Here is a 56,228-nt window from a genome sequence, read left to right on the forward strand (position 1 = left end):
GGCCACCGGGGCGACGCCCCGGGTGCTGCCCGGCGCCGAGCCCGACGGCGAGCGCATACTCAACTGGCGTCAGCTCTACGACCTGGAGGAGCTGCCCGAGCACCTCATCGTCATCGGGTCAGGGGTGACCGGCGCCGAGTTCGCCGGTGCCTACCGGTCGCTGGGGTCGGAGGTCACGCTGGTCTCCAGCCGCGACCGCATGATGCCCAACGAGGACGCCGACGGCGCCGAAGTGCTCGAAGAGGTCTACCGGCGGCGCGGCATGAACGTCATGGGCCGTTCCCGGGCCGCCTCCGTCAAGCGCACCGCCGACGGCGTGGTGGTGACGCTGGAGGACGGCCGCACCGCCGAGGGCTCCCACGCGCTGATGACGGTCGGCATGGTGCCCAACACCTCCGGCATCGGCCTGGAGGAGGCCGGGGTGCAGCTCGACAGGGGCGGCTTCATCAAGGTCGACAAGGTCTCGCGCACGTCCGCGCCGGGCGTCTACGCGGCCGGTGACTGCACCGGCGTGCTGATGCTCGCCTCCGTCGCCGCCATGCAGGGGCGCATCGCGGTGTGGCACGCGCTGGGCGAGGCCGTGCAGCCGCTGCGGCTGGCCACGGTGGCCTCCAACATCTTCACCGACCCCGAGATCGCCGCGGTCGGCGTGGCGCAGCGGGCCATCGAGGCGGGCGAGATCGAGGCGAACGTGGTCAAGCTGCCGCTCGCCACCAACGCCCGCGCCAAGATGCAGGGCTTCAACGACGGGTTCGTAAAGGTGTTCTGCCGGCCGCACACCGGCATCGTGCTGGGCGGCGTCGTGGTGGCGCCGCGGGCCTCCGAGCTGATCCTGGCCGTGTCGGTGGCGGTGCAGCAGCGGCTGACCGTCGACCACCTCGCCCACACCTTCGCCGTCTACCCGTCGCTGTCGGGCTCGATCACCGAGGCCGCCCGCCGCCTGATGCAGCCGGGCGTGTCCATCTAGCCGTCCCGCGCTCCACCGGGGCGCTCGCACAGGCCGAGGCAACCGCCTCGGCCTTTTTCTTTGCGCCTTCCCGCAAGCTCGCACCGTTGACGTTTGTTGGTATGGACAGCAAACTAATTCACGAGTTTGGCGCCCGCGTTGAAGGAGCTTCCATGCCCTATCGCCCTCCCCTGGTCGCGCACGAGTACTTCGTCGCGGACCCGCCCGAGTTGCCGGTCCGCGAGCGGGGTGAGGGCGGCCTGTCGGCGCTCGCCTCGGCGGAGCTGCTCGCGGCCGACGGCGCGGAGGTGCTGCTCAAGGCGGTGACCACGGCCCAGGAGACGCTGGTCGTGCAGGTGGGCGTGGCGGGCGAGGGCGTGATCAGGGTCAGGTTGTCGGATGACGCGACCGCGCGCCCCCGCTCGGAGAGGGCGATCGCGCTGGTGACGCCCGGCACGTACGCCGAAGCGCGGGCGGTGACCGAGCCGGGCGAGCCGATCCTGATCGACGCGGGCCCGCTGCGCGCCGAGATCGGCCTGTCGCCCTGGCACCTGCGCTTCACCGATGCCTCCGGCGCCACGCTGGTCGAGCAGGACCGCGGGCACACCGACATCAGCGGCCGGATGCGTACGCTGCCGTTCGGCCGCTCCCGCGCCGCGGGCACCCCGGTGGCCTACCACGAGAGCTTCGCCGCCGTGCCGGACGAGGCGTTCAGCGGGTTCGGCGAGTCGTTCACCCGGCTCGACAAGCGCGGCCAGCGGCCGGTGATGTGGAACTTCGACGCCTTCGGCGCCGAGTCGCAGCGGGCGTACAAGAACGTGCCGCTCTACCTGTCGAGCCGCGGCTACGGCGTGCTGGTGGACAGCGGCGCGCCGGTGGAGTTCGACGTGTGCCAGTCCACGCACAGCGTCGTGCAGATCGTGGTGCCCGACGACGTGCTCGACTACTACGTGATCGCCGGGCCGACGCCGCCCGAGGTGCTGGAGCGTTACGACCGGCTGACCTGCCGGCCGTCGCTGCCGCCGAAGTGGGCGTTCGGCACGTGGATCTCGTCGGGGTTCTGCGTGGACAGCCAGGAGCGGGTGCTGGCCAGGGCGCGCACGATCAGGGAGCGGGGCATCCCGTGCGACGTGCTGCACCTGGACACGTACTGGCAGACCGACGGGCACTGGTCGGACCTGCGGTGGGACGCGAAGAACTTCCCCGACCCCGAGCGCATGCTGGCCGAGCTGGACACGATGGGGTTCAAGGTCTGCCTGTGGATGAACCCGTACGTCTCGCATCTCAGCCCGATCTTCCGCGAGGCCGCCGAAGCCGGATATTTCCTGAAAAATCAGGCGGGGCTCGTCTACGTCGCCGACTGCTGGCACGGCTCCTTCCCCGCCTGCGGCATCGTCGACTTCACCAACCCGGCCGCCGTCGCCTGGTTCAAGGACCTGCTGCGCCCGCTGCTGCGCCAGGGCGTGGCCGCGTTCAAGACCGACTTCGCCGAGGGCGTGCCCGCCGACGCGGTCGCCTTCAACGGCATGTCAGGCACCGACCTGCACAACGTCTACACGCTGCTGTTCAACGACGTCGTGGCCGAGGTCACCCGCGAGGTCAACGGGCACGACCTGGTGTGGGCGCGCTCGTCGTACCTGGGCGGGCAGCGCCACAGCGCCCAGTGGGGCGGCGACACCTACACCAGCTACGCCGCCATGGGCAGCACGATCAGGGGCGGCCTCGCGCACGGCCTGTCGGGCGTGCCGTTCTGGAGCCACGACGCCGGCGGCTTCACCGGCCGCCCCACCGACGACCTGTACGTCCGCTGGACCCAGTTCGGCGCACTGTCGCCGCTGCTGCGCCTGCACGGCACGACCACCCGCGAGCCGTGGGAGTTCCCCGCCGTCGAGGCGGAGGCGGTGGCCGCGCTCAGGCTGCGCTACCGGCTGATGCCCTACCTCTACTCGGCGGCCGTCGAGGCCGCGCGTACGGGGGCGCCGATGATGCGGGCGCTGTGCGTCGACCACCCTGACGACCCGGTGGCCTGGCAGGCCGATCTGGAGTACCTGCTCGGCCGCGACCTGCTCGTGGCCCCCATGACCGCGCCGGACGGCGTCAGGCAGGTCTACCTGCCGCATGGCCGGTGGGTGGACTACTGGACGGGCGAGGTGCTGGAGGGCGCCCGCTACGTCCGGATCGGCAGGCCGCTCGACCAGATCCCGCTCTTCGTCCGCTACGGCGCGCTCATCCCGGTCCAGGAGGAAGGGGACACGGTGGACGTGCCGCCCGAGATCACGCTGGTCGCCTTCGGGGGCGGCGACGGCACGGTCCACATCCACGACGCCGACGGCCTGACGGTCGCGGTCGCCACCAGGGACGGCGACGAGCTGCGCGTCGCCGTCACCGGCCCTAAGCGCGTCACCGGGGTGGACATCGTCCCGGTGGCCGGAGCTCCCGCGCGGGCCGTCATCTCGTAACACCCCCTGGAGGGATCATGGTCAGATCACGAGGCACGGCGGTGCTGGCCGCCGCCGTGCTCGCCCTGTCGGCGCTGTCGGCCTGCGGCTCGGGCGGCTCGGAGAGCCCCGCCCCGAGCGGCACGGAGCCGCGCGTGCTCAAGCTCTGGCACTACGAGAGCGCCGAGAGCGCGATGGGCAAGGCGTGGGCCGAGGCGATCAAGAAGTTCGAGGCGTCGCACCCGAACGTGAAGGTCGAGTTCGAGGAGAAGGGCTTCGAGCAGATCCAGAAGACGGCGAGCATGGTGCTCAACTCGGACGAGGCGCCCGACCTCATGGAGTACAACAAGGGCAACGCCACGTCGGGGCTGCTGTCGAAGCAGGGCCTGCTGACCGACCTCAGCGAGGAGGCCACCAAGCGCGGCTGGGACAAGCTGCTGCCCGGCGGCCTGCAGACCACCGCCAAGTACGACGACCGCGGCGTGATGGGCTCCGGCAAGTGGTACGGCGTGCCCAACTACGGCGAGTTCGTGATGGTCTATTACAACAAGGACCTCTTCGCCAAGCACAAGGTCGAGGTGCCGGCCACGTACGAGGAGTTCACCGCCGCGCTGGACACCTTCGTCAAGGCAGGGGTGACCCCGCTCGCCAACGCCGGCGCCGAGTACCCGGCGCAGCAGATCCTCTACCAGCTCGCGCTGACCAAGGCGCAGAAGCCGTGGATGGAGTCGTACCAGCTCTACAAGGGCAAGGTCGACTTCCACGGGCCCGAGTTCACCTACGGGGCCGAGACGTTCGCCGACTGGGTGAAGAAGGGCTACATCGCGAAGAACTCGGCCGGACTCAAGGCCGAGGACATGGGCGTGGCGTTCATGAAGGGCGAGTTCCCCATGGTGATCAGCGGCAGCTGGTGGTACGGCCGCTTCGCCTCGGAGATCAAGGACTTCGAGTGGGGCCACTTCCTGTTCCCCGGCGCCGCCATGTCGCCGGGGTCGAGCGGCAACCTCTGGGTCGTGCCGGAGAACTCCGAGAACAAGGACCTCGCGTACGACTTCATCGACATCACGATGAGCCAGGACATCCAGAACCTGCTCGGCAACTCCGGCGGCGTCCCCGTGGCGGCCGACCCCGGCGCGATCACCGACGAGAAGAGCAAGGAGCTCATCGAGACCTTCAACAAGCTGACCGCCGCCGATGGCCTGGCCTTCTACCCCGACTGGCCCGCGCCCGGCTACTACGACGTGCTGGTGGCCGGCGTCCAGAACCTCATCAACGGCAGCAAGACCCCTGCCCAGGTGCTGGACGAGATCGCCGGGCCGTACGAGGACAACCTCGCCGACCTGGGCAACTAGATGAGCGTTCGTACCGGCAGCAGGCGGGGTTACTGGCTCTATCTGGTGCCCAGCCTGCTGCTGTTCCTCGCCGTCATCGTCGTGCCGTTCGTGATGAACGTCGGGGCGAGCTTCACCCGCTGGTCGGGGGTGGGCACGCCGCGCTGGATCGGGCTCGACAACTACACGCGGCTGCTGGCCGACGAGCGGTTCTGGGAGTCGTTCCAGCACAACGTGGGGCTGATCGTGGCCATGGCGATCGTGCCGACCGCGATCGGGCTGGTGCTGGCGGCGGCCCTGTTCGACTACATCGGCAGGAGGTTCGGCGCCCGCACGGCCTCGGCGCTGCGCGCGATGTACTACCTGCCGCAGGTGCTGCCGGTGGCGGTGGCGGGCGTGGTGTGGGGCTGGATGCTGCACCCCTCGTACGGCGCCGTCAACCAGATCCTCGGCCTCGACCTCGACTGGCTCGGCGACCCCGACCTGGCGCTGGCCACGGTCATGGGGGTCATGGTGTGGTTCCAACTCGGCTATCCCGTCGTCATCTTCATGGCCGGGCTGCAGCGGGTGGACCCGTCCTACTACGAGGCGGCCGAGATCGACGGGGCCTCGTGGTGGCGGAAGTTCTGGCACATCACGATCCCGCAGATCCGGCCGGAGATCTTCGTGGTGCTGCTGACGTGCACGATCGCGGCGCTGAAGGTGTTCGGGCCGATCTTCGTGCTGACGCGCGGCGGTCCCGGCAACGCGACGATGGTGCCGTCGTACTTCTCGTACCTGAACTTCTTCCAGAAGAGCAACGTCGGCTACGGCTCGGCGATCGCCACCGTGCTGGCGCTGATCATCATCGTGGTGACGTTCCTGTTCCTGCGGGTGCAGGAGCGTGAGTCATGAGGAGCCCCGGACGGTGGGCGGTGCTGTTCGCGCTCGTCGTGCTGGCCGTGGTGATGATCTTCCCGTTCCTCATCGTGGCGATGAACGCGATCAAGTCGCCGGCCGAGTACAGCTCGCAGGGGCCGCTGAGCCTGCCCGACGGGCTCTACCTCCAGGGCATCGTGGACTTCTGGAACCGGGCGGAGTTCGGCACCAAGCTCTGGAACAGCTTCCTGATCAGCGCGTCCGTGGCAGTGCTCGCGGTCGTGCTGTCGGTGCTCAACGCGTACGCGCTGGGCATCGGCCGGGTGAAGGGCCGGCTGTGGATCCTCGTGCTGTTCCTGGTGGCCAACACGCTGCCGCAGGAGTCGCTGGCCTACCCGCTGTACTACCTGGCCAAGGCCGCCGGTCTGTACGACACCCAGCTCGCGGTGATCATCGTGATGACCGCGATCCAGGCGGCGTTCGGCACGTATCTGCTGAGCGCGGTGCTGGGCCAGTTCCCGAAGGAGATCCTGGAGGCGGCGGCGATCGACGGCGCGGGGCGGCTGCGCGCGCTGCTGAGGATCGTGGTGCCGATCAGCCGGCCGACGATCAACGTCCTGCTGATCTTCTTCTTCATCTGGACCTGGAACGAGTTCTTCCTGCCGCTCATCTTCCTGATCTCCAACGACACCCAGACGGTGCCGGTGGCGCTCGGGATCCTGCAAGGGGAGCGGTACATGGACGCCACCATGTCCAGCGCGTCGGCGCTGCTCGGCGTGCTGCCGGCGGTCGCCTTCTTCCTGATCTTCCAGCGCACGCTGACCCGAGGTGTGACGGTCGGCGCCATCAAGTGATGGAGACCCCAAGATGCGAAAAGTCCCGTTATTAGCCACCCTGGCCCTGGCCGCGTCCCTGCTCGCCGCGCCCGCCCAGGCCGCCCCGAGCCACCCCTTCCAGAACCCGGCGCTCCCGCTCGACCAGCGGGTCTCCGACCTGCTCGGCCGGCTCACGCTGGACGAGAAGCTCAGCCTGCTGCACCAGTCGCAGCCCGCGATCCCCCGGCTCGGCATCGGCTACCACAAGAACGGCACCGAGGCCCTGCACGGCGTCGCCTGGTCCAACCACCTCGACGACAACTGGAACCAGGAGTTCGCGAGCGGCACGGTGTTCCCGCAGGCCGTGGGCCTGGCCAGCACGTGGGACCCGGAGCTGGTCAAGCGGGTCGGCTCGGCCGTGGGCGACGAGGCGCGCGGCTACAACGCCACCGACCCCGTCCTGTGGGGGCTGCAGGTGTGGGCGCCCGTGGTCGACCTGTTGCGCGACCCCAGGGCCGGCCGCAACGAGGAGGGCTACTCCGAGGACCCGCTGCTCACCGGGGCCATGTCCACCGCCTACGGCAAGGGCCTCCAGGGCGACGACCCCTTCTACCTCAAGACCGCGCCCGTCCTGAAGCACTACCTGGCCTACAACAACGAGACCGACCGCAGCCTCACCTCCTCCAACCTGACGCCCAAGCTCAGGCACGAGTACTACGAGCCGGCGTTCAAGGCGGCCATCTCGGCCGACGCGGCGACCGGGGTGATGGCGTCGTACAACCTGGTCAACGGGCGGCCCAACCACGTCAACCCCGACCTGGACACCGTCGTCAGGTCGTGGACCGGCAAGACGCTCTACAACGTGAGCGACGCCTGGGGGCCGCACGCGCTCACCGACCTGGAGCACTACTACGAGGGCAAGCCCGAGGCGTTCGCGGCCGTGCTGAAGGCCGGGCTCGACAGCTTCACCATCGACGGCAGCGACATCGGGCCGCTGGTCACCAACCTCAAGGCGGCGCTCGACCAGGGCCGCATCACCGAGGCCGACGTGGACGAGGCCGTCGGGCGGGTGCTGTCGATCAGGACCAGGCTCGGGCACTTCGACCCGGACGGCGGGCCGTACAAGGAGATCAGCGCCGAGGTGATCAACAGCGCCGCCCACCAGAAGCTGAACCGCGAGACCGCGGCGAAGGCGGCCGTGCTGCTGAAGAACTCCGGCGTGCTGCCGCTGGGCAGGCCGACGTCGGCGGCCGTGGTCGGGCCGCTGGCCGGCAAGCTCTACCGGGACTGGTACTCGGGGCAGCTGCCGTACCAGGTGACGCCGCTCGACGGGATCAAGGAGCGGGTGCCCGGCGTGACGACCGGCGAAGGGCTGGAGCGCATCGCGCTCAAGCACGTGGAGAGCGGCACGTACCTCACCGCCACCGGCACCGGGCCCGACGACAACGCCGTGCTCACCGGCACCGCGCCCACCGCGGCCGCCCAGTGGGACCTGACCGACTGGACCGGCGGCGTCTCCACGCTGCGCAACGCCGGCAACGGCCGGCTGCTCGGCGGCGACTGGCGCTCGCTCGACACCGACGACGCCGAGCCCGACGGCTGGTACGTCTCCCAGCAGTTCGCCCTGGAGAAGCAGCCCGGCGGCGCCTACCTCATCAGGTACGCCGGCTACGAGACGGTCGAGAGCTGGTTCGCACTGCCCGACGCGTACGTGGGCGTCACCCCTGAGGGCACGCTCGGCCTGGTGCCCAAGGCGCAGGCCGCCGCGTTCGCCAAGGAGGTCGTCTCCGACGGCATCGCCGAGGCCGCGGCGCAGGCGAAGAAGGCGCAGGTCGCGGTCGTGGTGGTGGGCAGCCACCCGTTCGTGGCGGGCCGCGAGTTCCACGACCGTGACACGCTGAAGCTGGGCGACGGCCAGCGGCGGCTGATCGACGCCGTGCGCAAGGCCAACCCGCGCACGGTGGTCGTCCTGGAGACCAGCTACCCGGTCATCGTGGACGCGCCGACGCTGCTGTGGACCACGCACGCGGGCGCCGAGACCGGGCACGCCATCGCCGACGTGCTGTTCGGCGACGTCAACCCGGGCGGGCGGCTGCCCCAGACCTGGCCGGCCGGCGACGACCTGCCGGACCTGCTGGACTACGACCTGGTCAAGACCGGCATGACGTACCTGTACAACAGGGACAAGCCGCTCTACGCCTTCGGCCACGGCCTCAGCTACACCACGTTCGGCTACCAGGGCCTGCGCGTGCGGGGCGACAAGGTGAGCGTGAAGGTGACCAACACCGGCAGGGTGACCGGCGACGAGGTCGTGCAGCTCTACACCCACCAGCGCGGCTCGCGCTTCGCGCAGCCGGTCAAGCAGCTGCGCGGCTTCCAGCGGGTGACGCTGAAGCCGGGGGAGAGCCGTACGGTGAGCTTCCCGTTGAAGAAGGCGGACCTGGCCGTCTGGGACCACACCCGGGGCAGGTGGACGGTCGAGAAGGCCGCCCACGACGTGCTCGTCGGCTCGGCCTCCGACCGCATCCGCCAGTCCACGACGCTGCGCGTCTCCGGCGAGACGGTGCCCGTGCGCGACCTCACCAAGCCGACCAGGGCCATGGACTTCGACGACTACGCGGACGTCACCTTCGCCGACGAGAGCAAGGTGAGCGGCGAGGTCGTCGAGGGCTCGGCCGGCGACTGGCTGGCCTTCACCCGCGCGGCGTGGGGCTCCCGGCTCACGGCGTCGGTGGCCTCGACCGGCGGCGGCTCGTTCGAGGTGCGGCGCGGCTCGCCGACCGGCGCGCTGCTCGCGACCGTGCAGGTGCCCGCCACCGGCGGGATCTACCGGTACGCGGACGTGACCGCGACGGCGAAGGCGGGCTCAGGCGACCTGTACGTGGTGTTCAAGGGCGACCTGCGGATCAAGGACTTCGCGTTCACCAGGTCGTGATCAAGGTTCGGCAGACTCTGCGATCTCCCGAAGGAAGGAAACTCCATGCGGAAGATCGCCGTAGCCGCCGTGGCGGCCATGAGCGTGTCCATGGCCGCCACCCCTGCCTTGACGACCCCTGCCCTGGCCGCCCTGGCAGACCCGGTCAAGGCGCTCCAGAAGACGCTCAAGCCGGGCAGGGGCGTCACGTTCCGCGACGCCACGTCCCTGGTGAACGACTCCGGGACCACGACGTTCTTACGGCGCACCGGTAAGTGGCGGTTCGGCAAGAAGGGCATCGCGGCCTCCGACATCACCGCCCAGGTCAAGAAGTACTCGGGCGGCGTCTTCGACCGCCTGTACGCCGTGGACGGCGGCCGTACGATCTGGATCGGCGGGAAGAGCTGGACCACGCACAAGGTCGACGTGTTCAGCCCCGGGGACGGCACGTTCGCCAAGGAGCCCCTGGGCTCGACCGGCTCCTACACCGGCACCTACGGGCAGCTCGTGAACCCGGCCGAGCCGGCCACGCTGAAGGTCCTGCTCAAGGGCAAGAAGAAGGGCCGCACGTACTCCGGCAAGATCGGTTACGCCACGCTGCGGAAGGTGTCGCCGTGGTTCCGGGCGAGCCTGCCCTTCGGCGGCGGGGCGGGGGACGCCGTGCTGACGTACGCGCTCACGCTCGGCCCCGACAACCTGCCGCGCAAGCTCGTCACCGCGCGCCAGGCCGTCGACAACGTGCCCACGGACGGCCGGTTCCAGATGGTGACGACCTACACCGGGTGGGGGTCGAAGGTGAGGGTCGCGCCGCCGCCGAAGAACCGGATCCGTTAAGGAGTTGCACTCTGCTGGATAGTGGTGTTATCTAATTAACAGGTAGTACTGCTATCCAATGGGGGCTCTCGTGACATTGATCGTTCTGCTGGTCGCCACGCTGGCGTTCAGGGGGCTCGGCGCGCTCGGCGTGGGCCGGTTCGGCACGTGGCGGGTGAGCGCGGCGCACGGGCTGGCCGTGATGCTGGTCATGACGGCGAGCGCGCACTTCGTCCCGGCCGGGGTGACCTTCATGCCCAACTACGGGGACATGGTGGCCATGGTGCCGCCGTTCGTACCGTTCCCCGGGTTCGTGGTGTATCTGACCGGAGTGCTGGAGCTGGCCGGGGCGGCCGGGCTGGTGCTCGTCCGCTTCAGGCGGCCCGCGGGCATCTGCCTGGCGCTGCTGTTCGTCGGGCTGCTGCCGGCCAACATCTACGCCGCCATCGCCGGCACCTCGATCGCCTCGCCGCTGGTCGAGCGGATCCCCGAACAGCTCGTCTACATCGCGATCGCGTTGTGGGCGGCGCTCGGCGCGCGTTCTGAACGGGCTGTGAGCAGCGTTCCTGTCGCTGGTTAATTCGTCGTGCATCCAAACTATTGACCGTCGGTGCGCGGGTGTGTGAGCCTTCTTGAAAAGCTCATGCGCGAAGGCGCGGCGACGGTCAGGGTCTCGCATTCTGCTCGTGCATGGCGGTCATCGACGCCTTTGGTGCGCCCTCCAGCGGGCGCCAGGAAAGGGAGAGCCGCGCATGCCAAAAAGGCTCTTGGTCCTGCTCACCGCCGCCGCCGTCCTGCTCGTGGCGGCCGTGGTGCGGATGTCACCGGTCTCGGCCGTCGCCTCCGACCCGTACGCGTTCAAGAACGTGCGCATCGACGGCGGCGGCTTCGTCCCCGGCATCGTCTTCAACCCGACGGAACGCAACCTCATCTACGCCCGCACCGACATCGGCGGCGCGTACCGGTGGAGCCAGTCCACCAAGTCCTGGACCCCGCTGCTCGACTGGGTCGGCTGGGACAAGTGGGGCTACAACGGCGTGATCAGCCTGGCCACCGACCCCGTCCAGACCAACCGCGTGTACGCCGCCGTCGGCATGTACACCAACAGCTGGGATCCCGGCAACGGCGCCATCCTGCGCTCCACCGACAAGGGCGACACCTGGCAGGTCACGCCGCTGCCGTTCAAACTGGGCGGCAACATGCCGGGCCGCGGCATGGGCGAGGCGCTGTCGGTCGACCCCAACGACAACCGCGTCCTGTACTTCGGCGCGCCCAACGGCAACGGCCTCTGGCGCAGCACCGACCACGGCGCCACCTGGTCGAAGGTGACCAGCTTCCCCAACGCCGGCGACTACGCCCAGGACCCGAACGACCCCAACGGCTACCTCAGCCACCGGCCCGGCGTCGTCTGGGTGACCTTCGACAAGCGATCGTCCACCTCGGGCAGCGCCACCAGGACCATCTACGTCGGCGTCGCCGACAAGGAGAACACCGTCTACCGCACCACCGACGGCGGCGCCACCTGGTCGCGCCTCGCCGGGCAGCCGACCGGCTACATCGCCCACAAGGGCGTGCTCGACACGGTCAACGGCTACCTCTACATCGCCACCAGCGACACCGGCGGACCGTACGACGGAGGCAAGGGCGACGTGTGGCGCTACGCCACCGCCACCGGCGCCTGGACCCAGATCAGCCCCGTGCCGTCGTCCAGCTCCGACGACTACTTCGGCTACAGCGGCCTGACCATCGACCGGCAGAACCCAGAGACGATCATGGTCGCCACGCAGATCTCCTGGTGGCCCGACGTCATCTTCTTCCGCTCCACCGACTCCGGCGCCACCTGGACCCGGGTCTGGGACTGGACCTCCTACCCCGATCGCTCGTTCCGCTACACCATGAACATCTCCGAGAACCCCTGGCTGACCTTCGGCACCAACCCGCAGCCGCCCGAGGTCACGCCCAAGCTCGGCTGGATGACCGAGTCGCTGGAGATCGACCCGTTCGACTCCGACCGGATGATGTACGGCACCGGCGCCACCATCTACGGCACCGAGAATCTCACCCAGTGGGACTCCGGCGGCAAGTTCACGATCAGGCCCATGGCCAGGGGCCTGGAGGAGACCGCCGTCCTCGATCTCATCAGCCCGCCCAGCGGCGCGCCCCTGATCAGCGGCCTCGGCGACATCGCCGGCTTCCGGCACACCGACCTGGACGCCGTCCCGTCCATGATGTTCACCCAGCCGACCTTCACCTCCACGACCAGCCTCGACTACGCCGAGAAGGCGCCGTCGATCATGGTCAGGGCCGGGAACTTCACCGACGCCGACCGCCCGAACGACAGCCACGTCGCCTTCTCCACCGACGGCGGCGCCAACTGGTTCCAGGGCACCGAGCCGGGCGGCGTCAACGAGGGCGGCACGGTCGCCGCGGCGGCCGACGGCTCCCGCTTCGTCTGGGCGCCCAAGGGCGTCACGCCCGTCTACTCCGTCGGGTACGGCAACTCCTGGCAGACCGCGTCCGGCCTGCCCACCGACGCGGTCGTGGAGTCCGACCGGGTCAACCCGATGACGTTCTACGGCCTCAGCGGCGGCCGCCTGTACCGCAGCACCAACGGCGGCGCCACCTTCACCGCCACCGCCGCCACCGGGCTGCCCACGACCGGCAAGTTCAAGGCCGTGCCCGGCGTCGAGGGCGACCTGTGGGTGGCCGGCGAGGGCGGCATCTGGCACTCCACCAACGGCGGGGCCTCCTTCACCAAGCTGGCCGGCATCACGAACGCGGTCAACGTCGGCTTCGGCAAGGCCGCGCCCGGAGCCACCTATCAGGCGGTCTTCGCCGTCGCCACCATCGACGGCGTCACCGGCCTGTACCGCTCGGACGACGGCGGGTCGAGCTGGCTGCGCATCAACGACGACGAGCACCAGTGGGGCAACATGGGCGAGGCGCTGACCGGCGACCCGCGCGTGTACGGCCGGGTCTACCTGGGCACGAACGGCCGCGGCATCATCTACGGCGACCGCACCGGCCCGCCGATCACCGTCACTCCTACGGTCTCGGTCACCCCGACGGTCTCGGTCACCCCCACCGTCAGCCCCGAAACCGGCTGCACCGCCACCTACGAGCCCGGCAACTCCTGGCCCGGCGGTTTCCAGGCGAACGTCACAGTCAAGAACACCGGCACCAGTGCCATCTCGGGCTGGAAGGTCACCTGGACCTGGCCGGGCAGCCAGCAGGTCACCAACCTGTGGGGCGGCACCCCCACCCAGTCAGGCACGTCCGTCACGGTGACCAACGCCGGCTACAACGGCAACGTCGGCCCGGGCGCGACAACGTCCTTCGGCTTCAACGCCACAGGAGAAAGCACCCAACCCACGTTGACCTGCACCTCGTCATAGGAAGCGCCCCTCCTGCCAGGCTGAGGTCCTTTGGAGAGAGGGGGGTGGGGCCCGCTCGCCGGACCCTGCCCTCCTGCCTGGCTGAGGTCCTTTTGGGAGGGAGTGGGGTCCGCTCGGTGGAGCCTGCTCTCCTGCCTGGTTGGGGTCCTTTTGGGAAGGGGGTGGGGGTCCGCTCGGTGGAGCTTGCTCTCTTGCCTGGCTGGGGGTGGGGTCCGGTCGTCGGAGCCTGATCTCCTCCTCAGCTGAGGGGTCTGGGCTGGTCGAAGTGGGGTTGCTCCCTTGAGCGCCCCTCCTGGAGGGGCTGGTCCTCCTGTCTGGCTGGGGTGTTTCGGGCAGGAGGGCCTTCTTCGTGGCAGGTGGGTAGTCGAAGGTGCATGCAGACACTTGGCAAGAGGCTCATCGCCGGGGCGGCTGGGACCTGTGCGCTCAATCTCGTCACCTACCTCGACATGGCGGTCAGGGCGCGGGCGGCCAGTAGCACGCCGGCCGAGACCGTGGGGAAGCTGGCCGAGATGGGCGGGGTGGGGCTCGGGGAGAAGGAGCAGGCCGAGAACAGGAAGGAGGCGCTCGGGGCGTTGGTGGGGTACGCCACCGGGGCCGGGGCAGCGGTCTGCTACGGGATGCTCGCGTCCAAGCGGCGGGTTCCGTGGCCGGTCGGGGTGCTGGCGTTGACGGCGCTGGCCATGGTGGGGTCGAACGGGCCCATGACGGCGCTCGGGATCACGGATCCGCGTGAGTGGTCGGCGTCCTCCTGGGCGTCCGACGTCGTGCCGCACCTGGCGTACGGCGTGACGGCGTACAGCGCGTACGAGCTGATGAAGTGAATCAGGGGCGGGCGGCTTCTATCACGCGGCTCAGCACCGCGTGCAGGTCCTGGAGCTCGGACAGGCTCATCCCCAGACGGTCGACGATCGCGGGCGGGATCTTCTCGGCCTCGGCCCGCAGCCGCCGCCCCTCGGGAGTCAGGGTGACGACGAGGGAGCGCTCGTCCATGGCGTTGCGCTCACGGTTGACGTAACCGAGCGACTGGAGCCGCTTGAGCAGCGGCGACAGCGTCCCGGCGTCGAGCTGGAGCAGCTCGCCCAGCTCCTTGACCGACAGCGGCTCGTGCTGCCACAGCGCCAGCATGGCGAGATATTGCGGGTGGGTCAGGCCCATGGGCTGCAGCAGCGGCCGGTAGAGGGCGATGACGCTCCGGGAGGCGATGCTGAGGGCGAAGCACACCTGACGGTCCAGCGCGAGGAGATCTGTCGGCTCTGTCACAGGCTCCATGTGGTGGGACCTCCGGGGGCGTCTGATAAATTACTTTGTGTACCAACTAATAGCCCACTAAGGATACCCCTCCGCCCCTGAAGGGACGTCGCCCGTGTTCCACCGCAAGCCGATCGAGGAGCGCATCGCCGAGCGCCAGGCCAAGCTGCGCCCCTTGGAGGAGGGCAAACACTTCGAGCACGGCCCGGCGAAGTTCGTGTTCGTGTCATTGATCACGATCGTGGTGCTCGTGCACTTCGGCGGCCTGGCCCTGGTCATGCACTTCTACTCCTGACCCGCGGGCTCAGCCCTTGACCGCGCCCACGATCACCCCCTTGGTGAAGTGGCGCTGCACCAGAGGATAGAGGACGAGCGCGGGGATGACCGCGATGACCACGATGGCCATCTTGATGGCCAGGGTGGGCGGCGCGTCCCCCGTCACCCCCGCGGTGGCGGCCGGCAGCGGGTTCGAGTCGACCACGTACTGCCGCAGGATCAGCGCGAGCGGCCACTTGCGGGTGTCGTCGATGTAGAGCATCGCGTTGAACCACGCGTTCCAGTAGCCGACCGCGTAGAACATCGCCACCACCGCCGTGACCGCCTTCGACATGGGCAGCACGATCCTGAACAGGATGCGGAACTCACCGGCTCCGTCGATACGGGCGCTGTCCAGGATCTCCTTCGGGATATTCATGAAGAACGAGCGCAGCACCACCACGTTGAACGCCGACACGGCCGTCGGCAGGATCAGCGACCAGTAGCTGTCCTTCAACCCCAGCCCGCTGACCATCAGATAGACCGGGATGATGCCCGGGAAGAAGACGAACATCAGCAGCACGCTGAACAGCAGCGGCCGGTGCAGGAACGAGCCGGGCCGCGACAGCGAGTACGCCCCCAGCACGCTCACCCCGGCGCTGATCAGCGTCCCGGCGACGGTGACGCCGGTGCTGACCAGGATCGCCCGGCTGACCACCGTGTCGGAGAAGATCTGCCGGTACGCCTCGAACGTGATGCCGTCCGGCACCAGCACCAGCCCTCCGGCCGCGGTCACCGTGGCCGACGAGCTGAGGCTGGTGAGCACGATCGTGTAGAGCGGGCCGAGCACGGCCACCAGGATCAGCGTCACCAGCGTGCCCTTGCCGAGCTGCCCGACCGGGGACGGGCGTTCCTCCCAGGGAGCCAGCCGGGCCGGCCGGCCCCTGCCGCGCGTGAACGTCGAAGCCGTCATGATCGCGAATACACCCCTCGTTCCCCCATGGCGTGCGCGACCCGGTTGGCCGCCAGGATCAGCAGCAGCCCCACCAGGCCCTTGAACAGCCCGGCCGCCGCCCCGTACCCGAGGTCCCCGGTACGCAGGCCCGACCAGTACACGAACGTGTCGAACACCTCGGACGCCTCGCTGCCGACCGCGCTGCGCTGCAGCATGAACTGCTCGAAGCCGACGTTCAGCGCGTCGCCCAGGCGCAGGATCAGCAGCAGCACGATCACCGGGCGCAGGCCGGGCAGCGTGATGTGCCACATGCGGCGCCAGCGGCGGGCGCCGTCCACGGCGGCGGCCTCGTACAGGTTGGGGTCGATGGTGCTGAGCGCGGCCAGGAAGATGATCGCGCCCCAGCCGGCGTCCTTCCAGATCGTCTGCGAGGTGATGAGCAGGATGAACGTGTCGGAGTTCGTCATCCAGTCCACCGCCTCGCGGCCGTTCTCCCGCAGGATCTGCGCGAGCAGGCCCGCGCCGCCGAACATCTGCTGGAAGATGGCGACGACCAGCACCCAGGAGAAGAAGAACGGCATGTAGACCACGCCCTGCACGAACGCCCGCAGCCGGGCGGAGACGATGCTGTTGAGCAACAGCGCCAGCATGATCGGCACGGGGAAGTAGAAGACGAGCTGGAACGCCGTGATCGACAGGGTGTTGGTGATCGCGCGCAGGAACTGCGGGTCCTCGAAGAGCAGCGCGAAGTTGGTGAAGCCGATGACGGGGCTGCCGAGGATGCCGTCGGTGTACGGGTTGTAGTCCTGGAAGGCGATGACGTTGCCGAGCGCCGGGATCCACCAGAAGGCGACCACGACGAGCAGCATCGGCAGGTTCATCACCAGCAACGGCCAGTCCCTGCGCAGCTTGGCCCGCCACGACAGCCCGCTCGCGGCGTGGGCGGCGGGCGCGTGGCGGCCGGGCGGCCGCTCGACCGTCGCCGTGCCCGTCCGTGGCGTCGTCACAGCCGCCCGTTCTCGCGCGCGACCTTCATGTAGAACTCGCGTGCCTCGTTGCCGCCCTGCTCCTGCCAGTCCTTGAGGATCTTCGGCCACTCGGAGATCGGCCGCTTGCCGCGGAAGATCTCCTGCATCTTGTCCTCGGTGGGCGTGACCAGCCCGGCCATCTTCGACGGCCGCTCCACCCGGATGCCCACGAACGGGTCGTTCTCCAGGATCGCGGCCGCCTTGGTCTGCCAGTCCCACAGGGACTGCACGAGCCCGTCGTACTGGCTCATCGCGTTGGCGTTGGGCCGGCCGGACAGGAACAGGTAGGTCGGCGCGACCTCCTTGCGGCCGAGCGCGGTCTGCTTGACCTTGCCGTCCTCGACCGTGTAGTGCTTGCCCTCGACGCCGTTGTAGCACAGCTCGTACTCCTGGGTGCCGAACGGCCCCGAGGCCCAGTTCGACAGCGCGAGCAGCTCGCGGGTGCGGGCGTCGCCGAGCCCCTTCTTGATGAAGATGAACATGCTGGCGGGCTCGTTGCGCCACATGGTGAGCCGCCCGCCGGGCTTGGCCGGGTAGGGGTCGACGATCTGCATGTCGAAGTCGGGGTTGTCGGCCTGGAAGCGGCCGAGCGCCTCGTGCCAGGCGCCGAGCCCGTCGCGGTAGACGACGATCTCACCGCTGCCGAAGATGGCCTTGTTGTCGGCGTCCTTGTTGGCCACGACGTCGGGGTGCACGTGGCCGGCCTCGAAGAGCTTGGCGACGAACTCGATGTGGGCGGCCCACTCCTCGGTCTCGTACTTGTACTCCAGCGTGCCGTCGCTCTTCTTGCGCCACTCGCGCGGCACCCCGAAGGCCCGCTGGATCTCCTGCTCCATGCCGCCGCCGAACGCCCAGCGCTTGCCCTTGGCGTCGGTGATCGCCGCGCCGAGCGTGAGCAGGTCGTCGGCGCTCTTGGGGTGTTCGAGGCCGAGCTTCTTCATGATGTCCTGGCGGACGAAGGTGGCGAACGGGTACGGGTCGTTCTGCCACGGGATGCCCTGGAGCACGCCGCCGAAGACGCCGTACTGCCAGGCCGCGGTGTCGTAGTTGGCCAGCAGCGGGAACTCCTTGGCCTTGTCGCCGGCCAGGTAGGGGCCCAGGTCGGCGAAGAGCTTGTTGGCCGCCTCGGTGAAGCGGCCGATCTTGACCAGCTCCCACTCCGGGACCATCACCATCTCCGGCACGTCGCCGCTGGCCAGGACGGTGCTGAGCTTCTGCCCGTAGGTGTTGCCGTCGGAGATGTTGAAGCGGACGACGCCGCCGAGCCGCTTGTTGACCTCCTCGTAGTAGGAGTTGCTGCCGAGCCCCGGCGGCACCGTGCCCCACAGCGGTGTCATCGCGGTCACCTCCTTGCCGCTGGTCAGCGGCGGGGTGGTGACGGCCTGCACCATCTGGGCCGGCCGGGTCAGGAAGCCCGCCTGCACGAACTCGGAGGCGGGCAGGTCGGGCTTCAGCCCGGGGATCTCGAACGGCACCCGCGTCGGCACCAGGCTCTTGAGCTTGTCGGCGGCCACGGCCGTGCCCTGGGGCGCCTGTCTCTTCTCGGCGCAGCCCGCCACCAGGACGCTTGCGCCGACCAGGCCGAGGAACGCGCGGCGGGTCGGGTCGGGTGTCGGCATGAGGGGGTCACTCCTCGGGATGGGATGGGATGGGATGGGTTGGAATGGGATGGGCGCTGGGGCGCGGAACGCCGCCGCCCGCGGTGGACCGCGGACCGCGCCCCACCTACAATTAGTTGGTATTTCGACCAAACAAATTAGTAGAGTGTGACTGCAGCCACAAGGGATCGCGACGGTCACAGGTTGGTGCCGATGAGCAACCCGCATAACGGACCGCCGCAGCGGCGGGTCTCCGGTTGGTGGAGAAAGCCGGCGATGCGGCATGCTGGGATCACTTCTTGGCGGGAACGGGGCTGATATTGATCACTTCTACGACCGGCCCTCAGCCGGCCGACTTCGCCGACGTACGGGCCACCAACCTCGCGGTCGTGCTGCGCTTCGTCCGCGAGCACGCGCCGTGCTCGCGCGCCGACATCGCGGCCTCCACGGGGCTGAACAAGGCGACCGTCTCCAGCCTGGTCGCCGACCTCATCGACCGCCGGCTCGTGCGCGAGACCGGGCTGACCGAGAACCGCGTCGGCCGGCCGGCCACGATGCTCGTCCTCGACGGCTCGCCGTACGCGGCCATCGGGGTCGAGATCGGCGTCGACACCGTCTCGGCCGTGGCCACCGACCTCGCGGGCGGACGGCTGCTGACCTGGCGGCGGGCGTTCTCGGGTGGCGACTCGGTCAGTCAGAGCGTGGCGGGTGTCGGCGCGATCGTCCGGCGGGTGGTCAACCGCATGGCCAAGGAGGAGCGCCAGGTGCTCGGCCTCGCCGTGGCCGTGCCCGGCCTGGTCGACGTGCAGGGCACCGTGCGCCTCGCGCCCAACCTCGGCTGGCATGACGCCGACCTCGGCGGCGACCTGGCCAAGGCGCTGCGCGACCCCGGCTTCCCCATCCAGGTCGACAACGACGCCAACCTCGCGGCCCTCGCCGAGCAGCGCTTCGGCCCTCACGCGGGCGCCGCCGACCTGGTCTACCTCAGCGGCGGCGTCGGCGTGGGCGCCGGCATCATCCTCGACGGCCGGCTGCGCAGGGGCGGGCTCGGCTACAGCGGCGAGATCGGCCACGTGCAGCTCGACCCGGAAGGGCCCGTCTGCCACTGCGGCCGGCGCGGCTGCCTGGAGGCGGTGGCCGGCATCGGCGCGGTGCTGCGCAAAGACCTGTCGCCGGCCGAGACGCAGGCCGAGATCGAGGAGGTCGTCCGCCAGGCGCGCTCCGGCGATCCCGGCACGCTGGCCCGGCTCACCTCGGTCGGCACGGGCCTCGGCCAGGGCGTGGCGATCCTGACCAACCTGCTCGACCCGGCGGTGGTGATCCTCGGCGGCTACTACGTCCCGCTGGCGCCGTGGGTGCTGCCCGCCGTCCACGACGAGCTGGGCAGGCGGGTGGTCGCTCCGGGAGCGCCCGAGGTCGTGGCCTCGACGCTGGGGCACGACGCGGCGGCGCTCGGGGGTGCGGCGCGGGTGCTCGACTCGATCGATTCGGGAAGATTGCCGGGAGGATTGGCGCGAATCCCTTGACCTTGGTCACATGGGCGTGCACCCTTCAGTCAATCCACTGAAATTTCCGCGTAACTTCCCCAGGCCGGTCGTCGAAGCGCTTCGACACTCTCAGAGGGATGATCATGCAAGAACCCCCCTTCCGCGACCCAGCGGCCCCCCTTCACGACCGGATCGGCGACGTGCTGCGCAGGCTCACCATCGAGGAGAAGCTGGGCCTGCTGCACCAGTACCAGGCGCCGGTGGAGCGGCTGGGGATCGGCCCCTTCCGTACGGGCACGGAGGCGCTGCACGGCCTTGCCTGGCTCGGCCCCGCCACCGTCTTCCCGCAGGCCATCGGGCTCGCCTCGACCTGGGACCCTGACCTGCTGCACCGGGTGGGCGCGGCGGCCGGCGACGAGGTGGTGGCCTGCCACCACAAGGACCCGGCGGGGGCGGGGCTCAACGTGTGGGCGCCGGTGGTCAACCCGCTGCGCGACCCGCGGTGGGGGCGTAACGAGGAGGGCTACTCCGAGGATCCGTGGCTGACCTCGGTCCTCGCCACGGCGTACGCGCGCGGACTCGGTGGGAGCGCTCCCGACGACGGGCCGCCCGCCGTGCTCAAGACCGCGCCCACGCTCAAGCACTTCCTCGCCTACAACAACGAGACCGACCGCTGCACCACCTCCAGCAACCTGCCGCCCAGGGTGCTGCACGAGTACGAGCTACCCGCCTTCAAGCAGCCCATCGAGTCGGGCGCCGCGGTGGCCGTCATGCCGTCCTACAACCTGGTCAACGGGCGGCCCGCGCACCTCAGCCCGCTCATCGGGCAGGTGCTGCGCGCCTGGGCCCCCGGCGACCTGCTGGTGGTCAGCGACGCCTACGCGCCGGGCAACCTCACCGGGCTGCAGGGCTACCACGACACGCTGCCCGAGGCGTACGCGCACGCGGTCAAGGCCGGTCTCGACAGCTTCACCCAGGACGACGACCGAGCTGAGGCCACGCTCGGCCACCTGCGTGCCGCGCTCGACCAGGGGCTGCTCACCGAGCAGGACATCGACCAGGCCGCCGGGCACGCCCTCGCCATCAGGTTCCGGCTGGGGGAGTTCGACCCGGCGACGCCGTACGACGACGTCACCGACTCCGTCGTCAACTGCCCCGAGCACCGGGCGCTGGCCAGGGAGGCGGCGCGGCGCTCGTTCGTGCTGCTGGAGAACGACGGGCTGCTGCCGCTGCGCGACGTCCGCAGGGTCGCGGTGCTCGGGCAACTCGGCGACACGCTGATGGAGGACTGGTACAGCGGCACGCTGCCGTACGCCGTCACCGCCCGCGCCGGGCTGGCCGAGCGCTGCGAGACCGTGTTCTGCGAGGCGGTGGACCGGGTGACGCTGACCGCCGAGTCCGGCCCGGTCGCCGCCGACCCGGCCGGCGGGCCGCTCGGCGTGGGAGCGCAGGAGGCGGGGCTGTTCGACGTCTTCGACTGGGGCGGCGGAGCGTACGCGCTGCGCTCCGTGACCACCGGCCGGTTCGTCTCGGTGGACGGCACCACCCTGGTCAACGACCAGCCGGGGCCGAACGGGTGGGAGGTGCGCCAGACGTTCCGCATGGAGGAGCGGCCGCGCGGCACGCTGGCCCTGCGCCACATCTCGACCGGCTGCTACGTCGGCGCCGCGGACGACGGCGTGCTGTGCCTGGTGGACGACGCCGACCAGGCCGTCTGGCTGGCCATGGACGTCGTCAGGAGCGGCACCGCCGAGGCCGCCAGGCTGGCCGCGGAGGCCGACGTGGCGATCGTGGTGGCCGGTGACCATCCGCTGGTCAACGGCAGGGAGACCGAGGACAGGCTGACGCTGGCGCTGGCCCCCGCGCAGGACGCCGTCATACGCGCCGCGCGCGAGGCCAACCCGCGCACCGTACTTGTCCTCACCAGCGGCTACCCGCTGACCTGGACCACCGGTGACCTGCCCGCCGTGCTCTGGTCGGCCCACGGCGGCCAGGAGTACGGCCACGCGCTGGCCGAGGTGCTGTTCGGCGACGCCGACCCCGAGGGCCGCCTGACCCAGACGTGGTACCGCTCCGAGCACGAGCTGCCCGACCTGCTCGACTACGACATCATCGCCTCCGACGCCACCTACCAGTACTTCCGCGGCGTCCCCCTGCACCCCTTCGGCCACGGGCTGAGCTACACCACGTTCGGCTACACGGGGCTGCGCGTCCGCCTCGACGGCGACGTGGTGCACGCCGAGGTGACGGTCACCAACACCGGGCCGCGGCCCGGCGTCGAGGTCGTGCAGTTCTACACCCACCAGCAGCGCTCCCGGGTCAAGCAGCCGCTGCGCCGGCTGCGCGGGTTCGAGAAGGTGCGGCTGGGGCCGGGCGAGAGCCGTACGGTCGCGCTGCGGCTGCCGGTCTCCGAGCTGGCGTTCTGGGACGTCACCAGGGGCAGGTTCGTCGTCGAGCGCGCGCCGCACCGGCTCATGGTCGGCCGCAGCGCCACCGACCTGCGGCTGAGCGCGGGCTTCGAGGTCGAGGGCGAGGTCGTGCCGCCGCAGCGCGGGCCGCTGCGCGCCGCCTGCCACGACGCGTACGACGCGATCACGTTCGTGGACGCGAGCCGGCTGGACGGCGACGCCGTGCGCTCCGACGCCGAGGGCGCCTGGATCCTGTTCCGCGAGGTCGACCTGACCGGCGTCACCACTTGCGTGGCCAGGGCGGGCAGCACCGAGGGCGGCATGATCACCGTCCGGCTCGGCGACCCGCTGCACGGCCCCGCGCCGGCCGGCTTCCCCGTGCCCAGGACCGGCCGGTACGACCATCAGGCCATTCCGGTCTCTCTCGAAGGCGTGGACGGAGTGCACGATCTGTACGTGGTGTTCGAGAACGAGGGCGTGACGCTGACGGTGATCGAGTTCGGAGCCGGGGCTTGAGCGGGCGCACGGTCACCATCGCGGAGGTGGCCAAGCACGCCGGCGTGGCCGTGAGCACGGTGTCGTACGTGCTGAGCGGCAAGCGTACGATCTCGGCCGACACCCGGCGGCGGGTGCTCGACAGCGTCCGCGTCCTGGGCTACCACCCCAACGCCGGCGCCCGCGCGCTGGCCAGCAAGCGCTCCAACGTGATCGCGCTCGTGCTGCCGCTGCGCGCCGGTATGCACGTGCCCGTCCTGATGCGCTTCGCCAGCGCGGTCGTGACGGCGGCCCGCCGCTTCGACCACGACGTGCTGCTGCTGACCGCCGACGAGGGCACCGCGGGCATCCGCAGGGTGGCCGCCAGCGCGCTCGTGGACGCGCTCGTCCTGATGGATGTCGAGCTGGACGACCTGCGGGTGCCGCTGTTGCGCGAGCTGCCGGAGCCGAGCGTGCTCATCGGCTTCCCGGCCGAGCCCGCCGGGCTGACCTGCGTCGACCTCGACTTCCGCGCCGCCGGCGCGCGCTGCGTGGAGCACCTGGCCGAGCGCGGGCACGAGGAGATCGCGCTGCTCGGCGCCCCCTCGGTCGTCTACGACCGCGGCACCGGCTTCGCCACCCGCACCCGCGAGGGCTTCGTCGAGGCATTGGGCACGCACGGCATCGAGGGCGTCGCGCTGCCCTGCGAGGAGACGTTCGACGAGGTGTACGAGACCGTCCGCGACCTGCTGCTCGACCACCCCGGCCTGTCCGGGCTGGTCGTGCACAACGAGTCGGCGGTGGGCCACGTGCTGGCCGCGCTGCGCCAGCTCGGCCGCCGGGTGCCCGACGACGTGGCGGTGGTGGCGATCTGCCCCGACGACGTCGCCGAGCGGGCCAGCCCGCCGCTGACCTCCGTGCTGATCCCGGCCGAGGAGGTGGGCAGGGAGGCGGTCAGGCTGGTGATGGACAAGCTGGAGGGCCGCGTGGTGCCCGACTCGACGCTGCTGACGCCGCAGCTGGCCGTACGCGCGAGCAGCTGAGGTAAACACCCTCGCGCCTCAATTTTCGCGGTGAGTAGTCGCCCGTAAGCGAGACGTATCCAAAATCTGTCCGGTTTTCGATCGTATGTGGTTCCGTGTCGGTTTCACCGGGCAGGCCGGGTGAGGCGGAGGGAGAACCACACTATGACTACGTCAGTGCAGCCGGCGTCGGCCGGGCAGGGCGGCGGGCGGGGCCCCACCGGCCTCGCCGACGTCATCGACACGATCCTCGACCGAGGGCTCGTGATCGACGCCTACGTCCGGGTGTCCCTTGTCGGCATCGAGATCCTGACCATCGACGCGCGCGTCGTCGTGGCCAGCGTCGACACCTACCTGCGCTTCGCCGAGGCCGCTAACCGGCTGGACATGTCCCAGAGCGAGCAGAGCCTGCCCGAGGCCATCGGCCTGGCCAAGGGCGGCGGCTCCGGCCAGGACGCCTCCAAGGAGGTCATCCAGGGCATGGTCGAAGGCGACGAGCAGCGCGAGCTGAGCGGGTCGGACGAGGAGGCCGGGCAGGCCGACGAGAAGAAGGAACCCCGGAGCGCCCCCACCAGGAAGATGCGGCTCAAGTGAGAGGAAGAGCAAGCGCTATGGGACGCTCGACCAACGTCTCCGGGTCCGGCCAGGCCACCCAGGAGATCCAGAACCTCGCCACGTACGTCTACGGCATCGTCCCCGCGGAGACCGAGGTGAGCCGCGACCAGAAAGGGCTGGGGGAGCCTCCTGGCGAAGTGCGGCTCGTCAAGCACGGCGAGATCGCGGCCGTCGTCAGCGGCGTGAACGTGGACAAGCCGCTCGGCCGTCCTGACGACCTGCTGGCCCACGAGGAGCTGCTGGACAGCGTTGCCGCCAAGGGGCCCGTGCTGCCGTTCCGGTTCGGGGCGGTGCTGTCCGACACGGGCGCCGTCGTGGACGAGCTGCTCGCGCCGCACCACGACGACTTCGTGGCCGCCCTCGACGAGCTGGCCGGCAGCGCCCAGTACGTCGTCAAGGGCCGCTACGCCGAAGGGCCCGTCCTGACGGAGATCCTCGCCGAGAGCCCGGAGGCCGCCGGCCTGCGCGACGCCATCCGCGGCACCTCCGAGGACGCCACCCGCAACGAGCGCATCAGGCTCGGCGAGATCATCACCGCCTCCGTCGAGGCCAAGCGGGACATGGACACCCGCCTGCTGCTCGACGGCCTGTCCGGCCACTACCTGCAGGCCTCGCTCAGGGAGCCGTCCCACGAATGGGACGCCGCGCACGTCGCCCTGCTCGTCAAGTCCGACCAGCGCAAGGACCTGGAGCGGGCGCTGAAGGAGTTCGGCGAGCGCTGGGAGGGCCGTGTGGAGCTGCGGCTCATCGGGCCGATGGCGCCGTACGACTTCGTCGTCGCGCAGGGCTGAAGGGGGTACGGCGCGTGGGGCTGATCTCGCTGATCTTCACCTGGCCGCTCGCGCCGGTGCGCGGGCTGGTCAGGCTCGCCGAGATGATCCAGGACCAGGCGGAGCGCGAGCTGCGCAACCCCGCCGCCGTACGCCGGCGGCTTGAGGCGATCGAGGCGGCCAGACGGGCCGGCGAGATCTCGGAGGAAGAGGAACGCCGGGCCATCGAAGAGGTCCTGCGACTGGCGATGGGGAGGTGAGCCGGAGGTGATCGCCGAGGGGTCGGACACCGAGGAACTGGACGGCGAGGAGGAGCTTGTCGAGGTGCTGGACGCCGCATCGGCGGGCGAGGCCGGCATGCAGCACATCGCCGACCTGACCAAGAAGGAACCGGAGGGCGTCACCTCGGTCGTCCCGGGGGACGACGGCTGGCTGGTGGACGTCGAGCTCGTCGAGGACCGCCGCATCCCGTCCTCGGGCGACATGCTCGCCCTCTATCGGGTGGAGATGGATATGGAGGGCACCTTGCTGTCATATCGGAGGATCCGGCGCTACCGGCGGTCGAACGCCGACTTCGGGGAGGCGTGATGACCTCCGGTCCCGTCGTCCGCCCCACGTACGGGTCGGGCCCCGCCAACCGCGAACCCGCCAACCTCGGCGACATCCTCGAACGCGTCCTCGACCGGGGCATCGTCATCGCCGGCGACATCCGGGTCAACCTGCTGGACATCGAACTCCTCACGATCAAGCTCAGGCTGCTGATCGCCTCCGTCGACACCGCCAGGGAGCTGGGCATCGACTGGTGGGCGCACGACCCCTGGCTGTCCGGACGCGACCGCGAGCTGGTCGAGGAGAACCGGCGCCTGCGCCGCCGCCTGGCCGTCGCCGAGGGACGGGAGGAAGTCGGTGGCTGAGGGTACCTACCTGTACGCGGTCGCCCGCGAACCCCTCTCGACCCCGGCCGGCGTGGCGGGCGCGCGCGTACGGACGATCGAGCACGACGGTCTGGTGGCGTACGTGAGCTCGGTCCCGCTCGACACCTTCGGCGAGGAGCCGCTGCGCCGCAGCCTTGAGGACCTCGACTGGCTGGCCGAGACCGCGCGCGCCCACCACCGCGTCGTGGACGCGGTCGCCGCCGCCACCACCACCGCCCCGGTCCGCCTCGTCACGGTCTACGCCGGCGACGACCAGGTCCAGGACCTCCTGACCCGCCGCGGAACAGCCTTCCACCGCGTCCTGTCGCACGTCACAGGCCGCAACGAATGGGGCGTCAAGGTCTACACCACCCTCTCCGACCCCGGGCAGGAGAAGACACCTGAGGCCGCCGGAACGCGCTCATCCCGGCGCGCGGCCGAAGGGACCGGCCCCGACACGGGGGCGCCCGCCCACCCCTCGCCATCGGGGGCGGCGAGCGCAAGGCATGACCGCGACGACGGGACGTACGGGCGGCCGGGGCGGGCGTACCTGGAACGTCGAAGGGCGAGCCTGCGCGGCCGGGAGCAGCTCCGCAAGCAGGCGCTGCGCCGCGCCGACCACATCCACCGCACGCTGTCGGCCCTGGCCGCCGACGGCTGCCGCCACCGCCCCCAGGACCCGCGCCTGTCCGGCCGCCACGACTGGATGCTGCTGAACGGCGCGTACCTGGTGGACGAGGCCCGCGCCACGGAGTTCGCCGAGCTCGCGGGCACCCTCGGCGGCGACGGCGTCGAGATCCGCCTGACCGGCCCGTGGGCGCCCTACTCGTTCACGGTCATGGAGACGACGTGACCACGCCCCTGCGGGACGTGGTGGCCACCGACGACCTGCCGCCCGAACGGATCGCCCTGGTGGACCTGCTGGACCGGCTGCTGGCGGGCGGCGTCGTGCTGACCGGCGACCTGGTCCTGTCGATCGCGGACATCGACATCGTCCGCATCTCCCTGAACGCCCTGATCGCCTCGGTCGACCAGCTCGAAGGGAGGACCTGACGTGAGCGCGGACAAGCCCCGCTGGCGCATCGCCGCCGACTCGGAGACGGTCGAGCGCGACCTGTCCCGCCTCGTCCTGACCCTCATCGAGCTGATCCGCCAGCTCGTGGAACGCCAGTGCGTCCGCCGCATGGAGGAGGGCAACCTGACGGACGAGCAGATCGAGACCTTGGGCGTCACCCTGATGCGCCTGGAAGAGGCCATGGAGGACCTCTGCGACCGCTTCGACCTCACCCCGGAGGACCTCAACCTCGACCTCGGCCCCCTGGGCACCCTCCTCCCGTCGAGCTAGAGCGCGCGGGTGGCGAGGCCGGGGTAGTCGAGGATGAGGGCTGAAGGGTCGTAGTGGAGGCGGCAGGCGACCTCGAAGACCGGTGCCGCGTAGTCGTAGGTGTCGTCGCCCGCGCGGGTGTAGTGCTGGTCGAGGCGTTCTGCGGACAGGTCCAGGGCGCGGACGTACGCGGCCGGGGCCGGGGCGCCTGAGCCCGTCGCCAGGCGGAGGCGGTGGACCGGGAGCGTGTTGGTCACCGCCGAGGACTCCAGGTCGACGTCCAGGCAGCCGTCCAGGTCGGGGGCGGGGGAGCCGTCCACCTGCCAGCGGCCCCTGCCGTCGGACTCCAGGAACGTGCGGCGGGTGCCGGTCACCGTGCGGCTGGTGACCCTGGCCAGGCGGGTGGTCCACGAGGTGTCGACCTCGATCGTGTAGTCGACCGCCCACGTGCGGCCGTCCTCGACGGCGGTCGTACAGCCCTCGATGCGATGCCCGCCCTCATGCGGCCGGAAGTACGCGACCTCGAAGCCGGTACGGGCGGTCACGTGCCGCCAGGCGGCGGTCTCTGGCAGCGGCGCGAAGGTCACGCCCCGATCCTGCCACGTCGCCCCCTCAAGTGATCAACCCCCATCACCCTGAGAGCAGGTGCCAGGGCAGGACGATCGGCGCGGCCGGGCGGTCGCCGGCGGCGAGGCGTTCGACCAGGGGCGCGAGCCGCGACGGGACGACGGGTTCGTCGGCGCGGGCCAGCTCGGCCGCCGTCCACCACTGGAACCGGTCGGTCGAGGCGCGCTCGTCGTCGTCCATTCCGGAGTCGTCCACCTCGAGCCCGTCCACCCGCAGCAGGAAGTAGTGGTCGCGGGCATGGTGCCGGCGTCCGCCCACCGTCCAGCCGCCCTCGCTGGTCGCCACCACCGGCCCCAGCGCCTCCGGCGGCACCACGTGGCCGAGCTCCTCGCGCAGCTCGCGGGCGGCGGCCTCGCTCGGGCTCTCGCCGGGGTCGATGCCGCCGCCGGGCGTGAACCACGCGTACGAGGGCTCGTCCACCTGCAGCAGCAGCCCCCGGTAGAGCAGGATCCTGTCCGCCACGTCGAGCAGCAGGACGCGGGCCGTCTCCCTCACGTCATCTCCACGGTGATGGCCCACCGCTCGTGGTCGCGCCAGGCGCCGTCGATGTACTGGAAGTTCGGCGAGAACCCCTCGCGCTGGAACCCCACCCTCTTGATCAGGTTGATGGACGGCTGGTTGTGCGGCTGGATGTTGGCCTCCAGCCGGTGCAGCCCCATCTCCCCGAACGCGTGCCCCACCAGCAGCCGCAGCCCCTCGGTCAGGTAGCCGCGCCCGGTGGTCGAGGCGAACGCCGAGTAGCCGATGGTGCCGCACTGGTGGGTGCCGCGGACGATGTTGTTGACGTTGACCCGGCCGACGATCGCGCCGGTGTCGAGCCGGCAGATCAGGAACCCCTCGTGCACGGGCTCGTCGAACCTGGCCAGGTACGCCTCGAAGGCCGCGTACGTGACGATGGGCGGCCCCGGCATCCACCGGGCGAGCAGGTCGGCGCTCTCCCGGTGCAGGGCCGTGAGCTCCTCGAAGTCCTGGAGGCACAGGTAACGCAGGGCCACCCGGTCACCCTCGGCAAGATAGATCACATCAGACATTCTGCAGGCCAGCTCCCGCAGTGCCAGGCGGTTCCGTCCCCTTCGACGGCGAACGGCTCGGCGTGCGGCAGCGGCGCCCCCCACACGCGCCCGCCCAGCCCGCCCAGCCCGCACAGCACGGCGAGCCCGGCGGTCAGGCTGGCGACGTGGCCGACCACCGCGACGACGCCGCCGTCGTGCCGGGCCGCGATGCCGGCCAGCGCGGCCGCGACGCGGCCGGTGACGGCGTGGCCGTCCTCGCCGTCGGCCACCGCCTCGTCCAGGGCGCCGTCCACGACCCAGGCCCGCAGCACCTCGGCCGTACGCGCCCGCACCCCGGCGTCCTGCGAGCCCTCCGCGCGCCCGAGGCCCACTTCCGCCAGTTCGGGAAGCAGGGTCGTGGTGAGACCGAGCGTCCCTGCGACGATCTCGGCGGTGGTGGCGGCGCGGACGGCGCTGCTCGCGTACACGTGGGTGATCCCCGCGCCGCGCAGCCGGCGGCCCGCCTCGGCCGCCTGGTCGCGGCCGCGCGGGGTCAGCTCGGCGTGCGGCACGGCGCCGGACGTGCGGGTGACGACGTTCTCCGACTCGGCGTGCCGCAGGCACCACAGGCGCACGCTCACTCGCCCTCCTTCGCGCGGTCGTAGACGCCGACGGCCCAGCGGCCGGGGCGCTCGCCGACCTCGGCCGACAGCCGCTCGACCACCTCGTCGAACAGTAGCGGCGGCCTCCTGTGCAGCCGCGCGCAGACGCTCTCGTTCATGTCCGGCGTGCACGCCTTGACCTCGGCGGCCACGCGCTCGATGGGGGCGTCCGCGGGGAAGACCCAGATCTGCATCTTCTGCGGGCGTTCGAGCCAGCCTTCGGGGGCCGACAGCTTGTCGTGATGTCCGCCCGTTCCCTTGCCGCACCTGCCGGCGCCGCCGCCCATCTCCCCGCCCTTGAGCGAGCTCCTGATGACCACCCACGCCCGCGGGTCGTCGCAGACCACCATGTGCGCGGTGTCCTTGCTGGTCGGGGAGAAGGTCACCGTCCGGGGGACGCCCATGGTCTCGTACCGCTCGGAGTGGAGGAGGGGCAGGGTGAAGTCCTTGTCGCCCAGCTTCACGCGGAACGTCTCCGGCAGCGGGAGCTCCGGCTGGAGACTGACCGTGTCCGTGGGCTGGCGCGCGGCAGGAGCCGGCGAAGGGGCCGGCGGGAGGCCGTACATGAGGGCGACCGCCGCGACCGCGAGCGCCGCTCCCGCCGACGCCGCCCGCCTGCCGCGCCGGATCCGCCTGCCGCGCCGCACGATCGCCCCCAGGTCCGGGGACGGCGGCGCGCTGCGGCTCCGCTCGTCCAGCAGCCGCTCCAGCTCGTTCTGCGTGCGCCTCATCGCCGCGCCCCTTCCACGTGCACGCTTCGTACGTCAGGATCGATCCGGAGTTTGTTGAGCGCCCGGTTGAGCTGGCTCTTCACCGCCCCCGGCGAGCAGCCGACGATGCCGGCGATCTGGGTCAGCGTGTGCCCCTCGAAGTAGTGCAGGACGACCACCGCCCGCTGACGCGGCGACAGCGCGCCGATCGCGCCCCACAACGCCGCCTGGTCGTCCGCCTCCGCGGCGCGGTCGCGCGGGTCCGCCGTCTCCGGCAGGCTCTCCGCGGGCACCTCACCCCGCCAGCGCCGCCGCCACCAGGAGGCGTGCGTGTTGACGATGATGCGGTAGACGTACGGGTCGGGGTCGCCCTCGATCCGCCGCCACGCCAGCCAGGCCCGCGCCAGCGCGGTCTGTACGAGGTCCTCCGCCGCGCCCCAGTCCCGGCACAGGAGGTAGGCCATCCGGCACAGGCGTGCGTGCCGGTGTGCCACGTACTCCGCGAACCCGTCGTCCATGCAGCGTCTCCATCTCGTCGCCTCCGCTGATGAATACCGGCCGGGAGGCCCGTACGGTTGACAGCGATTCCGAGATGTCTCAGCCGCGCCCGAGCACCCGCAGCAGCTCGCCCGCCGACTCCTCGGGGCCGCGGCCCGCGGTGTCGATCGTCACGTGGGCGCGGGCCCACGGTTCGTACGCGCGCTCCACGATCTCCCGCCAGCTCGGCGGGCGCAGGCCCGGGATGTCGAGCCGGCGCGACTCCGCCCGCCGCCGGTGCTCGTCCTGGTCGGAGCAGACCACCTCCACCTCCGTGACCGGCACCCCGGCCCGTACGCCCACCTCGCGCCACGCGTCCCTGGTGACGGCCAGCGGGTTCACCGACTCGGCCACCACCGTGAGGCCCTGCCGCAGGTGGTCCTCGGCGAGCGCGTACGCGACGACGTACCCGGCGGGCCCGATCGGGTGCTCGGCGAGACCCGAGCGGACGATCGCCTGTTCGATGGTGTCGACCCGCACATGCACCGCACGCAGCCGCCCGGCCAGCAGCCGCGACAGCGTGGTCTTGCCGGTTGCGGGCAGGCCGCCCATGACGACGAGCGCCACGTCAGCAGGGTTCATGAGGTGCCTTCCATTCGGTGATCGTCAACCGGTCAGGTTTCGAGAAGCCCGGCCGGGGTGGTGCGGCCTACCGTGACGGTCATGACTTTCGCACTTCAGTACTGCCACATCACGGTCGACGACATGAACGAGGCGGTCGCCTTCTACCGCGACGGGCTCGCCTTCGAGGTACGCAGCGACGTCGGGGACGGGGGGCAGCGGTGGGTGACCCTGGGCGACCCGGTGCACGGCGGGCCCGAGATCGTGCTCTCCAGCGCGTACGCGGGGCGCTCGGAGGCCGAAGGTGACGCGCTGCGCGAACTGCTCGTCAAGGGCCTGCTGCCGATGATCGTCTTCAGCAGTGACGACATCGACGCCGACTTCGAACGCGTCCGTGCCACCGGCGCCGAGGTCCTCCAGGAGCCCATCGACCGGCCCTACGGCGTCCGTGACGCCGCCTTCCGCGATCCCGCGGGCAACACCGTCCGCTTCCACCAGCCCCTGAAGGGGTGACCCGCGGCCCCCGTCGAGGAGGGCCACCCAGAACGAGAACCGGCGGCCGGTCACCGGTCCCGGGGGAAGCACGAAGTACGAAGTACGAAGCACGAAGCCCCGGCCAGGCGAACCTGGTCCGGGGCTTCTCGGTTGTGGTCAGGGACCGGTGGTCACCAGTCGCCGCCGCCGAAGTCTCCGCCGCCGAAGTCGCCTCCGCCGCCGAAGTCACCCCAGCCGCCGCCACCGACGTCGCCTCCGCCGCCGAAGTCTCCGCCGCCGCCCGCGTCGGAGTAGCCCTCGGCGTAGCCGGCGCCGTAGCCGCCCATGCCCCAGCCGCCGCTGAGCATGCTGCCCATCATGGTGCCGATGAACATGCCGGTCATGATGTCGCCGAAGCCGCCGTAGTAGCCGGAGGCGTAGGGCTGGTAGGCGGGACCCGCGTCGTAGTAGGGGCGCCGCTGGCCGTCGACCATGACCTCACGCATCTGCGGGTCGAAGCCGCGCTCGATCGCCTCGGCGTCCATCTTGCAGGCGGGCACGTCGCGGACGGCGCCACCGGGCGGGGCCCAGCGGACGTCGCGGATGGACGGGCCGTGCTGCGGGTTGAAGAAGCAGGGAGCGCGCCGCTCGGGGACCGGCTCGTTGCTGACCTTGGCCTTGACCACGGCGAGCGCGTAGCGGCCGTCCTCGAGGGTCTGGGTGACCTCGCGGACCTGGTCGGCGCGCTGCACGGCGGCGAGCTGCGTCTTGGCCTTCTCGTAGGAGTCGAGGGCGGTCTGCCACTCCTCGATGTGCTTGCCGCCCTCGCCGGCCAGGGTGACGTCGGTGTCGACGGCGGTGATCTCCTCGCCGAGCTTGGTGACGTCCTCCTCGACGGTCTGCTTGACCGCGGCGAGGTCCTTGGCCTCCTGGATGGCCCGCTTCTTCTTCTTGTTGTTGGAGTAGAGGAAGTAGCCGCCACCGCCGACCAGGACCAGCGCGCCGAGGGCGATCAGCGCCCCGGTGCCGCCGGCGCCCGGGTTGGCCTGGCTGCCGGAGTCGAGCGCCGAACGGTCGCCCTTGGCGGCCATGTCGACGCGGTTGGTGAAGTCCTTCATGCCGGCCACGATGTCGCCCGAGTTGGCGTTGACCGCGCGGGTGGCCAGGTTGCCTGCCAGGCCCTTGCTGAGAGCGTTGGATCCGGCGAAAAGGGTCTGGCCGTCGATGACGGCGATGGTCGCACTAGGACGGCCCGCCTTGCTCAGCGCGGAGCTGAGCTGGCTCATGTAGGGCGCAATGGTGGACTGGTCAATCGTGCCGTCGGGCAGCGCCACAGCGTAGATCTTGGTGTCCGCGCCCTTGAGCGCGTCGTTGATCTCGCTCTCCTGACCGGACGACAAGGCAGAGCCGGCCACCACATAGAGCGGCGCCTTCTTCCAGTTGGACACGACCGTGTCGGCATCCGGTGGCGCCGCCGCGTTGGCGGCAGGGGACAGCGCAAGAACGACGATAAGACCGGCGATCAGAGCCGCGAACGCGGCCCCTGCTCGGCGCAGCGAGTGGGTCATGGGCAGCAAGCCTCCTTCGCCCTTGAGGACGAATGGGCGGTCGGCAAAGTTCCTCAAGAGGCACGCTACCCGTCCAGGGCCGCGCGGGAGCACTCCGTGGCGCAACAGCCTGGCACCGGTTGGGTCCCGGTCGGGTCGATCTCCGGCCAAGCCCTCATCAGGGACCGTCAGGAGTCCTTGATCTCGCAGATCGTCGCGCCGGAGGTGACGGTCTGCCCGACCGCCGCCGTCAGCCCGGTGACGGTGCCCGACTTGTGGGCCGTCAGCGGCTGCTCCATCTTCATGGCTTCGAGCACCACCACGGTGTCGCCCTCGTTCACGGTGTCGCCGTCGCCGGCCACGACCTTGACGATCGTGCCCTGCATGGGGCTGACCAGGGCGTCGCCGCCGGCCGCCGGCTTGTTCGAGCCGCCGCCAGCGCGCCTCGGCGCCTTGCCGCGAGCGGCCTGCGCAGGCGCCGGGGCGCCCAGCCCGGCGGGCAGCACGACCTCCAGCCGCTTGCCGCCGACCTCGACCGTGACCGTCTCCCTGGCGGGCTCCTCGCCGGCCGCGACGTCCCCGTCGTACGGCGCCACCGGGTTGTCCCACTCCGTCTCGATCCACCGCGTGTGCACCGAGAACGGCTCCGACACGAACGCGGGATCCGTCACCACGGCCCGGTGGAACGGCAGCACGGTCGGCATGCCGGTGATCTCGAACTCCGCCAGCGCCCGCCGGGAGCGCTCGAGCGCCTCCTGACGGGTGCGGCCGGTGACGATCAGCTTGGCCACCAGCGAGTCGAACGTCCCCGGCACCGTCATGCCCGCCTCGTAGCCGGAGTCGAGCCGCACTCCCGGCCCCGACGGCGCGCGCAGCGTGGTCAGCGTGCCGGGGGCGGGCAGGAAGTTGCGGCCGGCGTCCTCGGCGTTGATGCGGAACTCGATCGCGTGGCCGCGCAGCGCGGGGTCGTCGTAGCCGAGCGGCTCTCCGTCGGCGATGCGGAACATCTCGCGTACGAGGTCGATGCCCGCGACCTCCTCGCTGACCGGGTGCTCGACCTGGAGCCTGGTGTTGACCTCCAGGAAGGAGATCGTGCCGTCCTGGCCGACGAGGAACTCGCAGGTGCCGGCCCCGACGTAGCCGGCCTCCTTCAGGATGGCCTTGGAACTGGCGTAGAGGACCTCGACCTGCTCGGCGGTGAGGAACGGCGCGGGCGCCTCCTCCACCAGCTTCTGGTGGCGGCGCTGCAGCGAGCAGTCGCGGGTGCTGACCACGACGACGTCGCCGTGGGCGTCGGCCAGGCACTGCGTCTCGACGTGGCGGGGCCGGTCGAGGTAGCGCTCGACGAAGCACTCGCCCCGCCCGAACGCGGCCACGGCCTCGCGGACGGCCGACTCGTACAGCTCGGCGACCTCTTCGAGCCGGCGGGCGACCTTGATGCCGCGCCCGCCGCCGCCGTACGCGGCCTTGATGGCGATCGGCAGCCCGTGCTCCTCGGCGAACGCCACCACCTCGGCGGCTCCGCTCACCGGGTCTTTGGTGCCCGCGACCAGCGGCGCGCCGACCTTCTGCGCGATGTGCCTGGCCTGCACCTTGTCGCCGAGCGCGGCGATCGCGGCGGGCGGCGGGCCGATCCAGACGAGCCCCGCGTCGATGACGGCCTGGGCGAAGGCGGCGTTCTCGGAGAGGAAGCCGTAGCCGGGGTGGACGGCGTCGGCGCCGCTGCGGCGGGCGATGCCGAGGAGCTTGTCCACGTCGAGGTAGGTCTCGGCCGGGGTCTGCCCGTGCAGCGCGTACGCCTCGTCGGCGACCTTGGCGTGCAGGGCGTCGAGGTCCTGGTCGGCGTAGACGGCCACGCTGGTGATGCCGGCGTCCTCGCACGCGCGGGCCACTCGCACGGCGATCTCGCCGCGGTTGGCGATCAGAACCTTCCGCACCGGCCTTCGTCCTTCCTGCTAGGTTCGGCGGCTCCACGTGCCTGCCGTCGTTCGCGTCGAGCACCTGCCCCGAGACGCGCCCGGCTCCCGGTCGGCCGGGAAGAGAACCCTATCGCCGCTGGTCGTCCCGGCTTGTCGGAGGCGCGGGCGGCCTCCGTTTCGATTGGAACAATCCTCGGGTAGACCATAGCCGCTCGGCATATCTCCGGCGACGGGCGGTGCCCCTTCCTTAGTGTGAGGGCGCTTTCACAGGTTCCAGGAGGTATGCATGAGCCAGAGCATGCTCGGCGGCGACCCCGCGGAAATGCAGCAGATGTCCAGCCAGTTCACGCAGCAGTCGGAGGCGGTCCGTACGACGATGACCGCGCTCGACCGCGAGGCCGCCAAGGTCGGCACGGCGTGGACGGGTCCTGGGGCGCAGCGCTTCCAGCAGGCGTGGCAGAACTACCGCACGGCATTCCAGCGGATGACCGAGGAGCTTCAGGAGGCTTCGCGGGTCATCGGGACCTACCGGCAGAACATCGAGTCCGCCACGAAGTGATCAACGGAAGAGGCCCTGGCGAAGCGGCCGGGGCTTCTTACCGTTGACCCGTGGGACCCGCCGTGAAAGGGACTCTGGCCGAACGTAACTTTGCGGCGAATCGGGCGGGCTACCCTTTTTCTCCATGATTGGTCGCGTCCTCCTGGCCAGCGTGCTCGCCTTGCAGGCTTCCCTCGCCCCAGCCGTCCAAGGGGCCGCCGCAGGGTCCGTCGCAGGGTCCGTCGCAGGGGCCGCCCCCGACTGCAATCCGCCCAGGGGCCAGCTGGAGGTCGGTGAGCCGTGGGCGCAGAAGCGGCTCGACCCGAAGAGCGTCTGGTCGCTGTCGACCGGCGCGGGCGTTCCCGTCGCGGTCATCGACACCGGCGTCGATCTCACTCATCCGCAGCTCCGCCTGGCTGGCAAGGCCGACCTCGTCGGCTCCGGCTACCGCGACTGCGTCGGCCACGGCACCGCCGTCGCGGGCATCATCGGCGCCCAATACGTCAAGGGCGTGCTCTTCCACGGCGTTGCGCCGGGGGCGCGGCTGCTGTCGTACAAGTTCACCGACACCGAGCAGAACGGTGACACGCAGCTGCTCATCAAGGCCATCAAGGCCGCCGCCGACCAGGGCGCCAAGGTCATCAACGTGTCGAGCAAGACGCTCGACCACCCCGCGCTCGAAACGGCCGTACGGTACGCGCTCGCCAAGGACGCGGTCATCGTCGCCGCCGCCGGGAACATCTCCCGCCAGGACGGCACCCCGTCACCCGCCTACCCGGCCAGCTACGACGGCGTGCTCGGGGTGGGCGCGGCCGGGCCGGAAGGCACGCTGGCCGAGTTCTCCAACACCAAGACGCCCGTGTCGGTGATCGGGCCTGGCCAGGACATCACCTCGACCTGGCCGGGCGGCGCCTACGCCAAGGGACTCGACGGCACCAGCTACGCGGCGCCGTACGTGGCGGGCGTCGCCGCGCTCGTCAGGGCCCGTTATCCCAGCCTCGACCAGGCGCAGGTACGCCGGCGCATCATCGCCACCGCCGACGGCGCCACCGGCGCGGGCAAGGGGGCCGGCATGGTGAACCCGATGCTGGCGGTGAGCGCGATCCTGCCGTTCGAGCCCGCCAACGCGCCCGTGGTCGCGCCGCCCCCGCCGACCCCGCTGCCGCGCAGCGCCGTGACCAAGGCCCCGCCCGTGGACGAGAGGGCCATCGACCTGGCCGTGCTCGTCGCGGCCTGCGCGATCGGGCTGGCGCTGCTGGTCGTGGCGATGCGCGTGGTGATCCCCATGGGCCGGCGGAGGGGCTGGCGTCCCGGGCGGCCGACCTGATCTGTACGGCGTCGTAACTATGGGTGCAAGGAAACGGCACAACGATTTGTTGACGGCCGTCCGAAACGCCTGATGCTGATGTGACAGATCTGGTTGAATGTGATCAATTCATGCTTTGCTGGTGAAAGGTTTGGGCATGCACCCTTTGCGCCCTGGGGATCCAGAGCGGATCGGCGCTTTCAGCATTGTCGGGCTGCTGGGAGAGGGGCCGAGAGGGGCAGTCTTCCTCGGGCGCGAGTCCGAGGACGCGCCCAAGGTGGCCATCAAGCTGCTCCCCGCCGAGCCGGAGTCCGATCGTGAGCCCGATCGGTACCTGGGGGCCAAGCGGGTCTCCAGCTCGTACGTCGCCCGCGTCCTCGACGCCGGTTACCACGACGACCGGCCGTACGTCGTGCGCGAGTACGTCGAAGGCAAGAGCCTGGCCGAAACCGTCGCCGACGGCGAGCCGCTGACCGGGGACGCGCTCGAACGCGTGGCCGTCGGCGTGCTGACCGCGCTGTCCGCCGTGCACCTCGCCGGGCTGGCCCACCGCTCGCTCACCCCGCACAACGTGATCCTCGGGGCCGACGGCCCGCGCGTCACCGACGCCGCCATCGGCGACCCGGTCGGCGACGCCGCCTACCAGGCGCCCGAGCAGCTGGAGGGCCGCCCGTACGGCCCCTACGCCGACGTCTTCGCCTGGGCCGCCACCATCGTGTACGCGGGCACCGGCCGCCCGCCGTTCGCCGACCGTGAAGCCGCCCTGAACGGCGACCCCGACGTCGGCATCACGGCCGAGCCGCTCCGCCGCGTCCTGCTGTCGGCCCTGACCAGGGAAGTCGGCTCCCGCCCGACGACCTACAGCGCCTTGATGCAGGTCCTCGGCGACGCCCCGAAAACCCCGGACACCCCTGCGGCGAAGCCCGAAGCGGCCCCAGCGGCCGCGGCAGCCGTCGCCCCGGCCCCGGCCGCCCCGGCCGCGGACAGCTCGAAGACGGACGCCCCCACCCCAGCAGCGCCGAAGCCGGCCGAGCCGGCCGCGGACGGGCCGGAGCCCGGCGGGCCGGCAGCGGAGACGGCGGAGTCCGGTCAGCCCGAGGTGGGTGAGCAGAAGCCGGATGGGCCTGTCGCGGACGCGTCCAAGCCCAATGAGCCCGTGGCAGGTGAGCCCAAGGCCGGTGCGCCCGTGGCGGCTGAGTCCAAGGCCGGTGCGCCCGGACCCCAGTCCGGTGGGGCTGGGGGCGAGGGGCCCGAGGCGCCTGCGCCGCGGCGTGCGCCTGAGGGGCCGCCGCTGGAAGGTGTGACGATCGCTCGGCTGCCGATGCCGGGTGGGCCGCCGCAAGGGCCGCCGATGCAGGGGCCGCTTCAGGGGCCGCTTCAGGGACCTCCGCAGGGGCCCCTCGGTCCTCATGTGCCGCCGCAGGGGCCTCCTCCGCCGGTGCCCGCTCAGGGGGGTCCCCTTCAGGGGATGCCTCAGGGGGGCGTGCCGATGCAGGGGCCGCCCCAAGGGCCGCCGCACGGGCCGCTTTCCGGGCCGAACCTGCCCCCGCAGGGTCCGCCTTCGGGGCCGCACGTGCCGCCGCCGCACGTTCCTGGGCCGCCGCTTCAGGGGACGCCCGTGCCGGGGCCTGGGATGCAGGGTCCTGGCATGCACGGCCCTGGGATGCAGGGGCCGCAGGGGCCTGGGGCGAATGTGCCCGTACCGCATCAGCAGGGCGGTCCCGAGTCGCAGGCGCCGCAGCTGCAGGGGCGGCCCGTCACGCCGGAGAGCACCATGTGGGGGCCGCCTGAGGCGGACCCGCCGCAGCCGCCCGCGCAGATCAGGATCGAGCGGTCGTCGTCGCCCGCGCCCCGCAGGGGGCTGCCGCTGGCGTTGATCGCCGCCGTCGCCACGGTCGCGCTCGTCGCCGCCGTGGGCCTGTGGGGCGCCAACCGCTACGTACGCCTCCAGCAGGTCGAGCCCGCTTCGGTGGCGCAGGAGAACACCGACGGCATCCCCACGCCCAGCGGCACCGCCACGGGCCCGGCGCCGCAGGGCACCGACCCGGCGAACCCGCAGGCGACCGCCGAGGCCACCGTCCCGTGGGCGGCCAGCAACGACACCAACGACGTGGGGCCGCTGGTGCTGCCCACCGAGTGGTCGTCGGCGACGCCCGACGTGCCGGAGCTGACCACGGCGCCCACCACCCCGTCGGCGCTGCCGACGACGCCGGTCGTGGTGCCGACGCAGCCGCCGGCGACCGTGACGAAGCGGGCGCAGCCCACCAAGAAGCAGCAGAAGACGCAGGCGCCGAAGCCGAAGGCGACCGTCACCAAGACGGTGCAGCCGACGCCGAAGCCGACCAAGACCACCCCCAAGGCGCCGGTCAAGACGCCGACGAAGCGGCCCGACCCGACGCCCACGCAGGAGCCGGAGCCGCAGCCGACGAAGACGACGGCCAAGCCCCAGCCGACGAAGACCACGGCCAAGCCGGCCGCGCCGGTCAAGAACCCGTACACGGCCGCGCAGGTGTGCGGCTCCGGGTTCTCGGTGCAGCGGTCCGCCTCGTTCTCGGGCGGGGTGACGTACCAGCTGTGGAACAACAGCACCGGCCAGAACTGCGCGGTCACCATCAAGACGGCGGACGTCGGCAAGAGCACTTCGATGGGTGTCACCCTTGAGGCGCAGGGCGGCGGCAGCCAGTCCGACAACGGCAGCTTCGAGTACTACGCCGGCCCGGTGAAGGTGAGCGCCAAGGGCAAGTGCGTGCGCATCTCCGGCTACGTCGGCTCGGGCAGCACGAGCACCGGCTGGGCCAACTGCGGCTGACCCGCCCCGCCTGACGACGACGCCCCCGGAGGCCCTGCGGCCCCGGGGGCGTCCGCGTCAGTAGCCGACGTAGGTCTTGCTGACGAGGCCGGGCACGTTCGAGACGGAGCCGTAGCGGGAGATCGCGTACCGGACGCCGGCGATGATGTTGTCCACCGGGTCGTAGATGTCGCGGTGCCCGTCCATCGCGTAGGCGTTGAACGTGGGGTCGATCGTCTGCATGAGGCCCTTGGACGGGGTGCCCCTGGCCGCGTTGGAGTCCCAGGTGTTGATGGCGTGCGGGTTTCCGCCGGACTCGTGCTGGATGATCCGCCAGATGTCGTTGACGTTCATCTTGGAGGCGGGCACGCCGGCGGCGGTGAGGATCCGTACGGCCTCCTCGATCCACGCCTTGACCCGCTCGGGCGGCGTCGCCGCGCCGGCGGAGGGTGGCGCGCCGCTGGGGCCGTAACCACCGAAGCCGCCGGAAGGCGTGCCGGCGCCGAGCTCCGTGCCGCGCCCGCCCTGCACGGAGGTGCCCTCCGTCTGGTAGTCGGGGTCGGGCACCCAGTCGAGCTTGCGGCCCTTCTCGGGGGTGAAGGTCTGGGTGGTCACGTCCGGTATGGCGTGGAAGGTCAGTCGGCGGTTCTTCAGGTGCTCGCCGATGTCCTTCTTGGCCTTGGAGACGGCCGTCTCGGCGGCGTCCACCCACGGCTTGGCGTCCTTCTTGGCCTGCTCGACCAGCGCGGCGAGCCCGGGCCGCACGTCCGCCTCGGTGGCGTCCGGGTGCTCGTTCATGTACCGGGTGCGGTAGCTCGCGGCGTTCGTGCTGAGGTCGCGGCAGATCGAGGAGATCTCGGTGTGCGACTCGCGCAGCGCGGACGCGGCGGACTTGAGCGCGGCGGCGCAGTCGTTCAGCGCCGTCTTGAGGCTCTCCGCGGCGGTGCCGTACTTGCGCATGTAGTCGTCGAAGCTCTTGGCCGAGCGGCCGTTCCAAGCCTCGTCCACGTTCCTGACCGCCGACGACAGCGCCCCGGCGAACTCCTCGATGTCGCCCGACGACGCCGTCCACTGCTCGGCGATCTTGTCGATGCCGCCGGGCTTGCCGGTCACCTTGCGCAGCATCTCGTCGAGCGCGGCGCCGCCGGGCAGGTGCGCGACGCTCACGACGTGGCCCGGTGGGCCGCGCGGATGTTCTCCTCGACGTCGCTCAGGCCGCGCTCGGTGCCCTTGAGCTTCTTGCGCGCCTCGTCCATCTCGCCGATGAGCGCCGACCAGACGCTGTTCGCGGCCGACGCGAGCCCCGCCGAGCCGGGCAGGTGGCCGAAGGTGTCGGCGCTGACCGGGGTGCGGTTGTTGTGCACCTCCCCGTCCGCGTCGTACGTCAGCTCGCCGGGATTGCGCTCGGTCAGCGTGTCCTGGTACTGGCCCGCCGCCTTCTTGATGGCGGTGCGGCACCGGTCGAGCGCGGAGAGATGGATGTCAAGGTCGGCCATGGTCGGTCCCCCTTTCTGCGTCCAGGAACGCCGTCTGCATCAGGCGCGAGCCGTAGCGGCGGTCCACCAGGTGCCCGCGGCCGGGCGGGAGCGGCTGCGGGCGCACGTTGCCGAACAGGTAACCCTCGTCCTTGCTGCCCGACATGAGCAGCGCGGGCGTCGCCATGTCCTTCAGCCGCTGGATGACCGGGTCGAACATGGCCCGGCTCGCGCCGCCCATCTGGCGCGACAGCACCAGGTGCAGGCCGATGTCGCGGGCCTGCGGCAGCAGGTCGACCAGCGGGTGCAGCGGGTTGGCCGAGGTGGCGACGAGGTCGTAGTCGTCCACGATGACGTACAGGTCGGAGCCCTGCCACCAGCTCCTGTCGCGCAGCTGCTCGGGCGTCAGGTCGGCCGGGGGCAGGCGGCTGAGCAGCGCCTCCTTGGCGTCGTTGATGAGGCTGGCGGCGGCGGCGCTGGAGGCGGCGTAGCCGATGCGGTGCGGGGTGACGGCCGAGTCGAGCAGCGAGCGCCGGTAGTCGATCACGATCAGCATCGCCTCGCTGGGCTCCTTCCTGCTGACCAGGCCCTCGGAGATGAGCCGCAGCAGGTTAGACTTGCCGCTCTCGTTCTCGCCGAACACCACGAAGTGCGGGTCGGAGTCGAAGTCGAGCGCCATCGGCGACAGCGACGCCTCGTCGATGCCGATCGGGATGCGGTCGGGGTCCTCGGGCAGCGCGGAGACCGGCAGGACGGCGGGCAGCAGCCGTACGGGCGGCGCGACGGGGCCCTGCCACGACTCGCGTACGGCCTGCACCAGCGCCCTGACTCCGGCGGCCAGGTCGGAGGAGTTCTGGACCCCGTCGATCCTGGGCAGCGCCGACAGGAAGTGGAAGCCGTCCTTGGTCAGGCCGCGGCCCGGCGTGCTCTCGGGCACCGCCATCGCCTGCTTCCTGCTGACCTCCGACTCGTAGGAGTCGCCCAGCTTCAGCTCGATCTTGGTGCCGAACAGGTCGCGGATGCTGGGCCGGAACTCCGACCACTTGTTGGTCGCGGCCACCAGGTGGATGCCGTAGCCGAGGCCGCGGCCCGCGATGTCGGTGATGGTCGGCTCCAGCGAGTCGAACTCCTGCCGCAGCGTCAGCCAGCCGTCCACGACCAGGAACACGTCGCCCCAGCCGTCGCCCTCGATCGTGCCCTCCTGGAGCATGCGGCGGTAGGCGGCCATCGACTCGATGCCCTGCTCGCCGAACTCGCGCTCGCGCCGCTCCAGGATGCCGGCGATCTCGGCGACCGTACGCCGGACCCGCTCGCCGTCGAGCCGGGTGGCCACGCTGCCGACGTGCGGCAGGCCCTCCAGCGAGGCGAGTGCGCCACCACCGAAGTCGAGGCAGTAGAACTGCACCTCGCGCGGGGTGTGCATGAGCGCCATGCCGGTCACCAGCGTCCGGACCATGGTGCTCTTGCCGCTCTGCGTGCCGCCGGCCACGCCGACGTGTCCCGCCGCGCCGGAGATGTCCAGCCAGTACGGGTCGCGCCGCTGCTCGAACGGCTTGTCCACGATGCCGACGACGGCGTGCAGCTTGCCGCGCCCCTGCCAGCCGGTCGTGGACAGGCCGTGCTCGGGGCTGACGGACAGCGGCGGCAGCAGGTGGGCCAGCGTGGGCGGCTCGGACAGCGGCGGCAGCCAGATGCGGTGCGCGGCGGGGCCGTGCCCGCTCAGGCGGGAGACGACGACGTCGAGCAGGCTGCGCTGACCGGCGGCGGCCGGCTCCGGCTCCTCCTCTTCCTCGGGCTCCTCCGGCTCGGGGATCTCGGGCAGCGGCAGGTAGGCGGGGCTGTACTCGACGACCTCGCGGATGGGCGCCTGGCCGTCGGTGGCGCCCGACGTGGCGGGGTCGGACTGGTGGACGCCTGACACGTACGCGGCCTTGAACCTGGTCATGCCGGTCGTGTCGAACTTCAGGTAGCCGTTGCCCGGCGCGGACGGCAGCTCGTACGCGTCCGCCACGCCCAGCACCACCCGGCTCTCCATGGCCGAGAACGTGCGCAGGCCGATCCGGTACGACAGGTGCGTGTCCAGGCCGCGCAGCCGTCCCTCCTCAAGCCGCTGCGAGGCCAGCAGCAGGTGCACGCCCAGCGAGCGGCCCAGCCGGCCGATCATCACGAACAGGTCGATGAACTCCGGCTTGGCCGCCAGCAGCTCGCTGAACTCGTCCAGCACGATGAACAGCGTCGGCATCGGCCGCAGGTCGGCGCCCTGCTCGCGGGCCCGCTCGTAGTCGCGCAGCGAGGCGTAGTTGCCGGCCGCGCGCAGCAGCTCCTGGCGCCGCACCATCTCGCCGTGCAGCGCGTCGTGCATGCGGTCGACCAGCGGCAGCTCGTCCTCGAGGTTGGTGATGACGGCCGAGACGTGGGAGAGCGTCTCCAGGCCGAGGAACGTCGCGCCGCCCTTGAAGTCGACGAGCACGAAGTTGAGTATCTCGGAGGAGTGCGTGATCGCCAGGCCGAGCACGAGCGTGCGCAGCAGCTCCGACTTGCCGGAGCCGGTGGCGCCGATGACCAGCCCGTGGGGGCCCATGCCGCCCTGCGCCGACTCCTTGATGTCCAGCTCGACCACGCGGCCGTCGGCGCCGAGCCCGATCGGCACCCGCAGCCGGTTGCGTCCCGCCCTCGGCTGCCAGGTGACGGCGGCCTGCAGCAGCGCGGGGTCGCCCACGCCGAGCAGGTCGGTGAGCGTCATGCTGGTGCCCAGCACGTCCTGGGCGTCGCCGTCGGAGCCGGCCGAGGCCCGCAGCGGCGCGAGCTGCCTCGCCAGCCCCTCGGCCCTGGCGTAGTCGAGCCGGTCGGGGTCGCCCAGCCGGGTGGACGAGCGCTTGCCCGCGTGGTCGATCTTCACCATGTGGAAGCCGTCGGGCTGGATGTCCAGCCGCAGCGTGGCGGCCTCCTCGACCGGTCCCGTCGCCTCCGACAGGTCGATCACGGTGACGCCCTGGATGGCGTCCGTGCCGAGCTGCGAGTCGTGCGGCACGTGCCCGCCGTCCACGATCACCACGTGGTACGGCAGCGCGTCGGCCGCCGTGTTCGGCCGGAACCTGGCCCGCTCCTTCAGCTCGTCGCCCACGAGCTGGTCGAGGTGGCTCATGTTCTCGGCCATGAGCCGCACCTTGCCCGCCGCGTCCACCTCGTCGGGGTGCAGCGCGTGCGGCAGCCACTTCACCCAGTCCCAGTGCGGCATCCACTCGCCGCTCGCGCACACCAGCACCCGCATGTCGTCGGGGGAGTGGAAGGTGACGAGCTGCGCGATCATGGCCCTGACCAGCGAGCGCATCGCCCGCTGGTCGCCGGTGAGCCGGATCCTGGCGAACGAGTTGAGCGCCACCGCGACCGGCAGCCCGGCCACCGTGGAGTGCGCCCTGACGAAGCGGCGCAGCGCGCCCGCGGTCAGCGCGTCGAGGTCCTCGACGGGCTTGGTGTCGGGCGGGACGAGCTGCACGGCCAGCTTCTGCACGCCGGTGCCGAGCCGTACGGTGCCGAAGTCGTCGTCGCGCGGTCTGCGCTCCCACAGGCGCGGGCCCATCGCCACCCACCACAGCGTGTCGGGGGCGGGGCCGCTCCACTCCAGGGCCTCACGCTGCTGGATCGCGGCCTTGCGGACGCGCTTGCGGATCTGGCCCAGGTAGCGGAAGTAGTCGCGGCGCAGGCCGTTCAGCCGGTTCTTGCGCTCGCCCGAGTTGCGGCCGAGCTGGCCGACCGTCATGCCCAGCATGGAGACCGCGAACAGGCCGCTGGCCACGTACATGATGGGGTTGGAGTTGCCGCCCGCGGTGAACATCAGGCCCATGGCGGCGCCGCCGGCCAGCATGGGCACGTACATCAGGATTCCGGTGAATCCGGCCGGCTGCACCTCTGGGATCTCGGGCGGCGACTCCAGCAGGATCTCTCCACGCGGTGGCTGAGGACTCGGGCGGCGTTCCGGCCGCCGTACGACAACGATGCTCACTGGGCGGACAACCCTCCTGTCACCTGAGACACTTTCTTACCAGACACACCGTCCCTATATGTTCGCCATGTCGGATTTAGCCAGCCAGTCATTGGAGTGGTCGTGACCTCCCTCGCCCACCAGCCGATGCAGCCGATGCAGCCCATACCGCCCGCGCCCCCCGCCGGGCAGGGCGGGCAGCCGCGGCCGCACATGCCGCTGGCGCCGCTCTGCCACGTCACGATCGTCGCGCCGCGCCGCAGGGTGGACCTGGCGCTGCCGGCCGACGTACCGCTGCCGCACGTCTTGCCCGGCCTGCTGCGCGCGGTCGGCGAGGCGGGCGGCGACGCGGCGGGCGCGCCGGGATGGGTGCTGCAGCGGCTCGGCGGGGCGCCGTTCGACCTCGGGCAGACGCTGACCGCGCTGGGGGTGCTCGACGGCGAGATCCTCTACCTGCGCCCGCGCGAGGCCCAGCTGCCGCCCGCGCTCTACGACGACGTGGCCGACGTGGTCGCCACCGGCGTCTCGGAGAGCACCGGCAAGTGGGAGGGCCGCCACACCAGGACGCTCGGCGCCGGGGCCGCCTCCGTGCTGCTCGTGCTCGGCGTGCCCGCGCTGGCCCTGTCGGGCAGCGAGCCGCTCGGCGTGACCGTGGTGGCGGGCATGCTGGCGCTGCTGCTGATCGGCGTCAGCGCGGCCCTGTCCAGGGCCGTGGGCGACTCCTCGGCCGGCGCCCTGATCGGTTACGCGGCGCTCCCGTACGCCTTCCTCGCGGGCCTGTACGGCCTCATGAGCGGCTCCACACTGGCCGGGGTCGGCGCACCCCACCTGCTGGCCGCCCTGACCTGTACGGCGCTGGTGGCCACGATCGGCGGCACGGTCGTCGCCGACGGCGTGGCGGGCTTCCTCGGCACCGCCATCGCGACCGTGGCGGGCGCGATCGCGGCCGGCATGGTGATGGTGTTCGGCGTGCCCGCAGCGGGCACCGCCGCGATGACCGTGACCGTGCTCATCGCGCTCAGCCCGCTCATCCCGACGCTGTCGTTCAAGATCGCCAGAGTGCCGCTGCCCCCGTTGCCCACCAACGCCGAGGAGCTGCGCGCCGACAACCAGCGCGTCGACAGCGACGGCATCCTCGCCCGCACCGCCCAGGCCAGCAGGTACGCCACCGGCATGGTGGCCGGCATCGCCATGACCGCGATCGGCGCGCTGGCCTTCCTGGTCGCCGAGCCCGGCTGGATGTCCGGCTCGATGGCCGCCGTGCTCTGCCTGGTGCTGCTGCTGCGCGCCCGCGTCTTCGGCGGGCTCGGGCAGCGGCTCTGGCTGCTGTGCTCGGGGCTCGGCGGGCTCGGCACGATGGCCGTCATGCTCAGTACGGGCTCGGGCACCGTGGCGGCGGCTGCCGTGGTGATGGCGCTGCTGTGGCTGTCGATGCTGGTCGTCGGGCTGGGGCTGTGGCTGCCCTCCGGGCGGCTGTCGCCGTTCTGGGGCCGGGCGGGCGAGATCGTGGACGTCATCCTGCTCGTCGCGCTGTTCCCGCTCGCGCTGGGCGTGCTCGACGTCTACGTCTGGATCCGCGGCCTGTCCGGCTGAGCACCGTACTGAGAGAGTTGGAGAGAGCATGATGGATCGTGACTTCGACTTCAGCGGCGTCGACGTCGACGAGCTGCTGAAGAAGAACGAGGCCCAGATGGCCCGCATCGCCGAGCTGGGGCCCGCGCTGGAGGAGATCGTCGGCACGGGGCAGGACGAGGACGGCCTGGTGACGGTGGAGTTCGTCGCCGCGGGGCTGAAGGACGTGATCCTGCATCCCAAGGCCATGCGCCTGTCGTCGGGCGAGCTGGCCGCGCGCATCAAGGAGGCGTTCACGGCCGCCGCCGCCGATCTGCAACGGCAGACCTCGGAGGCGATGGAGGAGCTGTTCGGCGAGGACAACCCGATGCGCTGGGCCGGCAACGCCGACGGCGCGATGGAGATGATCCACCGGGCCGAGTCCGCCTACAACCGCACCTTCGAGGACGTCATGGGCGAGCTGGTCCGCATCCGCAACCGGATGGAGGGCTGACCGGGTCCCGCGAGGGACCCGGCCGGCTCCTCAGCAGAGCTTCTCCGGGCTGGTCGGCACGGGAGGCGACCAGATGTCGGGCTCGGAGTCGTAGTACTCCCTGGTGTGCTCGTCGCAGTGGTCCTGGGCGCCCGCCCCCATGGCGCCCGGCGGGAAGGCCATGAAGCCGTTACCGGGGGTGCCGCCGCCGCGCAGCACGGCGGGGCTGGTGGCGGCGGGGCCGCCGGCGCCGTACCAGGGGCCGCCGGCCGTGGGGCCGCCGCCGGTGAACGGGGTGCCGCCGGGCGGCTGGGTGGTCGGCAGGACCCCGGGCGGCGTCGAGGTGTAGGGGTTCGGCGTCGCGTACGGGTTCGGAGTGGTCGTCGTGGGCGGCGGCTGGGTCGTGGTCTGGGCCAGGTCCGTCCCCGAGTCCTCGGCGGTGATGACCGGGGGCACGTCCTGCTGGTCCTGCTCCTGGTCCTGGTCGCCCGGCTGGTCCTGCTGCGGGGTCTCCGTGCCCGGCTGCTGGGTCGCCGGGTCGTCGCCCGTGGACGGGTCGTCCTGGCCCTGCCCACCCGGGTCCTGCGGCTGGGTCGTGCCGTCGCCCTCGTCGCCGTCGTCCTTGCCGGTGCCGTCGGAGCCGTCGGAGCCGTTGCCGGTGCCGTCGGAGCCGTTGCCGGTCGAGCCTGAGCCGGTCTTGTCGCCGGAGCCCGTCGTGACGTCGGGGTCGGACGTGCCGCCGTTCCAGCGGCCGTCGCCGTTGCCGTTGGACAGGTCGGTGACCGTGGGCGCGGTCAGCTTGTTCGCCGGCTGGGTGTCCACGGTCAGCGGATTGATCGTCGGCATCTCGAACGCGAGCCCGTCGGCGATCCGCGCGTTGATGTCGGCGATCTCGTTGTTCAGGCTCTCCAGGTGCTTCCTGGCCCGCTCGTCGGCGTCGGCGTCCAGCGGGGCGTAGCCCATGCGGCCCGAGCCGCCGCCACTGCCGCCGCCACTGCCGCCGCTGCTGTCGATCACCGGTGGCGCGGTCTCGCCACTGGGCTCGCCGCCGGGCCCGCCGTTCGTCATGCCGCCGCCGGAGTTCTCCTCCGGGTTGCCCGCCGGAGCGGGCACGGTCGAGCGGTAGTGCCGGACCCGCTCGGCGTACTTCTGCATCGGCTCGCCGGTCTTCTGCATGGCCTCGCCCAGCGCGCCCGCGCTGGCGTGCAGCAGCCGCAGCGCCTTCAGCGCCTGCTTGGCGCCGTCGCCCCGCCACACCTCGGACAGGTCCTTGGCCGCCTTCATCAGCGCACCCTGGACACCGCCCTCCCCCTTGATCAGCTTGGCCGCCTCGACGTAGCTCTTGCCCGCCCTCTCGATGCTGTCCGGGTCGGTGCCGTTCAGATAGCTGACCACCCGCTCCCTGGTGACGCTCAGGTCCGGCCTGCTCTCACCGAGGTAGCTGTAGATCCTGATGGGCTCCCACTGATCGGCCATCTCTCATCCCTGCCGCTTCTCACGCACTGCTGTCGGCGTGACCCTTCTCGTAGTTCGAGACGGCCCGCTCGACCGCCTCCGCCCACTTCTCGACGTAGCCGATGAGCTCGCTGTAGCTGTCGCCGAACACTTCGTACGCGCGGGCGGTGTTGTAGCCGAAGCTGCTGGCCACCTCCCAGGACCCGGTCTCGCCCGGCCCGACATTGCCCAGCCCGGCCACCTCGCCGACCGTGCCGGGGCCGCTCCAGGTGGCGCTCATGTTGGCCGGCTGGTTCCCGTACAGCGAGCCGAGCTCCTCGCGCAGCCGCGAGACGACGGCCCTGACCTCCGAGTGGTCGATGTACGGGCCCCGCCCGTCGTCCTCCAGCCCGGGGAAGTCCTTGGCCAGCTCCAGTTCGGGCACCGGAGAGCTGTCTTCAGCCGGTCTCATGCTCTGCCTTTCGTACCACTGTCGATGTTGGCGTCGATGGTCGGCACGTCGCTGGAGAAGTAGTCCTCTTCGTCCCACACGTACGCGCTGCGCCCCATCTCGCTCTTTTTCTCCTCCTGCTTCTGACCGCTCGGCGGGACCATCGGCATCATCGGGAGGCCGCCGCCGCCCAGCCCGCGCATGGCGGCCGCACCGGCCGGTCCGCCGAGGGCGCCGCCCACGGCGCCGTGACCACCGGAGCCGCCTCCGCCCGGGCCGCCGGCGTAGCCGGTGCCGATCCCGGTGGAGGCGGGCGGGTTGACGCCGGTGTTGGGGTTCGGAAGGCCGCCGAGCTGGGACGGGTCCGGCAGGCCGGCCAGCGAGGTGCTGTCCGGGGTGCCGGGAGCCTTGAGGTCGGTCCCGTCGACTCCGTTGCCGTTGGGGAGGTTCGCGCCGTTGATGGCGTCGAGCCCGGTGCCGTCCTGGCCGGTGCCGTTGATGCCGGTACCGTCAGGCCCTGCGCCGTCGGAGCCGGTGCCGCCGGTGCCGCCGATGCCGTCGAGGCCGTCGAGCCCGGTTCCGTTCTGGCCCGTGCCATTCTGGCCGTCGCCGAGGCCGCCCACGCCGCCGAGCCCGGGGATCTGGTGCTGGCTCGGGTCGTAGAGGCCGTCCTGGTTGGGCGGAGCGAACTCGCCGAGGCCGGTGTCATTCGGGTTGAAACCGACGTTGCGCACGTTGGGGCCGCCGCCATAGGGCGTCTTGGGCATGTCACCCGGGCCCAGGTCGAACAGCGGGATGTCGGTCCGCAGCTGGGCGGGGAAGACCTGGTTGTTGGCCGCGGTGGCCTGACTGAGCAGCCGGATGTGCTCCTTGGCGAGCTTCCTGTCCTTCTCCTCCTTGGACTCGCCGACGAGGTTGGCGAAGGGCCCGTCGGTGAAGAGGGACGTGATGCCGCCCGCGACCGTGCCGAAGACGGCGCCGATCACCGCGCCGGGTCCCGCGCCCACGCCGCCGAAGAACGCGCCGCCGATCGCACCGACGCCTGCTCCCGTCGTCCCTCCCTGGAAGGCGGCCTCCAGGAAGGAGACGTCTCTGTCGGGCGTCTCGGGCAGCTTGCTTCCGCTGTAGGTGGCCAGCGTGTGGGCCTGCAGCAGGAGGGCGGGGGCGACGCCCGAGGGGTTCGTGGCGCACTGCTTGGCGTCCGCGGGCTGGGCGTTGATCGTCGTGGAGACGTCGGCGGCCGAGTCGCGCAGCTTGCGCAGCGCCTTCTTGACGATCTTGGCGTCATCGCCCTGAGTCCAACGCGCGTCCAGCGCCCGCAGGTGCTTGTCGAGCACCTCGACCAGGTTGTCGAGGCGCTTCTTGGCGGTCATCAGCTCACCCGCCGCCGTGCGGAGCAGCTCCGGCTTGTTGGCGGTGAGCGTCTCACGCACCATCTGCGTGGTCGCGCCGTCGAACTCGGTCTGGTCGATCTGCGTCCTGATCGGTTGCTGTTGCTCGGCCATCAGACCCGCATCGTGTTCGAGCGCTCGGAGCTGTCCTTCTCCACACCGTCGTAGCCGCCCACGGCCTCCTCCAGGAGGTCGATCGCGTTCTTCAGCTGGCTGACGATGTTCTCGTACGAGGCGGTGACCGCGGCGATGCCGTTGTTGGCGCTCGCCTGGAAGCCCATCGCGGCCGGCCAGAACCCGTACATGGCCTGAGAGTCGGTGGTCAGTTGGTTCACGCCCCCCTGCGACGCGAAGGCCGGCGACACGTCATCGCCGGCCTTCTCCGGGGCCAGCTGCTTGAGGGCCTCGAGCAGGTCTCTCCGCGCCGCCTTGATCGCTTCCTTGCTGAGGTCCACTCCACGATCGGTGCCCATGCTCCCCCTTTGTCAGGGCCCCGGCGAGATCGCCTGGGTCTTACTTGTGGTCGAAGATCCGGCTGTTGATCATCTCGACCTGCTGCATGTTCATGTTCGTGACGTTGATGTTCGACTTCAGCGCTTCCACGAACTGCGACATGTCCCTGGCCTCGAGCTCCCAGAGCTTGCGGACCTCGTCGAAGACGGTCTTGGTCTGGCCCTGCCAGATCGCGCTCTTGGCCAGCAGGTCGCGCTCGAGCTCGTCGAGGCAGGTGACCATGTCGTTGAACGCCTTGGCGAAGGCTTCCTCGCCCTTGCCCAGGCCCTGGAAATTGACCTTTGTGACGTCGAAGATGTCGTCTGCAGGCATGCTGTCCTCCTGGAGTGCGTCAGGTCCGGCCGTTGAATCCAGCGTTGATCGCGGCGGCGATCCTGTTGGTCGCCTCCTCGCGCTCCTGGTTGAACTGGACGTAGTTCCTGTTGCTCGTCGTGATGTTCTCGGCCAGGGTCTTCAGGCTCTGGAGTACAACGTCCATGCGCTGGTGCCAGATCTTGTGCACGGCGTCGAACGCCGCCTCCGACTGGCCGACCCAGTTGTGCTTGAGTTCCACGCCCGCGGTGTCGAGGTTGCGCTGGATGGTACGCAGCCGGATGGCCGCGTCCTCGATACGCTGCACCGCCGCGACGAGATCGGCTTGGCTTACTTGAGTCTGCGGTTCGGCGCCCACAGGCTCTCCTTCCTTGCTGGTCGGCTTACTACCGCCGACCGCGCACTGTCGGCATGGTCGTCACAGTAGTGAACATCGATCACTAGGGTCGCACGTGATCACGTCAATTTTCCATATCAATGGGGTGGATGGTGCCGGTTTGCCAGATAACGTATGTGCTTGATGTGACAAGGGGGGCGTATGGCGAATCCATCGGCCGCTAGTGACCCGTTCTCCTCAGCTCTGAGCAGCTTCGGGAGCGCCGTCGATCCTTTCAAGAAGGATCCCGAGCTCGACATGAAGCCGGACAAGGTGCGCAGCCTCGGCAAGAACGTCGGGAGCTACGCCCCCACCATGGGCGACCTGAGCGAGAAGACCCGCGCCATCGACATGAGCCCGTTGACGTTCGGCGTGATCGGGGGCGGCCTCAACGTCGTGCACCGCAACGTCCGCGACGGCGCCGCCGACGCGCTGGCGAGCGGCCAGCAGGTGCTGGAGTCCTGGCAGGCCGCGATCAACCAGATCGCGGAGAACGTCGACGCCGCGGAGCAGGCCAGCAAGGCCAAGAACAAGAACCCCGGTGGCCCGGGGGGCGTCAAGATGCCCCAGGGGCCCGGCGACATGAAGAACATCGGCCCGTTCGACCCGGACCTGAAGTCGCCCGGCGGCCCGAAGGTGCCGGGCATGGAGGACATCGACGGCCCCGGCACCCCCGGTGTCGACATCCCAGGCCCCGGCGGCCCGGACGCGCAGAACCCGGACATACCCAACCCGGACGTCCCGGATCCGAACCTGCCGGACCCCAACGCGCAGAACCCGGACATGCCCAACCCGAACGTGCCGGACCCGAACCTGCCGGACCCCAACGCGCAGAACCCGGACATCCCTAATCCGAACGTGCCGGACCCGAACATCCAAGACCCCGATCTCAAGGGCCTCGACCAGCCCGCGACCTCGGACCTCGCCGGGATCGACCGCAACCTCGCCAACCAGATCCCGCAGGCCCGGATCCCCGACCCCAACGCCTTCGACCCGCGCACCACGAACACCATGCCGCGGACGAGCCTGGTTCCCGAGAGCGGCATAGGCGGCGGCGGCTCCGGCGGCGCGGGTGGCGGCACGCCGCCGCCCGGCAGCATCTCCAAGGCGCTCAACTCCGGCATGCCGTTCTACCCGCCGCCCATGGGCGGCGGCGCCGGTGCCATGAACCGGGACGAGAAGAACGGCGAGGGCGGCCCGTACCTCAGCGAGGAGGAGAGCGCCTGGGGCTTCGACGAGGAACACGGCCCGGCCGTCATCCGCAACGAGGAGGTGTAGCAGCGCATGGCCTACGAGTCGGATCGCAACGAGTACCTGGTCGCCCTGGGCATGGCTGGACTGGCGTCGACAGTCATGCCGTACGCGCGGCCGCTGGTCGCCCTCATGGCCATGGTCACGATGGACCCGGCCGAGCAGGACCGGGCCGCGGACCAGTGGCTCGACGCGACGCCGGTCGGCGTGAAACCCGTCGCCGACTCGAAGGGGTCGCCGACCGCGGCCGGCGCCGGCGACCTCGCGGTCCTGCGCTCGGAGCTGAAGCGGATGGTCGCGGAGATCGGCAAGCAGGACTGGAAGGGCCAGGCCTACACGACGTTCCAAAAGAGGGCGGAAGAGCTCGATCGGAAGCTGGAGACGCTCGACAGGAACAGGGAGGGTTGCGGCCAGACGCTCAAGGCATCGGCCCATATCTCCCACTGGGTGCTGCAGTTCTTCAAGTGGATCGCCCGCGCTCTTGCCGGGTTCGCGGCGCTCGTGGTCGCCTCCACATTTAATCCGGTCGCCCGCATCGCCGTCATGCAAAGCGTCATGAAGGTCGTGGTGAAGATGCACGCGACGGCTTTGAGGATCTTCACGCAACACCGCAAGGTCATCTTGAGGGTCGCGATGGCGGTGGGCGCGGCGGGTGTGGTCTATAACCAGGCCAGCAAGGATCTGCTGGCCATGAACGCCGTCCCCACCAAGACGCCGGACCTGATCGACGGAGCCATCCAGTACGACGTGGAAGAGGTGGACTTCACCGAATCCCCGCTCGCCAAGGCGGGCGCCAACAAGCCCGACCTGGGCATGCTCGGAAACGTGGGCGTCTGAGCCGGGCCCGCGTCACTTGCTCCCGGCCGTCAGCGGTGTCCAGGCGGCGGCCGGGTCCAGGGCGGGGCCCTGCGGGATCGCGTGCATGATGCTCGCCGGCACCGGCGCGACGTCGCCCGCATCGTAGCCCAGCTTGCCCAGCACGTCGCCCGACGGCAGCGGGTGACGCACGCCCTGGTCGGTGATCAGGGACAGCGCGTTGGTCACCGCGTTGATCTGGCCCTCGCCCGGCAGCAGCCCGGCCACGACGGCGCTGCCCGGCGGCAGCAGGATCTGGTCGTACTGGCCCTGCACGGCCGAGCTCGCCGGGGTGGGGATAGGGATCTTGCTGCCCGCCGTCACCTTCGTGGCCAGCGAGCCGGCCTGCGTGGCGCCGTACACGATGCACAGCGGCACCGAGCCGTTGACGCCCATCACCTTCGGCATGGCCTGCGGCAGCGAGGTGTCCATGACGTTCGTCTTCGAGGGCGAGGCGTTGGCGGAGGCGGCGTCGATCGGGATGGCCCTGACGGCGGCGCTGCCGTACGCCTTCTTGCTCTCGGGGTTCTCCAGCAGGAGCGTGGCCTGCACGGGGGAGATGGGCGCGAGGCCGTCGGCGAGCAGCACGTAGTAGCGGGCCGGAGTGCCCTGCGCGGCCGGCACCGTGAACACCTGGCCGACCGTCGCGGCCACCTTGCCGCCGCTGCGGATCTTCTTGCCGCGCTGCTGCACCCGCGGGCCGTCGAAGTCGTGGCCGACGGGCAGCGCGTTGAGCCAGGCCGCCGGCACCTGCCGGGGCTGCGCGTTGAGCGCGCGCACGCCGTGCGCGGGCACGCGCATGCGGCGCTCGCCCCAGATGAGCCAGTTCTGGCGGCCGTCGGAGACCACCATCGCGTCCCCGCCGATCGGCCGCCCGCCGACGTCCTGCCCGCCCACCAGGCTGGTGTACGACTTGCTCCCGACGAGCTTGTCGGGCCCCTCCACCACGCACACCGACCAGGGCGCCTTGACCAGCTTCTCCTTGACCGGCAGCGAGTCGGGGGCCCCGGAGATGCCGATGAGCGGCCCGCGCGCGTAGTCGGCCAGGGAGGCCGCGGTCACGGTCTTGGTCGTGATCTCGGCGGAGTCGAGCACCAGCCGCGCGGAGACGTAGTTGGCGACCGGCAGCATCCGCCGCTGCTGCTCGCTGTAGATGTACTTGGCGCCGCTCTCCTCCTCGACCAGCAGCTGCCCCGGGTCGGTGAGCTTGGTGGCGTTGCCCGGTTTGATCATTCCCCAGATCCCGAACACCGCCATGATGAGCACCGCGACCAGGATGCCGCCGAAGGTGGCGACGTTCTGCCGCCGGGTGGGCGGCTCGGCCACGTCGGGCTCGGCCTGCAACAGGGCCATGCCGAGCCGCTGCTGCTGCAGCCGGTGGGCCTGGTAGAGGTCCTTCTTGGTCTGCACGGCACCTCCCTGCGACAAAACCCGCGCATCAGCATAAAGGCCCTGCCGTCTCAGCAGCCCCTCAGGTATCGCTGAGACGGCAGGGCCCTGCCGCGAACATCCCTACGAACGTGAACGTCAGGCGCAGTGCTCGAACGGGCTGTCGTACTTGGCGGAGCCGATCGAGCCGCCCCACTTGACGCAGGTGCGCAGCGCCTTGGCACGGACCGGGCCCGCGTAGTACTGGAAGCTGCCCTTGTCGATCGCCCGCTTCTTGCCCTTGACCTCCAGGTAGGCGGTCATGGACGCCTTGCCCGAGCCGCTGTTGCGCAGCGCGACCACGCAGTTCTGGCCGTTGGAGGCGTTGTAGAGCAGCGCCACCCGGCCCTGGCTGCCCAGCGAGGCCGAGTCGATCTGCTTGAAGCCCGAGCCGCAGACCTGGGGCGCCGTGTACGGGTTACCGCCGCCGCCGGTCTTGTTACT

53 protein-coding genes and 1 pseudogene (2 of these 54 running past the window's edge) are annotated in these 56,228 nt (G+C 70.9%); 30 read left to right on the forward strand and 24 right to left on the reverse strand.

Going from position 1 to position 56,228, the window contains the following annotated elements; all coding sequences use genetic code 11:
• The 10 genes from AB0K28_RS04360 to AB0K28_RS04405 form a co-directional block, all read left to right on the forward strand.
• Positions 1-967, forward strand: the 3' portion of a protein-coding gene (locus tag AB0K28_RS04360; RefSeq protein ID WP_364364951.1) for an NAD(P)H-quinone dehydrogenase. It extends 422 nt beyond the left edge of the window; 967 of the gene's 1,389 nt are visible here — the last part of the coding sequence; the start codon falls outside the window, past its left edge; the stop codon is at positions 965-967.
• A gap of 152 nt (positions 968-1,119) precedes the next feature.
• Complete coding sequence (locus AB0K28_RS04365) at positions 1,120-3,405, forward strand: TIM-barrel domain-containing protein (protein WP_364364954.1); 2,286 nt, start codon at positions 1,120-1,122, stop codon at positions 3,403-3,405.
• Positions 3,406-3,422: 17 nt separating this feature from the next.
• Positions 3,423-4,736: an extracellular solute-binding protein gene (locus AB0K28_RS04370; protein ID WP_345396155.1), complete on the forward strand. Its 1,314-nt coding sequence runs from the start codon at positions 3,423-3,425 to the stop codon at positions 4,734-4,736.
• A complete protein-coding gene (locus tag AB0K28_RS04375; RefSeq protein ID WP_364364958.1) occupies positions 4,737-5,609 on the forward strand; it encodes a sugar ABC transporter permease in 873 nt (290 codons plus the stop codon).
• On the forward strand, positions 5,606-6,427 hold the full coding sequence (locus AB0K28_RS04380) for a carbohydrate ABC transporter permease (protein WP_364364961.1): 822 nt from the start codon (positions 5,606-5,608) through the stop codon (positions 6,425-6,427). The genes AB0K28_RS04375 and AB0K28_RS04380 overlap by 4 nt, the downstream gene beginning before the upstream one ends.
• Positions 6,428-6,440: 13 nt before the next feature.
• The gene (locus tag AB0K28_RS04385; RefSeq protein ID WP_364364964.1) at positions 6,441-9,323 is read left to right on the forward strand and encodes a glycoside hydrolase family 3 C-terminal domain-containing protein; all 2,883 of its coding nucleotides are present in this window, start codon (positions 6,441-6,443) and stop codon (positions 9,321-9,323) included.
• A gap of 45 nt (positions 9,324-9,368) precedes the next feature.
• The gene (locus AB0K28_RS04390; protein WP_345396171.1) at positions 9,369-10,136 is read left to right on the forward strand and encodes a hypothetical protein; all 768 of its coding nucleotides are present in this window, start codon (positions 9,369-9,371) and stop codon (positions 10,134-10,136) included.
• 70 nt (positions 10,137-10,206) lie between these two features.
• Positions 10,207-10,695: a hypothetical protein gene (locus AB0K28_RS04395; RefSeq protein ID WP_345396174.1), complete on the forward strand. Its 489-nt coding sequence runs from the start codon at positions 10,207-10,209 to the stop codon at positions 10,693-10,695.
• A 172-nt stretch (positions 10,696-10,867) separates the two neighbouring features.
• Positions 10,868-13,510 carry a cellulose binding domain-containing protein gene (locus AB0K28_RS04400; RefSeq protein ID WP_364364968.1) on the forward strand — a complete coding sequence of 881 codons (2,643 nt, stop codon included), beginning with the start codon at positions 10,868-10,870 and terminating at the stop codon, positions 13,508-13,510.
• Positions 13,511-13,884: 374 nt separating this feature from the next.
• Positions 13,885-14,334, forward strand: coding sequence for a hypothetical protein (locus AB0K28_RS04405; RefSeq protein WP_345396176.1), 450 nt, complete (start codon positions 13,885-13,887; stop codon positions 14,332-14,334).
• A 1-nt stretch (position 14,335) separates the two neighbouring features.
• On the opposite strand, the gene AB0K28_RS04410 is transcribed toward AB0K28_RS04405, so the two are convergent.
• Positions 14,336-14,782, reverse strand: coding sequence for a MarR family transcriptional regulator (locus AB0K28_RS04410; RefSeq protein ID WP_364364972.1), 447 nt, complete (start codon positions 14,780-14,782; stop codon positions 14,336-14,338).
• Positions 14,783-14,876: 94 nt separating this feature from the next.
• Here AB0K28_RS04410 and AB0K28_RS04415 point away from each other — a divergent pair, with 94 nt between their 5' ends.
• Positions 14,877-15,056 (forward strand): hypothetical protein, encoded by a 180-nt coding sequence (locus AB0K28_RS04415; protein ID WP_345396182.1) that lies wholly within the window; start codon positions 14,877-14,879, stop codon positions 15,054-15,056.
• Between the two features lie 9 nt (positions 15,057-15,065).
• Here AB0K28_RS04415 and AB0K28_RS04420 read toward each other — a convergent pair whose 3' ends face one another.
• Genes AB0K28_RS04420 through AB0K28_RS04430 form a run of 3 tightly spaced genes read right to left on the reverse strand, consistent with a single transcriptional unit; the run spans position 15,066 to position 18,618 of the window.
• Positions 15,066-15,989 carry a carbohydrate ABC transporter permease gene (locus tag AB0K28_RS04420; protein WP_364364975.1) on the reverse strand — a complete coding sequence of 308 codons (924 nt, stop codon included), beginning with the start codon at positions 15,987-15,989 and terminating at the stop codon, positions 15,066-15,068.
• The gene (locus AB0K28_RS04425) at positions 15,986-16,978 is read right to left on the reverse strand and encodes an ABC transporter permease subunit (protein ID WP_364364978.1); all 993 of its coding nucleotides are present in this window, start codon (positions 16,976-16,978) and stop codon (positions 15,986-15,988) included. Before AB0K28_RS04425 ends, AB0K28_RS04420 begins: the two co-directional genes overlap by 4 nt.
• The gene (locus AB0K28_RS04430) at positions 16,975-18,618 is read right to left on the reverse strand and encodes an extracellular solute-binding protein (protein ID WP_364364981.1); all 1,644 of its coding nucleotides are present in this window, start codon (positions 18,616-18,618) and stop codon (positions 16,975-16,977) included. Before AB0K28_RS04430 ends, AB0K28_RS04425 begins: the two co-directional genes overlap by 4 nt.
• Positions 18,619-18,917: 299 nt before the next feature.
• Between AB0K28_RS04430 and AB0K28_RS04435 the strand changes: the two genes are divergently transcribed.
• The 11 genes and pseudogenes from AB0K28_RS04435 (at position 18,918) to AB0K28_RS04485 (ending at position 27,632) form a co-directional block, all read left to right on the forward strand.
• Positions 18,918-20,123: an ROK family transcriptional regulator gene (locus AB0K28_RS04435; protein ID WP_345396194.1), complete on the forward strand. Its 1,206-nt coding sequence runs from the start codon at positions 18,918-18,920 to the stop codon at positions 20,121-20,123.
• 98 nt (positions 20,124-20,221) lie between these two features.
• Positions 20,222-23,008, forward strand: coding sequence for a glycoside hydrolase family 3 C-terminal domain-containing protein (locus tag AB0K28_RS04440; RefSeq protein WP_364364986.1), 2,787 nt, complete (start codon positions 20,222-20,224; stop codon positions 23,006-23,008).
• The gene (locus AB0K28_RS04445) at positions 23,005-24,009 is read left to right on the forward strand and encodes a LacI family DNA-binding transcriptional regulator (RefSeq protein WP_345396197.1); all 1,005 of its coding nucleotides are present in this window, start codon (positions 23,005-23,007) and stop codon (positions 24,007-24,009) included. Before AB0K28_RS04440 ends, AB0K28_RS04445 begins: the two co-directional genes overlap by 4 nt.
• 144 nt (positions 24,010-24,153) lie before the next feature.
• Positions 24,154-24,360 (forward strand): annotated as a pseudogene (gvpJ, locus tag AB0K28_RS04450) (gas vesicle protein GvpJ); the annotation flags it as partial.
• Between the two features lie 239 nt (positions 24,361-24,599).
• Positions 24,600-25,394, forward strand: coding sequence for a GvpL/GvpF family gas vesicle protein (locus AB0K28_RS04455; protein ID WP_364364990.1), 795 nt, complete (start codon positions 24,600-24,602; stop codon positions 25,392-25,394).
• Between the two features lie 14 nt (positions 25,395-25,408).
• Positions 25,409-25,633: a gas vesicle protein GvpG gene (locus tag AB0K28_RS04460; RefSeq protein WP_345396200.1), complete on the forward strand. Its 225-nt coding sequence runs from the start codon at positions 25,409-25,411 to the stop codon at positions 25,631-25,633.
• A gap of 7 nt (positions 25,634-25,640) precedes the next feature.
• Positions 25,641-25,961, forward strand: a complete 321-nt coding sequence (gene gvpO / locus AB0K28_RS04465; RefSeq protein ID WP_345396203.1) for a gas vesicle protein GvpO — start codon at positions 25,641-25,643, stop codon at positions 25,959-25,961.
• Positions 25,961-26,287 (forward strand): gas vesicle protein GvpJ, encoded by a 327-nt coding sequence (gene gvpJ / locus AB0K28_RS04470; RefSeq protein ID WP_345396206.1) that lies wholly within the window; start codon positions 25,961-25,963, stop codon positions 26,285-26,287. Before gvpO ends, gvpJ (AB0K28_RS04470) begins: the two co-directional genes overlap by 1 nt.
• Complete coding sequence (locus AB0K28_RS04475) at positions 26,280-27,140, forward strand: GvpL/GvpF family gas vesicle protein (protein ID WP_364364995.1); 861 nt, start codon at positions 26,280-26,282, stop codon at positions 27,138-27,140. Before gvpJ (AB0K28_RS04470) ends, AB0K28_RS04475 begins: the two co-directional genes overlap by 8 nt.
• Positions 27,137-27,340 (forward strand): gas vesicle protein, encoded by a 204-nt coding sequence (locus tag AB0K28_RS04480; RefSeq protein ID WP_345396212.1) that lies wholly within the window; start codon positions 27,137-27,139, stop codon positions 27,338-27,340. Before AB0K28_RS04475 ends, AB0K28_RS04480 begins: the two co-directional genes overlap by 4 nt.
• Before the next feature lies 1 nt (position 27,341).
• The gene (locus tag AB0K28_RS04485) at positions 27,342-27,632 is read left to right on the forward strand and encodes a gas vesicle protein K (RefSeq protein ID WP_364364997.1); all 291 of its coding nucleotides are present in this window, start codon (positions 27,342-27,344) and stop codon (positions 27,630-27,632) included.
• Here the strand turns inward: AB0K28_RS04485 and AB0K28_RS04490 are convergent.
• The 7 genes from AB0K28_RS04490 to AB0K28_RS04520 all read right to left on the reverse strand — a co-directional run bounded on the left by AB0K28_RS04490 (position 27,629) and on the right by AB0K28_RS04520 (position 31,721).
• A complete protein-coding gene (locus AB0K28_RS04490) occupies positions 27,629-28,198 on the reverse strand; it encodes a putative glycolipid-binding domain-containing protein (protein ID WP_364365000.1) in 570 nt (189 codons plus the stop codon). The two genes, AB0K28_RS04485 and AB0K28_RS04490, sit on opposite strands and share 4 nt — an antisense overlap.
• Positions 28,199-28,241: 43 nt before the next feature.
• A complete protein-coding gene (locus AB0K28_RS04495) occupies positions 28,242-28,733 on the reverse strand; it encodes an NUDIX domain-containing protein (RefSeq protein ID WP_364365003.1) in 492 nt (163 codons plus the stop codon).
• Positions 28,730-29,260 (reverse strand): GNAT family protein, encoded by a 531-nt coding sequence (locus tag AB0K28_RS04500; protein ID WP_364365006.1) that lies wholly within the window; start codon positions 29,258-29,260, stop codon positions 28,730-28,732. Before AB0K28_RS04500 ends, AB0K28_RS04495 begins: the two co-directional genes overlap by 4 nt.
• Positions 29,257-29,871: a histidine phosphatase family protein gene (locus tag AB0K28_RS04505; RefSeq protein ID WP_364365009.1), complete on the reverse strand. Its 615-nt coding sequence runs from the start codon at positions 29,869-29,871 to the stop codon at positions 29,257-29,259. The genes AB0K28_RS04500 and AB0K28_RS04505 overlap by 4 nt, the downstream gene beginning before the upstream one ends.
• Entirely contained in the window at positions 29,868-30,623 is a 756-nt protein-coding gene (locus AB0K28_RS04510) for a hypothetical protein (RefSeq protein ID WP_364365012.1), read from the reverse strand. The genes AB0K28_RS04505 and AB0K28_RS04510 overlap by 4 nt, the downstream gene beginning before the upstream one ends.
• Positions 30,620-31,120, reverse strand: a complete 501-nt coding sequence (locus AB0K28_RS04515; RefSeq protein WP_345396249.1) for a SigE family RNA polymerase sigma factor — start codon at positions 31,118-31,120, stop codon at positions 30,620-30,622. Before AB0K28_RS04515 ends, AB0K28_RS04510 begins: the two co-directional genes overlap by 4 nt.
• 79 nt (positions 31,121-31,199) lie before the next feature.
• Complete coding sequence (locus tag AB0K28_RS04520; protein WP_364365015.1) at positions 31,200-31,721, reverse strand: AAA family ATPase; 522 nt, start codon at positions 31,719-31,721, stop codon at positions 31,200-31,202.
• Positions 31,722-31,802: 81 nt separating this feature from the next.
• Here AB0K28_RS04520 and AB0K28_RS04525 point away from each other — a divergent pair, with 81 nt between their 5' ends.
• The gene (locus AB0K28_RS04525) at positions 31,803-32,213 is read left to right on the forward strand and encodes a VOC family protein (RefSeq protein ID WP_345396253.1); all 411 of its coding nucleotides are present in this window, start codon (positions 31,803-31,805) and stop codon (positions 32,211-32,213) included.
• A 152-nt stretch (positions 32,214-32,365) separates the two neighbouring features.
• On the opposite strand, the gene AB0K28_RS04530 is transcribed toward AB0K28_RS04525, so the two are convergent.
• Together AB0K28_RS04530 and AB0K28_RS04535 are read right to left on the reverse strand one after the other, a co-directional pair.
• The gene (locus AB0K28_RS04530) at positions 32,366-33,742 is read right to left on the reverse strand and encodes a hypothetical protein (protein ID WP_345396255.1); all 1,377 of its coding nucleotides are present in this window, start codon (positions 33,740-33,742) and stop codon (positions 32,366-32,368) included.
• 167 nt (positions 33,743-33,909) lie between these two features.
• Positions 33,910-35,658, reverse strand: coding sequence for a biotin carboxylase N-terminal domain-containing protein (locus tag AB0K28_RS04535; protein ID WP_364365019.1), 1,749 nt, complete (start codon positions 35,656-35,658; stop codon positions 33,910-33,912).
• A gap of 268 nt (positions 35,659-35,926) precedes the next feature.
• Here AB0K28_RS04535 and AB0K28_RS04540 point away from each other — a divergent pair, with 268 nt between their 5' ends.
• The 3 genes from AB0K28_RS04540 to AB0K28_RS04550 all read left to right on the forward strand — a co-directional run bounded on the left by AB0K28_RS04540 (position 35,927) and on the right by AB0K28_RS04550 (position 40,293).
• Positions 35,927-36,199: a WXG100 family type VII secretion target gene (locus tag AB0K28_RS04540; protein WP_345396257.1), complete on the forward strand. Its 273-nt coding sequence runs from the start codon at positions 35,927-35,929 to the stop codon at positions 36,197-36,199.
• A 124-nt stretch (positions 36,200-36,323) separates the two neighbouring features.
• Positions 36,324-37,505 (forward strand): S8 family serine peptidase, encoded by a 1,182-nt coding sequence (locus AB0K28_RS04545; protein ID WP_364365023.1) that lies wholly within the window; start codon positions 36,324-36,326, stop codon positions 37,503-37,505.
• Between the two features lie 136 nt (positions 37,506-37,641).
• Positions 37,642-40,293: a protein kinase gene (locus tag AB0K28_RS04550; protein ID WP_364365026.1), complete on the forward strand. Its 2,652-nt coding sequence runs from the start codon at positions 37,642-37,644 to the stop codon at positions 40,291-40,293.
• A gap of 57 nt (positions 40,294-40,350) precedes the next feature.
• On the opposite strand, the gene AB0K28_RS04555 is transcribed toward AB0K28_RS04550, so the two are convergent.
• From AB0K28_RS04555 to eccCa, 3 genes are read right to left on the reverse strand one after another with little or no spacing between them, the layout of a single operon-like run.
• On the reverse strand, positions 40,351-41,439 hold the full coding sequence (locus AB0K28_RS04555) for a transglycosylase SLT domain-containing protein (protein WP_364365029.1): 1,089 nt from the start codon (positions 41,437-41,439) through the stop codon (positions 40,351-40,353).
• Positions 41,436-41,768, reverse strand: a complete 333-nt coding sequence (locus AB0K28_RS04560; RefSeq protein WP_364365032.1) for a hypothetical protein — start codon at positions 41,766-41,768, stop codon at positions 41,436-41,438. Before AB0K28_RS04560 ends, AB0K28_RS04555 begins: the two co-directional genes overlap by 4 nt.
• Positions 41,755-45,750: a type VII secretion protein EccCa gene (eccCa, locus tag AB0K28_RS04565; RefSeq protein ID WP_364365035.1), complete on the reverse strand. Its 3,996-nt coding sequence runs from the start codon at positions 45,748-45,750 to the stop codon at positions 41,755-41,757. The genes AB0K28_RS04560 and eccCa overlap by 14 nt, the downstream gene beginning before the upstream one ends.
• Before the next feature lie 102 nt (positions 45,751-45,852).
• On the opposite strand from eccCa, the gene eccD reads away from it, so the two are divergent.
• Both eccD and AB0K28_RS04575 read left to right on the forward strand, forming a co-directional pair.
• Complete coding sequence (gene eccD, locus AB0K28_RS04570) at positions 45,853-47,322, forward strand: type VII secretion integral membrane protein EccD (protein ID WP_364365038.1); 1,470 nt, start codon at positions 45,853-45,855, stop codon at positions 47,320-47,322.
• A 28-nt stretch (positions 47,323-47,350) separates the two neighbouring features.
• Entirely contained in the window at positions 47,351-47,794 is a 444-nt protein-coding gene (locus AB0K28_RS04575; RefSeq protein ID WP_364365041.1) for a YbaB/EbfC family nucleoid-associated protein, read from the forward strand.
• A 30-nt stretch (positions 47,795-47,824) separates the two neighbouring features.
• On the opposite strand, the gene AB0K28_RS04580 is transcribed toward AB0K28_RS04575, so the two are convergent.
• Genes AB0K28_RS04580 through AB0K28_RS04605 form a run of 6 tightly spaced genes read right to left on the reverse strand, consistent with a single transcriptional unit; the run spans position 47,825 to position 52,232 of the window.
• Positions 47,825-49,249, reverse strand: coding sequence for a hypothetical protein (locus tag AB0K28_RS04580; RefSeq protein WP_364365044.1), 1,425 nt, complete (start codon positions 49,247-49,249; stop codon positions 47,825-47,827).
• Between the two features lie 19 nt (positions 49,250-49,268).
• The gene (locus AB0K28_RS04585; protein ID WP_364365047.1) at positions 49,269-49,679 is read right to left on the reverse strand and encodes a hypothetical protein; all 411 of its coding nucleotides are present in this window, start codon (positions 49,677-49,679) and stop codon (positions 49,269-49,271) included.
• Positions 49,676-51,163, reverse strand: a complete 1,488-nt coding sequence (locus tag AB0K28_RS04590; RefSeq protein WP_364365050.1) for a hypothetical protein — start codon at positions 51,161-51,163, stop codon at positions 49,676-49,678. Before AB0K28_RS04590 ends, AB0K28_RS04585 begins: the two co-directional genes overlap by 4 nt.
• Positions 51,163-51,522 (reverse strand): hypothetical protein, encoded by a 360-nt coding sequence (locus tag AB0K28_RS04595; RefSeq protein ID WP_364365053.1) that lies wholly within the window; start codon positions 51,520-51,522, stop codon positions 51,163-51,165. Before AB0K28_RS04595 ends, AB0K28_RS04590 begins: the two co-directional genes overlap by 1 nt.
• A gap of 40 nt (positions 51,523-51,562) precedes the next feature.
• Positions 51,563-51,874 carry a WXG100 family type VII secretion target gene (locus tag AB0K28_RS04600; protein WP_345396304.1) on the reverse strand — a complete coding sequence of 104 codons (312 nt, stop codon included), beginning with the start codon at positions 51,872-51,874 and terminating at the stop codon, positions 51,563-51,565.
• 19 nt (positions 51,875-51,893) lie between these two features.
• Positions 51,894-52,232, reverse strand: a complete 339-nt coding sequence (locus AB0K28_RS04605) for a WXG100 family type VII secretion target (RefSeq protein WP_345396307.1) — start codon at positions 52,230-52,232, stop codon at positions 51,894-51,896.
• 180 nt (positions 52,233-52,412) lie between these two features.
• On the opposite strand from AB0K28_RS04605, the gene AB0K28_RS04610 reads away from it, so the two are divergent.
• Together AB0K28_RS04610 and AB0K28_RS04615 are read left to right on the forward strand one after the other, a co-directional pair.
• Positions 52,413-53,528, forward strand: a complete 1,116-nt coding sequence (locus AB0K28_RS04610; protein ID WP_364365057.1) for a hypothetical protein — start codon at positions 52,413-52,415, stop codon at positions 53,526-53,528.
• Between the two features lie 6 nt (positions 53,529-53,534).
• Positions 53,535-54,338: a WXG100 family type VII secretion target gene (locus AB0K28_RS04615; protein ID WP_345396313.1), complete on the forward strand. Its 804-nt coding sequence runs from the start codon at positions 53,535-53,537 to the stop codon at positions 54,336-54,338.
• 12 nt (positions 54,339-54,350) lie between these two features.
• On the opposite strand, the gene eccB is transcribed toward AB0K28_RS04615, so the two are convergent.
• Complete coding sequence (gene eccB, locus AB0K28_RS04620) at positions 54,351-55,766, reverse strand: type VII secretion protein EccB (protein ID WP_345396315.1); 1,416 nt, start codon at positions 55,764-55,766, stop codon at positions 54,351-54,353.
• Between the two features lie 117 nt (positions 55,767-55,883).
• Positions 55,884-56,228 carry the final stretch of a M23 family metallopeptidase gene (locus AB0K28_RS04625; protein ID WP_364365061.1) on the reverse strand. The gene runs 579 nt beyond the window's last position, so only the last 345 of its 924 coding nucleotides appear in the window; the start codon falls outside the window, past its right edge; its stop codon occupies positions 55,884-55,886.

Origin of the sequence: Nonomuraea sp. NPDC049504 (assembly GCF_040676845.1) — a bacterium.
Classification (GTDB): Bacteria; Actinomycetota; Actinomycetes; order Streptosporangiales; family Streptosporangiaceae; genus Nonomuraea; species Nonomuraea salmonea.

What these genes read in the sequence shown, in the direction of transcription:
- AB0K28_RS04385 (WP_364364964.1), top strand. Translation starts at nt 6,441, where the DNA reads ATGCGAAAAGTCCCGTTATTAGCCACCCTGGCCCTGGCCGCGTCCCTG.
- AB0K28_RS04580 (WP_364365044.1), bottom strand. Translation starts at nt 49,249, where the DNA reads ATGGCCGATCAGTGGGAGCCCATCAGGATCTACAGCTACCTCGGTGAG.
- AB0K28_RS04590 (WP_364365050.1), bottom strand. Translation starts at nt 51,163, where the DNA reads ATGGCCGAGCAACAGCAACCGATCAGGACGCAGATCGACCAGACCGAG.
- AB0K28_RS04400 (WP_364364968.1), top strand. Translation starts at nt 10,868, where the DNA reads ATGCCAAAAAGGCTCTTGGTCCTGCTCACCGCCGCCGCCGTCCTGCTC.
- AB0K28_RS04440 (WP_364364986.1), top strand. Translation starts at nt 20,222, where the DNA reads ATGATCATGCAAGAACCCCCCTTCCGCGACCCAGCGGCCCCCCTTCAC.
- AB0K28_RS04550 (WP_364365026.1), top strand. Translation starts at nt 37,642, where the DNA reads ATGCACCCTTTGCGCCCTGGGGATCCAGAGCGGATCGGCGCTTTCAGC.
- AB0K28_RS04585 (WP_364365047.1), bottom strand. Translation starts at nt 49,679, where the DNA reads ATGAGACCGGCTGAAGACAGCTCTCCGGTGCCCGAACTGGAGCTGGCC.
- AB0K28_RS04370 (WP_345396155.1), top strand. Translation starts at nt 3,423, where the DNA reads ATGGTCAGATCACGAGGCACGGCGGTGCTGGCCGCCGCCGTGCTCGCC.
- AB0K28_RS04600 (WP_345396304.1), bottom strand. Translation starts at nt 51,874, where the DNA reads ATGCCTGCAGACGACATCTTCGACGTCACAAAGGTCAATTTCCAGGGC.
- AB0K28_RS04595 (WP_364365053.1), bottom strand. Translation starts at nt 51,522, where the DNA reads ATGGGCACCGATCGTGGAGTGGACCTCAGCAAGGAAGCGATCAAGGCG.
- gvpJ (WP_345396206.1), top strand. Translation starts at nt 25,961, where the DNA reads ATGACCTCCGGTCCCGTCGTCCGCCCCACGTACGGGTCGGGCCCCGCC.
- AB0K28_RS04520 (WP_364365015.1), bottom strand. Translation starts at nt 31,721, where the DNA reads ATGAACCCTGCTGACGTGGCGCTCGTCGTCATGGGCGGCCTGCCCGCA.
- AB0K28_RS04530 (WP_345396255.1), bottom strand. Translation starts at nt 33,742, where the DNA reads ATGACCCACTCGCTGCGCCGAGCAGGGGCCGCGTTCGCGGCTCTGATC.
- AB0K28_RS04380 (WP_364364961.1), top strand. Translation starts at nt 5,606, where the DNA reads ATGAGGAGCCCCGGACGGTGGGCGGTGCTGTTCGCGCTCGTCGTGCTG.
- AB0K28_RS04515 (WP_345396249.1), bottom strand. Translation starts at nt 31,120, where the DNA reads ATGGACGACGGGTTCGCGGAGTACGTGGCACACCGGCACGCACGCCTG.
- AB0K28_RS04430 (WP_364364981.1), bottom strand. Translation starts at nt 18,618, where the DNA reads ATGCCGACACCCGACCCGACCCGCCGCGCGTTCCTCGGCCTGGTCGGC.
- AB0K28_RS04365 (WP_364364954.1), top strand. Translation starts at nt 1,120, where the DNA reads ATGCCCTATCGCCCTCCCCTGGTCGCGCACGAGTACTTCGTCGCGGAC.
- AB0K28_RS04540 (WP_345396257.1), top strand. Translation starts at nt 35,927, where the DNA reads ATGAGCCAGAGCATGCTCGGCGGCGACCCCGCGGAAATGCAGCAGATG.
- AB0K28_RS04545 (WP_364365023.1), top strand. Translation starts at nt 36,324, where the DNA reads ATGATTGGTCGCGTCCTCCTGGCCAGCGTGCTCGCCTTGCAGGCTTCC.
- AB0K28_RS04575 (WP_364365041.1), top strand. Translation starts at nt 47,351, where the DNA reads ATGATGGATCGTGACTTCGACTTCAGCGGCGTCGACGTCGACGAGCTG.
- AB0K28_RS04615 (WP_345396313.1), top strand. Translation starts at nt 53,535, where the DNA reads ATGGCCTACGAGTCGGATCGCAACGAGTACCTGGTCGCCCTGGGCATG.
- AB0K28_RS04510 (WP_364365012.1), bottom strand. Translation starts at nt 30,623, where the DNA reads ATGAGGCGCACGCAGAACGAGCTGGAGCGGCTGCTGGACGAGCGGAGC.
- AB0K28_RS04375 (WP_364364958.1), top strand. Translation starts at nt 4,737, where the DNA reads ATGAGCGTTCGTACCGGCAGCAGGCGGGGTTACTGGCTCTATCTGGTG.
- AB0K28_RS04405 (WP_345396176.1), top strand. Translation starts at nt 13,885, where the DNA reads ATGCAGACACTTGGCAAGAGGCTCATCGCCGGGGCGGCTGGGACCTGT.
- AB0K28_RS04525 (WP_345396253.1), top strand. Translation starts at nt 31,803, where the DNA reads ATGACTTTCGCACTTCAGTACTGCCACATCACGGTCGACGACATGAAC.
- AB0K28_RS04420 (WP_364364975.1), bottom strand. Translation starts at nt 15,989, where the DNA reads ATGACGGCTTCGACGTTCACGCGCGGCAGGGGCCGGCCGGCCCGGCTG.
- AB0K28_RS04410 (WP_364364972.1), bottom strand. Translation starts at nt 14,782, where the DNA reads ATGGAGCCTGTGACAGAGCCGACAGATCTCCTCGCGCTGGACCGTCAG.
- AB0K28_RS04560 (WP_364365032.1), bottom strand. Translation starts at nt 41,768, where the DNA reads ATGGCCGACCTTGACATCCATCTCTCCGCGCTCGACCGGTGCCGCACC.
- AB0K28_RS04455 (WP_364364990.1), top strand. Translation starts at nt 24,600, where the DNA reads ATGGGACGCTCGACCAACGTCTCCGGGTCCGGCCAGGCCACCCAGGAG.
- AB0K28_RS04610 (WP_364365057.1), top strand. Translation starts at nt 52,413, where the DNA reads ATGGCGAATCCATCGGCCGCTAGTGACCCGTTCTCCTCAGCTCTGAGC.
- AB0K28_RS04390 (WP_345396171.1), top strand. Translation starts at nt 9,369, where the DNA reads ATGCGGAAGATCGCCGTAGCCGCCGTGGCGGCCATGAGCGTGTCCATG.